The following is a 57671-nucleotide window of genomic DNA, read 5'->3' as shown; positions in this document are numbered from 1 at the left end:
AAAATAAAGTGAATGCAATCAATCATATTCATCTGACAATTGATGAAGGCAGTTTTGTAGCTATTATTGGTAAGAGTGGGAGCGGCAAATCAACTCTACTACACGTCATGGGTGGACTTACCAAACCACAGCAAGGGACTGTCCTATTAGAAGGAAATTCTCTTTATGATATGAGTGATGATCAATTATCACGTTATCGTCGAAGAAGGATGGGTTTTGTTTTTCAATTTTATAATCTTATTTCTAGTTTGAATGTTCTTGAGAATATTGTTCTTCCTATTCATCTAGATCATTTGAAGGAAGATAAAGAATATATTGATGAACTTTTAGAGTTCTTGGATTTAAAGGAAAAGGAGACAGCATTTGTAAGGGAACTTTCTGGTGGTCAACAACAAAGAGTTGCTATAGCAAGAGCGTTAGCTATGAAGCCAGCAATTATTTTAGCTGATGAGCCTACTGGTAATCTAGATGCTAAGAGTTCTCAAGAAGTTGTGACTCTTTTAAAGTTATCACAAAGACGATATAAACAAACTCTCATACTGGTGACTCATGATGAAATGATTGCATCACAAGCAGAGCGTATAATTACGATTAGTGATGGCGAGATTGTGAGTGATACAAATGAAAAATAATATTTTATTTCGTTTTACATTGGAAGATTTAAAAACACATCGTAAAGATACATTGATAGCCTTGATAACTTTAACTATTATTGCATTGATTTGTACACTAATGACTGCTTTTATACCTCTCTTTGCCAATCAAAGTATTGCAGATTTTCGCATTCAGCATGGTACATATGATTATTATTCTTATCATTTAGAATCTTTAGAAAAGCTAAATCAAATGAAAATAAGTATTAATGGTAAAGTCCAAAAACTTAAAGATGCAGATGTACTTTACAGTTGCATACAGAATAAAGGTTATGTTGTAACTGATGGATCAATAGATTATATATATGGTAATAAATCTATTATGGCGATTGAATTAAAATCAGGACGTATGCCTATCAATGACCATGAGATTGCCATTCAAGAAACTGTTTTAGAAAGCTTTGGCTATGACAAAACGTTGCATCAGATTGTTCAAATTCCTTATATTGGTGATGAAAAGAATCAGGTTGGAGAATGGGAAATTGTTGGACTTCTAGAGCAAACAGGTGATACAGCTATTGTTATAGGGGAACCTCCTTCAAATCAAAATTATCAAGTTTATATAGATGTGAAGGATGGAGACAAATTGGATAATGCTGAAAAATATGGATTGGTCAATACAATAGATAAAAATGCATATATTGATATGGCTTCATTGAATGTGTTGGTTGTTATGTTACAGTTTGTTCTTTTTATCATTGGCTGTACGATTTTGTTTGGTATGACAATTGCAGCTTTTGAAAATCGAAAAGATGATTACGCTCTTTTAAGAGGAATAGGAGCGACAAAGCGTCAGCTATATTTTATTGTTTTTATACAATCTCTTTTATTTATTGTGAGCTCATTAGTGATTGCCTGGACTGTGTCATCTTTGTTGATCTTTGTATTTAGTTATATTATAGAGACTGTTGTCCCCATTCAATTGCGCTTTTCACACTTTTTAGGCGTTATTGTGATTATATGCTTGATGACTCTCATCAGTTATTTTATGCCAGCGAGAAGTGCATGCTATCGTGCTTTAACAGGTTCTTTTCAAGGCAGTGAGTTCCAGTATTTCTATTATCGTTATAAAAAATTACACAGGATGCGACCATTATATTTAGGATGGCGTCAATTGGTTAGTCATAAGAAACAAATGATTGTGAAAATATTTTTAATATTTATTGCTTCATTAATGATGATGAAAATTATTGGTGATCGTATCTCAATTTTGAATTTGTTAAGTCAAAAGGAGAGTCTTAATCAATCACATACACAAGAGGAAATCAGTTTAACTTATGCTCCGTCAAGAGAAGATGTCACTTTTATTACAACCAAAGATTTAGATGCTTACAAGCCTTATGCTCAAGATATGCGATATTTTCATGTTATAGATTATGAAAATGATGCAAGATATTTTGGAGAAATTTATTGTTATGATGAAGATGTAAAGGCTGAATTTCAGATTCAAGAGGATATTTTGCCAGGAGAGGTTATCGTCAGTGAAAGATTTAAAGAAATAAATTTTGATACGGAATTGGAGAACATAAATGGTAATGGAAAGATTGTGATGTCAGGAGAAAGTTATCAGATTGTTTCACAGATACCGGATGATAAACCTTATATGATTATGTCAGCAAAAGATTTTCAAAATTATGGAGATATAGAACATTATCAGCAAGTCAAAATATATTTTCATGATATTCATCAGAAAACAAAAGGTTTAGTTGCATATGTTCAACAGAATTCTGAGTGTAAATACAGCTGGGTTGACAGTCTTTATACCGCTCAATTGAATATGAATATGAATATTGAAGAAAATACACAAAATATTCCATTTATAGAAATCAGTATCATGTTGGGAACTGGAATCATATATATTTATCAGTTATCTTATGAAATATTGAAACAGCGAGAGACAATTGGAACATATCAATTATTAGGTATGAGAAAATTTGAAATTTGGAGAATATATGTTTATAAATCAGGTATGATTGCTTTGATTGGTTTTGTTTGTGCAGTCTATTATCATTTCGCTGATATTTATTTAAATTATGGATTGAATAATATCTATTTTACACCTACACATTTTTGGTTACAACTTCTCCCATCTCTTTTGTTTATCTTGAGTTTGATTGTTTTATCATTACTGCCAATTTATTCAATATTAAGAAAAGATGGATTAGAAAATAAAAATATCAGAGAATAGTTTTGACTATTCTCTTTATTTGCTTTAAAATATAGCAAAATGGAAAATTTCGGAAATTTTGAAAAATAAAGCAACAATTTCTTTTGAGGTTTTTCCTCCAAAGAATAAAGAAGGGGATATTTCATCAATTTATAGAACAATTGATGAACTGGCAAAATTGAATCCAGATTTTATCAGTGTGACATATGGGGCAGGAGGTTCTACAAAGGGAAAAACTGTAGAAATAGCTTCTAAGATTAAAAATGATTATCATATTGAATCTGTTGCACATTTAACTTGTATCTCTTCTACAAAAGAGGAAGTCTTGGCAATGTGCCAACAATTGAAAGATAACAATATTGAAAATATATTATCTTTAAGAGGTGATTATCCTCGTGATGATTCTTTTGATAAAGAAAAACTTGAATTTCATTATGCAAAAGATTTAAATACTTTAATTACAAATGAGTTTCCTCATGATTTTTGTTTGTCAGGAGCTTGTTATCCTGAAGTTCATACTGATGCTGCATGTTTTGAAGATGATTTAAAGGCATTGAAAGAAAAGGTTGAAGCCGGAGCTGAATATTTAATTACACAAATATTCTTTGATAATAACTATTATTATAGATTGGTGAAAGAAGCGAGAAAAAGAGGGATTACTGTTCCTATTTTGGCTGGAATTATGCCAATTACAAATTCTAAATCTTTATTGCATACTGCTAAAATGTGTGGTTGTTCAATTCCTTATCAGTTGTCTACAATGATTGAATCTTACTATAATTATCCATCAGCAATGAAAGAGATTGGCATCAATTATGCGACACATCAGATCATTGATTTAATTACCAATGGTGTTGATGGCATTCATATTTATACAATGAACAGACCAGAAATTGCGCAAGCCATCTTTCGCAATATTCCAACGGTCCTTAAAGAATTAAATCATGAATAAAAAAGCAATCTTGCAGTATCTCAATTGTTTTGGTCAAGTTGATGAAAAAACAAATCAGCTTATTGATGAATGTATAGTAGAAGTTCAGCAGTATGCACATTTTAAAGTCGTTCATCAGAATTTTTCATTAACTCATGGACCTATTGGTATTCAAGAATTAGATTTATCATTTTGTTCAAATGATTTAGAATTCTATATGAAAGAATGTCAAACATGTCTTGTCATTGCTTGTACATTAGGAATTCAAATCGATCGTCAAATAAAATATTATGAACATATTGATATGGCAAGAGCCATTGTCTTTGATGCTGTGAGCAGTCGTTATTTAGAAGAATGCTGTGATGAATATGAAAAAACATTAAATCTTGGTGAGCATACTTTTCGCTTTGCACCAGGCTATGGTGATTTGCCTTTAGTATTAAATAAAACTTTATCAAGAGTTTTAAATGTTCATAAAAAGATTGGTGTGACATTGAGTCAGAGTGGTTTATTTATCCCAATGAAGTCAATGCTTGGAATCATTGGAATAGGAAAATCACAACAAAAATCTTGTATGTCTTGTGTAAGAAAAGAAAGTTGTGAATTAAGAAAGGGAGGTCAAAGATGTTACGTGAAAGATTAGGAAAAGATTTATTGATCTTTGATGGGGCTATGGGGACTCAACTTCAGGAGGCTGGTCTCAAAGCAGGTGAAATTCCTGAAGTTTATAATATAGAACATCCAGAGATTATAATAGATATTCATTCTCGTTATTTACAATCTGGTGCCAATTTCATAACAACCAATACTTTTGGATGTAATCCTTTGAAGATGGCTGATAGTGGTTATTGTTATTGTGATTTATTAAAGGCAGCAGTGAAGAATGCAAGGATAGCTAGAGACAAAGTGAATCCCAATGCTTATATTGCTTTAGATATTGGACCTATTGGTCAACTCTTAGAGCCACTTGGAACACTGACATTTGATGAAGCATATGAAATGATTGCATCACAAATTTTAATAGTCAAAGATCAAGTTGATGTTGTGTTATTAGAGACAATGACTGATTTATATGAAGTCAAGGCAGCAATACTTGCTGTAAAAGAAAACAGTGATTTACCAGTCTTTGTGACTATGACCTTTGAACAAAATAAGCGTACCTTAACTGGAACTGATCCTTTAACATTTGTAAATGTTGTGGAAGGTTTAGGGGTTGATGCATTAGGAGTGAATTGTTCACTAGGACCAAATGAATTAAAGCCTATTATTGATGAAATCCTAGAAGTTTCTTCAATTCCTGTCATGATTCAGCCTAATGCTGGACTACCATGTTTACATAATGGTCAAACTTGTTATGAGGTGACAAGTGATGAATATGCCTTAGCCATGATCGATTATATGCAAAGGGGTGTCAGTATTGTTGGTGGATGTTGTGGGACAACACCAGATTTTATTGCGGAACTGAAAAAAAGAGCACCACAAAATGTCACTTCAAGAGATGTCAAACGTTTGACTCGTGTTTCTAGTCAAAATCAAACAGTGACATTTGAAGGACAAGTTGTTGTTTGTGGTGAAAGATTAAATCCAACTGGAAAGAAAAAATTAAAAGCGGCTTTAAAAGAAGAGCGTTATGATGAGTGTGTTGTTGAAGGAATCAAACAACAACAAGCGGGAGCAGATGTTTTAGATGTGAACGTTGGATTACCTGGAATAGATGAACCAGCAACAATGGTGAAAGTGATGAAGCTTTTACAAGAAGTTATTAATCTACCATTACAGATAGATTCCTCATCTCCAGAAGCCATTGAGAAGGCTTGTCGTTATTATAATGGAAAACCATTAATCAATTCAGTGAATGGAAAAGATGAAGTGATGGAAGCGATTTTCCCAATTGTTAAAAAATATGGTGGTGTAGTGATTGGTTTGACATTAGAAGATGGAATTCCATTATATGCACACGAACGCTTAGCTATTGCAAAAAAGATCATTGACAAAGCCAGTGAATATGGCATTGCTAAAGAAGATATCATTATTGATTGTTTAACATTAACAGCTTCAGCTCAACAAAAAGAAGTTCAAGAGACATTAAAAGCTTTAACTTTAGTCAAAGAAGAACTTGGTGTGCATACAGTTTTAGGCGTTTCTAACGTTTCTTTTGGATTACCAAATAGACCATTATTAAATAGAACCTTTTTAGCATTAGCTATGCAATCAGGCTTAGATTTACCAATTATTAATCCACTAGATCAAGAATTAATGGGAACAATTGATGCTTATAATGTTTTGTATCATTTCGATAAAGATTCATCACGTTACATTTCAAAACAATCACAAGTGACAACACTTGCTCCTTTAACCACATCTTCATTCACTTTAGAAGATATGATTATTCATGGATTAAAAGATGAAGTTCAGGCAAAAACAAAAGAACTCTTACAAGAAAGAGAAGCCATGGATGTGATTAATAATGTCATTATTCCAGCCTTAAATCGTGTTGGAAAAGATTATGAAACGAATAAGATTTTCTTGCCTCAGTTAATTCAGTCTGCTGAAACGACAAAAAAAGCCTTTGAGGTTGTGAAATCAACATTTCGTGTGGATAGTCAATCAAAAGGCCCAATTATGATGTGTACTGTGGAAGGTGATATTCATGATATTGGTAAGAATATTGTGAAAGTTGTTTTAGAAAGTTATGGGTATCAAGTCATTGATTTAGGAAAAGATGTTAAAGTTGAAAAGGTTGTTGAGGCGTATCACAAGTATCAACCTAAAATGATTGGGCTTAGTGCTTTGATGACAACAACAGTTGTGAATATGAAAAAGACAATTGAGGCTTTACATATGGTCAATTGTCAATGTCCAATTTGGGTTGGTGGAGCAGTTTTAACTCAAGAAATTGCTGATGAAATAGGGGCAGATTATTATAGTGAAGATGCTATGGCATCAGTCACATTATTAAATCATATATTTGATAAAAGAGGTGAATAAAGATGGCTTTAAAAGTAAAATTAGAAAATCAGGATGTTGATACATCAAAAGTTGATATACCATTATTTGCAACTGCTGATGATGCAGTTAAAGATATTAAGCTTGATGAAAAGACCATTATAAAAATAAATGTTGAAGATTTGAAAAAGGAAGAAAAATAAAATGAATGCACATATAGATGTTACAGATGTTATTTTAGAAACAGAAAGATTGATATTGCGTCCTTGGACAATGAATGATTTAGATGATTTTTATGAATATGCTTCTCAATCTGGTGTTGGTGAAATGGCTGGTTGGAAAGCACATGAATCTATAGATGAATCTCGTGAAATTTTAACTATGTTTATGAAGGAAAAAAAGACATTTGCGATAGAATATAAGGATAATCATAAAGTGATTGGAAGTCTTGGCATAGAGGAAGATCGTTTAAAAGATGATTCAGAGTATCAATCATTATATGGACGAGAAATCGGTTATGTTTTAAACAAGGATTATTGGGGAGCAGGACTTATGCCAGAAGCTGTTCAATGTGTGATTCAATACTGTTTTAAGCAACTTCATTATGATTATCTCTTATGTGGCTATTTCAATAAAAATAATAAGTCAAGAAGAGTTAATGAAAAATGTGGTTTTCAATTTCTTAAAGAGGTTGATTTTCATACAAGAATGGGCACTGTTGAACCTGGTCAATTGAATATTATTAAAAAATAACATGTATGATCATGTTATTTTTCATTCTGTTCTTGTTTTTCTAGAAGTTCCATCCATCTCATTTCAGATTCTTCAAGCTGAAGTGAGAGACTATCACGTTCTTTGAGCATAGCTTGGATGATATCAAATTCGATCACTCCATCCATTTTTTTATCAATATCTTTGATTTGTTGTTCTAATTGAGGGACAAGTTGTTCAAGTGTATCTAATTCTTGTTTTTCTTTATAAGAAAGTTTAATTTTCTTTTTTCTTTCCCTAGGAGCTTGAGAAGTTGTGACTTTGGTTTTTTTGGAAGAACTTTCTAAGTCGATATATTCACTATAGCCTCCTATATGATAAGTTATCTTTTGATCTTTAAAGACAAAGAGCTCATCACAAATACGATCTAAAAAGTAGCGATCATGTGAAACAGTTAATATAATACCATTAAAATGATCTAAATAATCTTCTAATATCTGTAATGTCATAATATCTAAATCATTCGTTGGTTCATCTAAGAGTAAAACATTTGGTGCACTCATTAAGATCTTTAATAAATATAAACGACGCTTTTCACCACCCGATAATCTTTCTATGGGTGTATATTGCATGTCAGATTCAAAAAGAAATTTTTCACACATTTGTTTGGCGCTTAATTGACCATCACTTGTCTTTAAAACATTAGCTGTCTCTTTGATATAATCAATGACACGCATAGATGGATCCATATCACCATGACCTTGCTTGAAATATCCAATCTTAATTGTATCACCAATAATAACTTGTCCATATGATGGTTTAATAATACCTGCAATGATATTGAGAAGCGTAGATTTTCCACAGCCATTTTTCCCTAATATACCAACCCGATCATTTCTTTTAAAGTGATAAGAGAATGGTTCAAATAAGAGATGATCATAAGACATGGAAACATCTTCTAATTCAATTGTTTTTTTCCCTAGTCGAGATGAGACACTTAGCATCTCAACATTTTGAATTTTTTCTATATCCTTTTGATTATTTAATTCTTCAAATCTTTGCAAACGATCTTTACTTTTTGTAGAACGTGCTTGGACACCAGCACGAACCCATTCTAATTCTTTCTTTAAAAAGAGTTTTCTTTTTCTTTGCGTTGATAAAGCAATTTCTTCTCTTTGGGCTTTGAGTTCTAAGAAATGTGAGTAATTGGCTTCATATTCATAGATTTTTGTACGATCAAGTTCAAATATCTTATTAGTAATTCTTTCTAAGAAATAACGATCATGTGTCACCATAAAAATTGCTTTATGAAATTTCATTAAATATTTTTCTAAATACTCAATCATTTCATTATCTAAATGATTGGTTGGTTCATCTAGTAAGAGTAAATCACATGGTTTCAGCAATGTGATTGCAAGAGCAACTCTTTTTTGTTGACCACCAGATAATTCTTTTATACGCTGTTCATAATTTGTAATACCAAATTTATTGAGAATCGCTTTGACTTCATAATCTGGAATATCATGACCAACATATTCATAGACTTGTTTTAAAACAGAATAATCATCTTGAAAATGAGGATTTTGTGAAAGATAACTGATTTGAATATCTTTCTTTTTTAAGATATCACCTTGATAATTCTCTCTATCAGAAATCATTTTAAGAAGCGTAGATTTCCCTGTGCCATTGACACCAATTAAAGCAATCTTATCTTGCTCATTGATAGTGAAAGAAACATCATCAACAATACATTTTAAATTATTATATTTCGTTATATGTGAAGCAGTTATAAGCATAATCGTTCTCCTTTACTTTCTCTATTTTATCATGACTTTGACTTTTGTAAATATGATATTATGATATAATAAGTAAGATTGGAGGGATTGTTATGAAAAAGTGTATTATTTTTATACTTAAAATTCCTTTTTTACTTATCAAATATATTTTATGTTTTATAAAATGGATACTTAAAATGCTGTTTGGTTGGATTTTTGGCTGGATTCCTGATTTTGATGAAAGAATGAGTGGTGAGGAATTTGAAGAGTATGTGAAAGAAATCCTCAAACGCAATGGTTTTAAATCACTTGAATTAACAAAAAGAAGTGGTGATTATGGTGTTGATATTTTGGGTAAATATCAAGGAGAAAGTTATGCTATTCAATGTAAAAAATATGCAAAGCCTGTTGGTGTTGCAGCTGTTCAACAAGCTTATTCAGGATGTCAATATTATGAATGTGATTGTGCTGTTGTTGTAACGAATCACCGTTTTACTGCTCAAGCTATTGCTTTGGCCCATACGAATCAGGTTGAGTTATGGGATGGTCAATATTTGAATTCGTTGAAACATAAAGCCAATACTCGTTCTTTTTTTCATAAAAATCATGAAAAGATGAAGGAACATCCTTATCAGCATATTATTGATTTATTATTGGATGAGGGATATGCTTCAACATCTTTATTGGTTGATCATTTTCACTATAGTCAAGAAAAAGCATTTTATATTTTAGAAGATTTACAGTTTCATGATTTGGTTTCTTCTGAAGATCATTTAGGAATGAGAGATCTATATTTCTTATCTCAAGAAGAAGCAATGAATATATTAAAAAATCGATGATATTCGACAAAGAGAACGATAATAGTTCTTTTTTTGATTTTTTCTATGCTTATTCGACACGTTGTATTGATGGTTTTGTTGAATAATGAGAGATATTTTGGCGTTGAGATTGAATGTTGTTATGAATGATATATATAATATTTTTGTGAAAGCGTTAACATTTTGGAGGTGCAATTTCAACGGTTTCATAAATAGAAAAAAGAAAGGATAAATATTATGGGAAAACAAAAAGTATTGAAAACATGTCTTGTTGGTGCTTTAGTTTGTAGTTTGGGAATAGGTTTAGCAACAACAGCTCATGCGCAAAGTGTTGATACAGAGTATGATTTAATTGAATTGAATCGTGATAAAAACCAAAATCTCATTATTGATAGTTCATTTGAAAATGGTCGACAGCATTGGAAAACAACAGGACAAGGGACTTTTACTGATTATCCAGAATGTGCTGCTACAGGATTATGGTGTGGATTATTACCAGCCAATACAAATAATGCCTGTGTCTATCAAGTTATTCAGGTCAAACCAAATACTGAATATGTAGCCAAAGCAAAAATATTATTAGCATCATCTGAAGCTTCTGCTTTTTTCAATGTGAAAACCCCTGATGTCTCAACACTGATTAACAATGCTGAAGTTGTGGTGACATGTACACCAGAACAGGCATGGCAATATCAGGATATTGAGTTAATCTTTAATACTGGAAATTATTCAGAAATAGCAATATGTGCTATGAAATGGACAGACAATACGAGTGATGCGATTTATCGAGGACAGGTCTATGTAGATGATGTGTCTTTGGTTGAAAAGAATCCTTCAGCTGCCCAACAGTATGATATTGTCTGGGCTGATGATTTTAATGGTCATGAGCTTGATACAACACAGTGGGGGTATGAGTTAGGCTGTGTCCGTGGTGTTGAACAAGAACATTATGTGAATGATAAGGAAAATGTTTATTTAGAAAATGGGAAATTGGTTTTAAAGGCAACTGATAGACCTGTGGAAGATCAATACATAAATCCAAGAGGTAACCGTAAAGTTATTTATAATTCAGGGAGTGTTAGAACTCATGGAAAAAAAGAATTTCTTTATGGAAGAATTGAAATGAAAGCAAAATTACCAAAAGGACAGGGAGTATTTCCAGCATTTTGGACATTAGGTTCTGATTTTGTTTTAGATGGTGATATTAACTCTCAACAAGGTTATGGTTGGGCAAGATGTGGTGAGATTGATATTATGGAACTGATAGGACAAGCAGGTGATAATAGTTATGGAAATCGTACAGTTTATCAAACTGCTCATACTGATAATAATCGTGTTACAGAAACAAAATTAGCTGGAACAGCATATACAATTGGTGAAAATTTTAATAATGAATATCATGTTTTTGGAATAGACTGGTCACCTAATAAGATTGAATGGTATGTTGATGATGAAATTGTTCAGTCTGTAGATTATAGTCATTTACCAATTGCACAAAAGGCTTTGAATAGACCACAATATATTCAAATGAATCTTGCAATGGGTGGAAATTGGCCAGGTGACGTAGGAACTGGATTGGCAGGAACAGAATTTGATATTGATTACGTATATTATGGACAGAATGCTAGTCAAAAGGCTGCTGCAAAAGCTTATTATGAAACTGCCCCACATATGACTGGATTGCAAAATATAACGATGGTAGAAGGTGAGATACCAGATCTACTCAAGAATATTTCAGTAACTGAAGGATATCATGTTGATTTCTCTATTGATGATGAATATATGTTTCAATCACATGGTGGAAGAACTGAATGCTCATTAAGATGTAAAGGGAAAGATGATGCTGCAACTTTAGCTACTCTTCCTGCAGGAAAATATAACATTCATTATACTGCAATACCCGATGAGGTCGAATTTGAAACAGATCAATGGGATTCAAGTTTACTTGTCCCGCTTGCTGAAAAAGAATACAAGTTTGATCGAAAAACAATGATTTTAACAATTGTTAAAGCAGAATAAAACTATAAGCACCTCCAATAAACACAAAAGACATAGTCTATAAAAACTATGTCTTTTCATATATAGAACTGTTTTCTTTAGATATTAAAAAAGCAAAGAGAATAAGTAATGCAAATCCCATAGCAATAAGGAATGGATAAATGATTAATAAATCAGGAGATAAAATCATTGGTAAAATGGCAATTGCACCTATAGGCGGAAAGAAGATTTTCAATGAATATATGATTAAAAGTAAAATAAGAGTTATAAGGGCAACTGTTATTATTAAAGGAATTTGATATTGGAGTGTGAAAAAGTATCTTGCATAAGCACTGATAAATGCGATAAATATTGTTAAGCCATAGAGACGAGGGGCTTGACTACGTAATTTTTTATGATTTCCACTGAGCTCAAAAAAGGCAACAATAAGGGGAGGAGCAATTAATAAACGGATTTCTAGACGTGTAGCGACAACAGCAAGACCAATAACAACAAGAAGTCTTTTTAAAAACAACCATAATTCATGGTGATAATCAAACTCAACAGGTTGGTATTGATAGATATGGGAATACTCATAATCTTGTAAAAATTTTTGAACAATAACAATAATTATTGTCATAAATGTTGCAGCAATAGGATAAATCCATGACTCAGTGCCCATGAGAATGGGGAGAATACATGCTGAGATGAGTGGTGCAAATGTTGTTTTTGATATAAGCAGACCAACTGAGCATATAGTAAAAGCAACAATAATTTTCAGTTCAAGAAAAATATCTATATATCTGACCATGAGTACTCCAAGAATTGCATAAATCAGAATTAATAAAATAAGTTTTATTGGTGAAGTTTTCCAGACTTGTTTGGGTGCTAACCACGAACCTATTGTTAAAGCTGTAATTTCTGGAAAAATGATTTCAGGTTCATTTAACCATTGAGAGACTCCAACCATTAGACAAACCATTATAAAGGTGAGTATATATGGTAATAATTGTTTTTGAGATTTCATTATATCATCCTTTCAATGGTTCTATTCTACACATCATGATATAAAAAAGCAATTAACTTTTGTGAGTGGATGAGAAAGTGATTGATATTTTTCGCAAAGGTACATAAGATATGATATAATGACAGATATATATGGAGGTAGAAATGAATGTATAAAGAAATATCTGAAGAACTGGTATCATTTATCAAAAAGAGTCCAACTGCATTTCATGCAATTGAACAAATGAGTCAAATATTAAAAGCCAATGGATATCAGGAATTATTAGAAAATGAGAGCTGGTCTATTGTACCAGGGGGGCGCTATTTTATAACAAGAAATCAATCTAGTATGATGGCATTTCATTTAGGTGAGGATTTAGATTGTTATAGTTTTAATGTAGCTGCTTCTCATAGTGATTCACCAACATTTAAAATGAAAGAAAATGCTGAAATAGAAGTGAGAGGAAAATATACACAGTTAAATACTGAAGGTTATGGTGGTATGCTTTGTTCAACATGGTTAGATAGACCATTATCTATAGCTGGACGAGTTTTGGTACGTGATCAAGATTGTTATAAGAGTCAATTGATAAATATTGATAGAGATTTGGTTTTAATTCCCAATGTTGCAATTCATATGAATCGCAATGCAAATGATGGAGTGACATACAATAAGCAAGTTGATATGCTTCCTTTGTTTGGTGGCAGTGAAACAAAAGCAGGTGATTTCAAGAAATTAATTGCTGAGTATTTAAATGTCAAGGTTGAAGATATTTATGGAAGTGATTTATATTTATATAATCGAATGCAGCCTTCTGTTTGGGGTGCTCATGAAGAGTTTATTTCATCACCACAATTAGATGACTTACAATGTGCATATACATCTTTACAAGGATTTTTAAAAGGAAATAATGAAAAATCCATTAATGTTATAGCGTGTTTTGATAATGAAGAAGTTGGTTCTGGAACAAAACAAGGAGCAGGATCTACATTCCTATATGACACACTTTATCGTTTGAATAAATCATTAGGAAAAACAGATGAAGATTTCTATCGTGCACTGGCATCAAGTTTTATGCTGAGTGCTGATAATGCTCATGCGGTTCATCCAAATCATCCTGAAAAAACTGATGTGCAAAATTGTGTATATATGAATGAAGGTGTTGTGATTAAATCACATGCTGGACAAAAATACACAAGTGATGCAGTGAGTATTGCAATATTTAAAGGGTTATGTGAAAAAGCAAATGTTCCAGTTCAATTCTTCTCAAATCGTTCTGATGTATTAGGGGGAAGCACGTTAGGAAATATTGCTATGGCACAAGTTTCAATGAATAGTGTTGATATTGGTTTACCACAACTAGCAATGCATTCTTCATATGAGACTGCAGGTATTAAAGATACTTATTACATGATTCAAGTCATGGAGGAATTCTTTAATAGTCATATTGAAAAGATAAGTTCAAATGAATTCAAAGTTATAAAATAAAGAGTTATACGATGGCTGTAATGAAATAATGATTTTGTTACAGTCTTTTTTTAGTTTTAACTAGAATCACATGTCAATTAAATAAAATTCACTTTTTTATAAATAATAGAAGAAAAATAGCAAAGAAATGATGAATATATAAGTAGGGGAATCTTTTTGAGTGTTTACTTTAAGCAATTGTTGTGGTATATTGTTTATAGATACTATCTCTGCTTAAGATTCTCTATATCTTAATAGAGGAGGTTGACGATGTGTTCGTATGTGAAAGGAATACTGAATATCTGGATGCTATTTCCAGACTCAAGGTGATTGATGATGATTTCATGAGGATTGTCTTCAAGGATAAGGAGTGTCTGACTCAGTTTCTTGAGATTATCTTAGAAAGGCCTATTGAAATCATTGAATGGCATGTGCAGTATGATATCAATAATATTCTTGGAAGGTCTATCAGTATTGATGTCTTTGTCAAAACTGAAAATCATTATATCAATATTGAAGTGCAAAGAGATTATACTGGAGCCAATCCAAGACGGGCAAGATTTCATGGAAGTCTGATTGATGCCAGTACATCATATCCTAAAGAAGAATGGAAGGACTTGCCTCATATGATTATCATCTTCATAACAGAAGAGGATGTCCTAGGATATGGGTTACCAATCTATCATGTTCATAGAACAATAGATGAGAATAACCAGATATTTGATGATGGAAGTGAGATCATCTATATCAATGCAAGTATTCAGGAGGATAATGCCTTAGGGAGATTGATGCATGATTTTCTATGTAGTGAGACAAGTGATATGCATTATGAGTTTTTAAGGAAAAGAGTGAGTTATTTTAAAGAGACAGAAGGAGGGAGAAAAGAGATGTGTGAAATCTGGGAAGAGATCAAAAGAAAGGGTAAGCAAGAAGGCATTATTGAAGGAGAAACTAGGGGGAGAATTGAACGAACAATTCAATTAATCCAAAAAATGATGACTAAAAAAGGGTATACATTGGAAGAAGCGTTTAACTTTTTTGATATACCAGAAGAAGAGCGCTCTATATACATACAAAAAATCATTTCATAATGATTAGAAATATGAATCATTAAGAGGCTATAGCGAGTCAATTTTTTGAGTTGATTTGTCTAATTTCTTTATGTGTTTTTTAGATTTTGTTAATAAAAAAGCAGCTACATTATTAATAAAATTGATTTTACATTCAAGTCTATTGGAAATAGTAATAAGATTGTTAAATGTGGCTGTTCTATAATCTTGATACATAAAAAAGATAATGATAATCATCACTGATCTCATTATCTTTTTTTATTACTTATTTTAATAATAACAAACAACTGGTGTGTTTACTTTAACCATATCGTATAACTCAGCAGCAACTTTAAGTGGTAGATTAATACAGCCATGTGATCCTCTAGTATAGTAGACATCACCACCAAATCGAGATTGCCAAGTCGCATCATGAAGACCAATTCCCCCATTAAAAGCCATCCAGTATGCTACTGGTGTTTCATATTCAGGTTTGCCATCTGCTTGAATTTCACCACGTAGAGTTCGATTTAATTGCATGAAATAAATGTAATAAGTACCTGCTGGTGTTTTTTTATGAGGATCACTAGGTAAGCCAGAAACAATATCTGACTCTAAAACAATTTTTCCATTTTTATGATACCAAAAATGTTGTTTTGTCATATCTATCTCTATAAATGTCTGACCAAGGCCACCATTGTCATATGAAGCTTGAATACCAGTTGTTACAGGTGTTCTCATTCCTTTTTTTCCAGCCTGAATATCTTTGAGAAGTCCCTCTACTTCTTTTTCTTGCTTAAGTTTATAGCCGTAATTCCCTCCTGATATATTTATCTTTCTGCCATGAGCACCAGTAAATGTTTTTTTCTTCCCAATAATGTTTATGTTTTTAGATAGTTTTTTTACAAATTCTGTTGCTTGTTTTTTAAATTCATTATCATCTTTATAATAATTTCCACTCTCATCTATAGAAAGCCAAGATACTAAAGTATTACCATCTAAAACAACATCTTCATTTATTGTTTTATAGGTAATAGAAACATCACAATATTTTTTAGCTGCTTCCAGTAATTTTTTTAAACTTTCATCTTCAGATGTTGTCTTAGGTTTCACATAGCCACCAACTTCTTCTACATTCAGCTCTGTTTCTCCATTTTGAAATGCTGTCGTTATTTTTTGAATAAGAATATCTTTTTGGATCTTACTTCCAATTGTTTCTTTTGCAATTGAAAAATTATGATCTTTATATTGAACTTTTGCATCAGCAGGTGCTACTTGATAGTCATCTTGCAGGTGCTTGAGTTGAGATAGAGATGTCTCTAACTTTTTTTCATCAACAATAAATAAATTATTGATTGTCATATTATCTTGATAAAACCAATGAGTAAACCATAAAAAAGCGTTCTGTTTTTTTATTTCCTTTTTTATATCATTGTTTTGATTAAATGTAAAACCAATATTTTCTTGTGTTAAGATTTCCTTTTCTCCATCTAGAAATATCAATGTCATTGTTCGTTTATCAATATGTTCTTGAATTTTCTGTGTTGCTTTTTGATAATTTATTCCTGCCACATTCATTCCATTAATAGTTGTTCGTGACATAAATCTATTTTGATAATAAATACATCCAAATGCATAAATACATATGAATAGAATTCCCCCACCAATAAGAAATTTCGTTTTATATTCTTTTATAAAAAGAATATATTTATGACTTTTGGTTTTTGTTTCCTGTTCTTCAACATGCTCATTTTTTACATGATCTTCATCCATAATAACATCCCCTCATTTATTTATTTTCATTCTTTTTGATTGTAGTTATTCTTATTTGAAAAGTCAATGTTTCCTATTCGTAAATGCTTGTTAATGTATTTGATTTTATGAGTATATCTTGTTATTTTGTCTATATGTCTCAAATGCCTTTGTAATAAAAAAAACAATGTCGGTTGACATTGTTTAGAAATTTAGATAATGATATATTCACAAACAGATCTCCATATTTTTATAGGAATACCTCTTTCTTTAATAATAAAATCTATGTTTTCAATTTCTTTAAGATCAATATCATGTAATAAGAAACGACAAGCAAATTCATTAGCTTCTCTTTCTAATGAATTTTTTCTTGTTTTTAATAAAAACTGAAAAGAAATATTTTCATCATAATGCATAAGATAATGTCCAAGTTCATGAGCTAAAAGAAAATTTTCATATAAAGGATTTAAGTCTGATTTTATAGTAATATAGGCAGTTTGATGAAAGAGGAATATAGAAGAGTCACATGCTTTGTTGAGTTGGTCATTGTATTCTATAGAAATATCATGATAGTCAATAATCTCTCTAACATTATCTGTTTGATACTCACTGATTTCATGAGTTACAAAATCTTCAATAGTCATTTTATTTATGCCTCTTTGCAATCATTTTAATAAATTGAGCAATATCATTTGCCATATCAATAATTTCATCTTGACTCATTGTATCTAAATCATAACCGCCAAATTTAGCAAACATATCTTGTTTTAATATAAATTGCAAGGCTTCTTCTGGTGATGTAAAGAAATCATCATGATTTTCACCTAAGAGTTGAGAACTTGTACAATGAAAAATATGTGATAATTTTTCAATCATTTCAATCTTTGGTTCACTTCTTTCCTTCTCCCATGAAGAAATTGTTTTGCCACTAATCTCTAATAATTCACCTAGCTCATCTTGAGTTAAGTGTTGCTCCTCGCGCATTTTTTTGATATTGTCTCCAAGGACTGACATAGCAATCACCTCTTTAAAACCGATTATATACCTTTAATATTAAAAAAACAATCAAAACTCTAAGTTTCTTAGAAATCGTATTGAAATTCTACAAATCTTAGAGTAATATAAACTTACAATTGGTAATATTTACCAAAACTTAGAAAAGAGGAGAGAGCATATGAGATATTCAGAGGAACAATTAAAAACAATTAACAACATGAAACTTTATTTAAAAGGTATGAGAGAACTGAGTCGTGAAAGAGAATATTTATTAGAGGAATTTAATGAGGAACCAGCACCTCATTCACCATCGTTTGAAGAAACAAAAGGAACATCATTGTCACAGATCACACGAATGAATGATTATACTTTTAAAAGAGAATTATTATCTAAAAAGATTCAATTATTAAGTGATATTATTAACAATTTTATGATCAAGACACTATTGTTACCAACGAGACAAAGACAGATCTTAGAAACTTATATTACGACTTTAACATATAAAGAGATGATAGATACTCTAAATGATAAATATTATATAAGTACAAGTACATATAAAAGAGAATTACCTGAAATATGTTTATCTCTTTCACAATATATAACAAGTCCATTACCTTCTATTGATGAAATTAATCGTAAATTCTTAAGTGAAATTTAAATAATGAATACTTTTTGAACTTATCTTGAACCTAGTTATAACCAATAGAAGGGTGTTAAGATGATATTGTCAAGAAAAGGCAGAGAGATACCTTTCTTGATAAGAATCGAATTGGCCAAGCAGATTCATAAAGAAAACATCAAACAAGATAACTTAGGTTATAATATTCATCTCATAAAGAGAAAGATGTTAAAAACAATTGAATATAAGGAGGTGTCTAATCAATGATAGATCATGAGAAACAAGTTTATACACTTGTCAGCAGTGCATTAAAAGATAAGTTTGAAACTATTCAAACAACAGATCAGAAATTAAGATTTTATGATTCAACATATCCAGTGATTTCATTAATTCAAACAGATAATTATGTTTTGCAAGATAGTCGTTCATTCGATGATTTGGGAACAAATAATGTTGAGCAATATGAGATTGAAATTCAATCTCAAACTGGTATGGATGAAATCAAAGCAATTATGGTAAGTGTTGATGATGCTATGCGACAACTTGGGTATATAAGGACATACTGTGGATTAGATACACAAGATAAAGAAACAAAGTTAAAAAGATTGATGCAGTATCAAACTGCATTATAAGGAGGAAATTATTATGTCAAATATTGCTATGAGTACAGCTGGAGTCACAGTGAACTATGCAGTTGAAGCAACTGCTGGAACAAGACCAACTATGGGATATATTCAAATTCCTAATATCAAAAGTGTTCCTGAGATGAACCCATCTCCAGAAACATTAGAAACAACTGATTTGAGTCAAACAGAATTCAAGACATATGTTGAAGGTTTAAAAGATTTAGGAGGAGCATTAGCTTTTTTAGCAAACTTTACTACAGATTTAGAAACAGCTTGGAATGCATTAGTAGATGCTTATAAAGCAGCTAAAGAAGAAGGAAAATCAGTTTGGTTTGAAATCAAACATCCTGGTTTAGAAAAATCAGTTTATTTTACAGGACAACCAAGTGCTATGGGATTACCAGCAATGGCAGTTAACGCTGTTTTGGAAACAAACTTATATATTACACCAACAAATGCACCAACTTGGCAAGCAAAATCAACAGTAGCACCTGCTGAATAATTTATAGGAGGAATGAATCAATGTCTAAAACAATTCAATTTACATACAATGATGTGGATTACACATTAGAATACACAAGAAAAACATTAGAAAAAATGGAGGCTGATGGTATCGTATTAGCAGATATGAATAAAAAGCCTGTGACTATTTTACCAAAGCTTTTTGAATATGCATTCTATGCACATCATAAACGCATTAAAAAAGCGGAAGTTGATAATATCTTCCACTTATTCACAAACAAAAATGATATGTATAATAAGTTATCAGAAATGGCAACAGATACATTAAATACATTATTTGAAGAGGATAACTCAAAAAACGCAATAAGTTGGAAGGCGAGTTTTTAGACACTGAGGATTCTCTTTCCAACAAAACATATACAGAAATATTTAAAGAAGTTCTTCCCTTTTATTTATCCATTGGTATGACTTATGATGAATTCTATCTCCAAGATGTAGAACTGGCTAAATTCTATAGACAAGCCTATGAAATAAAAGAAGATCGACATAACTCACATATGTGGTTACAAGGTATGTATATTTATGATGCTATTTCAACGTCACTATATAATGTATTTTGTCGAAAATCTGGGCAACAAGCATCGTCATATCCATCAAAGCCATATCCAATGACGAATGAACAAAAAGAAGAAGATCAACAATTAACAGTTGCAGAGGAACAGGCTAAAGCGAAAGTCTGGATGAGTACTTTGGTTAATTGTTATCAATGAGTAAAACACCACAATCTGTGGTGTTTTCTTACTTGTTTTTTATCTCAGTTAATAATTCAATAATTTGTTGATTTTGTTGAATGATTTGCTGGTTTTGTTCTTGCAAATTAAGAAGTTGTTTCAAGATTATATAATTTTGATTATAAATTGCAGTGGTAGCAGTAGTGGCCTCTGGATTAGAACTTGCACCTGCAGATGGTTTGAATTTCCAGCATGTCAAATAATGTGATTGCAACATTTTATTGATAATATCTAAGCTGTTTTCATCTAATTTTTCTAATCCAAGTTCTATGATAGGTTCAATAGTTTCTTGCTTATTTTTATTAAACATATTTTTTTCACTCGCTTTCATTAAATCAAATTATTATAGCCATGAGAATTATTTGTTTTTTATTCGTTCAATGTTTGTTTTTTTATTGCATTGTTTTTTCTTATGAATGATATAGTCTTAATGGTTATGTTTCATTGAGACTCTTGAGCAAAGTAATAATTTCTTGGTTTTGTTGAATGAGTTGTTCATTTTGATCACTGATTTTTTTTAAATAATTTAATTTATCATTTGTTTCTAGAACATATTTTAATAAAATCAATAAAATTCTACCATGATAATGTTGTTCAATATTAGAAGGAGTATCTATTGGCATTTTTAACAGAGGAGGGGTAAAATACGATTTTAAGGTTGAATCTATTAAAGGAGTGATAAGTAAACATTTTTCTTCATCAGTAAGATTCTCTAATTCAAAATACTTTAATAATTCTTTTATTGCAGTTTCGTTTTGAGTAAAATACTCTTCTTTAGTTAATTTTGGTTTCATATTTATTCTCCATTTAAAAGTGTATCTTATTTGTTGTTTATTTTTTCCTTTCACATATATTAATAATATTATATAAGAAACATATTATAAAATCAATCTATATAAAACAAGGAGATGTTTCTATGGATGAAAATATAAATAAGTTATCTAGTTCTTTAGATAATATTGACAAAATAGTAGATTCATTGTCGTCAATAAATAATCAAATGAAATCGTTAAATGAAACTTATTTAATACTTGTTAATAATTTGGAAAGTATAAATTAGGTGAATTTTTCAGATGTTATTGGAGGTATAGCAGATATTACAGATATAGCATCAGGGATAGTCGGAATTGGAGTAGGTTGGAGTGAATTTGTTGCTACTGTAGGTGGTTTATCTACCACATTATTAGCAATTCCAGTTCCAGTAACAGCAGTTATTGCAGGTTTAGGATTAGTGGTTGGAGCATTAGCTCTATTTGGTGATGGTGAAAGTGAAGCTGAAAAGCAAACGAGACTATTTAATGAAGCACAGGTAGAGTCAGAAGTATTGAAAGGATTTGTATCAAATTTAAGAGGACTAGCAGATGAAAATGGCTATGTGAAGAACTTTGAACAAGCACAATATTATGTTGATCAAATTAATTCTGCAATGCCTGGTACAGTTAAATTAACTGAGGATGGAAAATTAACATGGTTAGAAAATGCTGAGGCAATAGATGAGAACATTAAACAATTAGAACGTAAGGCAAAAGTAGAAGCATATTATGATGGATATGTTGAGAGTTTAAAAAATGAAACTAAATTACGAAGTGAATTAACTTTAGCTCAAAATAATTACAACACTGAACTTGAGAAACAACAAGAGTATCAAGCTAAGTATAATGAATTGATGGCGAAGTCAAGAGAAGCAAGGTTAAGTCCAGAAGAAACTGAAAGTTTAACACATTATCGTGAACAGATAGAGGCATCAAATGAAAAGCTAGGTCAATACTCAGAAAAATTAGATAAAGCAAAGGGTGCATATGAAGCAAATGCCAAGGGAGCTGAATTATATAATCAGGCAGTTGGAGCATTAGATGGAAGTGTTACTGCTTCTGCTTTATTACAAGCTGAGGAATATACAAAACTTGATGAGAATGGAACGAGTACATGGGATAGTTTAGCAGCAGCTTCAGAAGATTGTAAGAGTAGAGTTACAACAGCGCAAGGTGATGAATTAGCCACTGTACAGGCAACATCGGCTTTAATCCAAGCAGAAATGGTTAATAAAGCATTATCACAGGGATTATCATATGATCAGATGATAAGTCAATTAGAGGAAAAAGGTGTTCAGTTAAACGATACTGAAAAGGAACAGTTAAAGACAAGTTTTAATCAGTGGCAAATGAATAGTGAGGATATTAAAAATGCTCAAGCCAAAGGGTTAGATACATTGAAATTAATGAAACTAACTGCTTTATCTAAGATGAATGAAAATGACAAATCAAAATTATCTGAAAATGTGAAATTATTTGCTGAAAAAGGTGATGCAAGTGGTATTGAATTATGTAATAAACTTGCAGCAAGTTTAGAAGCTAATAATGGAGAGATTACAGATGAAACAAAAGAAATTATGGCTGATATAGAAGCCCGAGCAGCGGCTGCTGATCCAACAGCACAGGTTGATGTTAATGAACCAACTGATAAAAATCTCAATGATGTTAAGAAAAAAGTAGATAAGGCTGCAGTAGATAGAAAAGCAAAAATGACACTTGAAGCAGAAACAGATAAAAAGTCGTTTACTTTAATATTTAAAGAAGTTCTTCCCTTTTATTTATTCATTGGTATGACTAATGATGAATTCTATTTCCAAGATGTAGAACTGGCTAAATGCTATAGACAAGTCTATGAAATAAAAGAAGATCGACATAACTCACATATGTGGCTACAAGGTATGTATATTTATGATGCTATTTCAACGTCACTATATAATGTATTCTGTCGAAAATCTAGGCAACAAGCTAAAGCGAAAGTTTGGATGAATATGCTTGTCAATTGTTATGAATAGTGTAAAATACTACAATTGTAGTGTTTTCATTATAAATATAATAAGTCTTTATTTTATTTATTCAATTCATTGTAATGAAGTTAAAATAGTGTATAAATCCAAATTACTATAGCTATTTTAATTTATAAATCTCTTTTATAGTAAAGCTTAATTATGGTATAATTAAACAAGAAAGGAGATTGCATAGAAAATAATGCTATGCTTGTGTGATAAATGAAAAAGTTTGGGAAATTATTATTAGGATTGATAATACTTATTACTTTAATTGGATGTGGTTCTGAATCAAAAATTACTGATGGAGAAAAAGAGTTAGTCACGTCAGTTGAAATGACTTCCAATAGTAAGAATGCTTTTCAAGCAATGCAAGATGATGGATATCAACTACAGTATGATGATAAATTAGGTACTGTAGCTTTAGTGAAAGATGAATGTCAATTTATTATTACACCTATAGATGGCGAAGAATGGGATAGGCTTAAATTTATTGATAAAGATGGTGAATTAATATATTCTAACGAGATTAAAGATGATTCTAATCCAACATTGATCAATCTTGTTTCTATATTAAAAAAATATGATACAAATATGAACAATATGTCATATGAATTAAATACTTTATTGGTCAATCACAAAAAAGAAATAAAGAAAGTAGAATTAGATGAAAAATATCCTGCTAGACAAAAATTGGATAAAGCAGGGTATGAGTTAACGGGATTTGCTATTGATAAAAAGGGGCAAAATACAATCTCATCAACATGGACAAGAACAAAACAAGAAGATGGAAAAAATGTTAATATTTCTTTGGATATTATAGATAAGAGTTATATTCAAGAGTATGAAAAATCTACAAAGATAATATATTCATATTATTGGGGAGAAAATACTGCAACAGTTAAGGCTGCAACAACATTTTTAAAATATGATTTTAATGAAAATACAATTAGTGAAAGTAAAGGCTTAGATGAAAAGAGCGAAGTTTTATATTCAAGCCAAGCAGTATATATTAAACAAGAATTTGAAAAAGAGATGAAAAGGATTGGAATCAGTGTTAAAGATTTAGTCATGCCAGAGTAGATAAGTTATTAAATATATTAATAATGTTAGAAATACGAGAATTTTAATATATTATTTTGGTTTTAAATAAAAGATGTAAAGTTATTATTGATATAATGTATATTTATAAAAAAACACCACTATAAATGGTGCTTTTTTGTTGTCTTTTCATAGATAGGATGGTATATATTTATTTTTATAAACTTAATAACTCTTTCTTTTTCTTCTCAAATTCTTCTTGTGATAATATACCTAGATTAATAAGTTCTTCAAGTTTTTTGATTTCATTTAAAGTAATATCAGTAATGTTTTGTGAATTATTATCATTATCTTCCTTTAAAACCGAATGGTTTTGCCTAACAATTTGTGTAAGTAAATCAATAATTTGCTTATTTTGTTCTTCAAGATTTAACATATGCTTTAAAAATAGATAATTTTGGTTTTACATAGCAATAGAAGCGTATTGTGCTTCATAAGTGGCTTTTGAAAAATGCTTTTTTCTTGTGCTTATATTGATAGAGAATAATAAACTTTTTATCATATTTAATTCATTATCATCTAATGTTTCTAATCCAATAAGATGAATAAATTCCTCAGTAGTTAAATCTTTATCAATCATATTTAAATCCTCACTTTCATTTATACTTATATTAAATCGCATTAAATAAAAATAACAACAAATAAACATAAGGAGGTGTTTATATGGAAAATGAAATAGTATTAACTTTAGATAGAATTTCAGAAACATTAAAGAATTTAGACTTGTCAGTACGATCAATTACTAGACTTAGTGAAGAATTAATTGGATTAAATGAATCATTTAAAACTTTATCGAATACAACATCACAATTAGACTCTAATAATATATTTACGTTTTTTAAAGCTTTTGATAATGTTATGGGTGCAATAAATAATATTGCTAAGTTAGAGAATGGTTTAAAAGGAGTTGAAAAATTCGGAGAAAGAATTGGTGAAACAAAAGATTATATTTCTAAATTTTTTAAGGAAACAGAAATGGGGGCATCTATAGCCACATCTGCTACTGGACTATTCTCATCTGCGCTTACATTTTTAGCGTCTAATCCTATGGTGGCTCTTATTGGAGGATTGGGACTTTTAACTGGAGCGACTATGGCATTGAATGATGCTTTTGGTAAACAAGATGAAAATTTACAGAAATTGACTGAAAAAAGTAAAGAATTAAGTGAAGAATCAATAAGTCTTAGAGATGCACAAAAACAATTAAATGAGAGTAGTAATGATTCAATGAATTCACAACTTGGAAAATATGAAGTTATCAAGTCATATGTTAGTGAGTTGATTGATTTAGGAAAAGGAAATGTTGAAGAAATTGCGAATGCACAGGGAAAAGTAGATGAATTAAATTCTTATTGTGGGGAAACTGTTGTACAAATCGAAAATGGGAAATTAGCTTGGATAGGAAATACGGAAGAATTATTAAGAAATGTTGAAGCTATGCAGCTAAGAGCGATGATTACAGCGAATGAAGAAGCATATGGAGAAGCTTTGTTAAACAATGGGGCAATTATGTCAAATATGACAGAATCTCAGCAAAATTTAGCAGAGGTTCAACAATTATTTAATGAAAAAGTTCAAGAGTATATTGACAAAGGAATGAGCTATAGTGATGCGTATGCACAAGCATCTATATGGAATAGTGATTTGAAAACAACTATGGATGAATGTTCTGAAGCATATAGAAATTCAAGTTCTGCAATGGTAGAAAACCAATTTGCTCTGGATAAACAATCAGCTTTGGAAATACAATATATGTCATTATCAAAAGAATCTAAGATAGGCATTGATAAACTTGTAGGAGCATATGTTACCCTCACAGGAAAATATGATGAGCAATTAGGAAAAGGAAATGAAGTAACAGCGACTTGGGGAACTTTATCACAAAAGTTAAATGATTATAATGAAGTTATAGCTGGTCATGGTGATAAATTTAAACAGATGACTGACAAAGAAAAATCAAACGCTCAAGAATCAAGAGATGTTGTTATTAAGATGATGGCAGAAAAAGCTGTGAATTCGGCGCAGACATATGGTGAAATGGTTAATAGCATGGGTGCTGCTTATGAAAAAATGACAGAAAAAGAAAGAACAGAACTGAGTAAACAATATAACTTAATGGTTAGCAATAATGAGAGTGAAGGTGCTATTATGCTTAGACAATATTCATCATTATCAGCTTATCTCACAAAATACAATATTGATGTTAATAGCAAAAAAGCGCAACAATATGCTAGTAGTCTGAAATTAGCCCAAGAAAAAGGTTCAGCAGAAGGTCAAAAATATTTGAGTTCAATCTCCTCAGAATTAGATGACAAGGGAAAAACGCCAAAAATAGATATTAACAATGAAGCGGCAATGAAAAATCTAGATAATATCCAACAAAAAGTGAATAATTTGAAAGGAACGACAGTATCAGTAGGTTTCAGATCAAGTACAAAAGGTTTTAAATTATCATCAGGAGAAACAATTTCTATTAGTACATATGCAACAGGTGGTTTCCCAGAAACAGGGCAATTATTCGTAGCTAGAGAAGCAGGACCAGAGTTAGTTGGTCGGATTAATGGTAAAACTGCTGTTGCAAATAATGATCAGATTGTTACCGGAATTAGTAGTGGGGTTTATAATGCTGTCAGAAGTGCAATGCAAGGTAATGGTGGTAATGGAAATATGAACATTCATGCGACATTTGTCATGGATGGAGAAGTTGTCGGAAAACAAGTGATTAAATATCATAATGGTGTTGTTAAACGTACTGGAACAACACCATTAATGATTTAGGAGGGTAATTATGGATATTTTAAAAATTAATGGTCAAGCTATTCAAAATCCTGTTGCATTGCAGTGGGAAGAGTCAGACTTGGATTCAAGTGAAGGAACAGGTCGTAATCAATTGGGTGATATGTTTAGAGATCGTATTACTATAAAAAGAAAGGTTTCTGTTTCATTTCCACCAATGAGAGATACAGAAATGTCTTCATTATTAGAAGCGATTTCTCCAATGTTTTTTGCATTGGAATATCCAGATCCTAAACTTGGTAGACGTCATACGATGACTGTCTATGTCAGCGATAGAAGTGTTCCAGTGTATATGTTTGATAAAACAATGAATCAGTGGATATGGCAAGGCATGTCTATTGATTTTATTGAGAAGTAGGTGAGTTTATGATTACAACAACACAAGCATATAAAGATAAGATTTTAAGTGATCATCGAGAGATGAAAATGAAGGTAATATTTAATGGTCGTCAAGAAATTGACGGCCATTATTTAAAGAATGTTACGATTCATGAAGTGAGTAATGGATTGGATACATTAACAATTGGAGGAATATGTTCAAATAGTATTAAAATTGATATGTTTGATCCTGGAAATATTCCTTTTGAAGGAGGAAGTCTTGAAGCTTTTATTGGGATTCAACTCGCTTCTGATATTGAATGGGTTCCGATGGGTTCTTTTTTTATAAGTGAAATAACAAGAAATAATGAATATGAAGTGAGTCTTGAAGGATATGATGGTATTTCTTTATTAAATGATGAATATAAGCCACGTATTGAGTATCCAGCAATGCTTGAAACTGTTGTTTTAGATATAACAAATCAATGTGGTTTAACTCTTAAACAACAGGTTTTCGAAGAAATTATGATAGAGAATCCAATGGATGTTACATGTAAAGAAATGCTTGGATATATGGCTTCTTTAATGGGAATGAATGCAAGAATGAATCGTTTTTCTGAGCTAGAATTTTATTGGTATGAAAGTGGACAATATGTTATTCCATTAGAATCACAATATCAATTGGGATTTAAAAAGACAAACTCAGCTTTGACTATTTCTTCATTGACAAGTGGTGATGAAGAGAATGTGATGAGTGTTGGAAGTGGCTATGGAATTACATTTGCTAATCCATATATGACTCAGGAAAGATTAGAATCTCTGTTTGAAAAAATCAATGGTTTTACATATACACCAGCCACATTAAAATGGCGTGGAGATCCTAGCCTTGAAGTCTGTGATATTCTTCATGTTCAGGAAAGTACCAAGGATATGTCACAAATTCTGATTATGGAGCATACGCTTTCTTTTGATGGTGGTATGAGCAGTACTATAGAAAGCAATGGTCAAAATGAGAAAGAAGTCGTCATGTCTAAAAGTCCTACGGAAATCAAATTAAAGAAATTTTATAATACTTTGATTGAATCTTATAAACAAACAACTGAAAAGATTTTAGGACATGATGGTGGATATTATGTTATTGATGTAGATGATAATGGTTATCCAAATGGATGGACAATTATGAATACACCGACTTTAAGAGATGATACGCATCTATGGAAAATGTCTATGGGTGGTTTTGGTTATAGTCAAGATGGTGGAAAGACTTTTGAAAACTTTGCTTTTGATTTAGATGGAAATTTTAGTGCAAATGCAATTAATACAGGTCAATTAAATGGTGATGAATTTGAACTGAATTTAGAAACAGGTACGATTTTAATTGGTGAAAGAGATTCAGATGGCCAAATTACACATCCTGTCTTTAGTTATGATAGAGAAAATGGTCTAACGATTGAAGCCATGAAAGAATTGAAAAAAGAAGTGAATACCATTAAAAACAATATATCAGTTTCTATCACTAGTAACTTTGTCAATCAGCAGACTTTTGATGAACAACCTCATCACTATTATCCAGATTATACAGTTCAGCCATTAAAACTGACTGCAATTGTTAAAGATACATTGCAAGATGTCATGAGTGAAGCAATAATTACATGGAAAAGAAAAGGACGTACTGATCAAGAATATGTTGATTTACTTGAACATGAAATTGCTGAAGGGTCACTCTTAACAATATCTCAAAATCTTGAAGAAAGTGTTGAATACAAAGCTTATGCATCCGTATTAACAGTTGATCAAGTTGAATTGCATGCAACTGCAAGTTTAACTATGAATTATAGTGTTTTAAAGGACACAAAAGTCAATGGCGAAATTTGTTCTATTGAGGCGTCAGCAACTTCGTTTGTTGAAGATCAAGATAATTATAGTCCTGGTAATATTACTTTAATTCCACATACATTGAATTGCCATTTTGATATTTGGAGTTATTCTACAGATTTAGGTTTAAGTTATATCAATATTGAACCTATTTTAACTTTAGAAGATGATACACATATTTTAAAGACAAATGTTGAAGGTATAACTTTCCATAATGAAACCAATGAACTGATGATTTCTAATGACTGTGTATGTTTTGATTATACAAATATAGTTGTTTTTAAATTAAAATGTGATGTTGAAGATGCTAATGATACTATTGCTTTAACAAAAGAAAGTGATATAGCAACACAAGTCAATCACATTGTGAGTGAAATGAATCAGTTAAGTGAACAATATCATTCGATTGTTCAAGATTTAGATGCTGTTAATGGAACGATTACAAGTAAAGTTGAAGATATGGAAACAAAATATAATGGAAATATTGAGGAAATCAATAAGAAATTAACAACAGTTATTCAGACATCTGAATCTATTGAAGAACAATATCAAACATTAAAAGAAATTATTAATGAAAATGGTAGTGATCTTCAAACTATTACAACTTATATTAGGAAAACTGCCAAAGGTATTGAGGTTGGTGAATTAGAAGCCAATGTCAAAACATTAATGGCACCAAGTTATTTTGCTATACTTTTTAATGATGAAGAGGTTATGAAATTAGAACAGAATCTTTTAACAATTGAACGTATCAAAGCTTTATCTGTTTTTCAGTTAGGTGATGCGATATTCACAACAAAAGCGAATGGTTTTGATATAACATGGGGAGGTCAGTAATTATGGCTAGTATTACAATTGGAAGTACAAGTGGATCTCGTCCATATTGTACATTATCAGTCACACAATCATCTCAAAATATTGCTAATAACTCATCAACAGTTTCTTATTCACTTGTTTTACATCGACCAAGCGCTATTTCTTCTAGTGCAACAAAGAAGTGGTCATGTACAATTAATGGAACTGTTCATAGTGGGAGTGGTACCATTGGTGGTAGCGGGAATAAAACCTTATTAAGTGGAACCCAAACTATTTCCCATAATCAAGATGGAACAAAATCTCTTTCTTTTAGTGGAAGTTGTGGTTTAGAGATTACATGGGGAAGTACTTATATTGGAACAATTAGTGGTAGTGGTTCCATGTCATTGACAACAATTCCGCGTGCATCATCTGTTTCAATGAGTGCAAGTACTGCTTATCCAAATGGGAGTATTACAGTAAATATAACACGTGCGAGTTCAAGTTTTACACATACACTGACATATAGTTGTGGAGGAAGTAGTGGAACAATTGCAACAGGAGTGGCTACTTCATATGCTTGGACAATTCCAGCTGCCTTGATTCATAACAGTCCTAATGCGAATCAGGTATGTACAGTGACTTGTTATACATATAATGGAGGAACACATATTGGAACAAAGTCAACAACATTTACAGTTTATTGTTATAGTCCATCAAAATTGAGTTCAACCAGTGGAAGTACAATAGGTAGTCTTTTTTCTATGAACATATCAAGGAGTAGTGGATTGTTTACCCATTCTCTTTGGTACTCATTTGGTAGCAAGACATGGCAAGGTATTGGGAATGGTATTTCTACAAGTAGCAGTTTTACTCCACCAATGAGTTTGTGCAATGAAATTCCTAAAGCAGCCAGTGGAAGTATGACAATTATTTTAAGAACTTATTATGGAAATACGCAAATTGGAAGTGATCAATATTACTATTATACAATGAATGTTCCTAGTTCAGTTGTACCAACTTTGAGTCAAGTTACATGTTCAGAATATATGAGCGATGTTCATAATCTTATTGGTGCATATGTTCAAAATAAAAGTCGTTTATCATTAGCCATTATAGGAGCAACTGGTTCCTATGGGTCAGTTATTACAACCTATAAAATTAGTGTTGCTGGACAAACAATCAATGCTGTTAGTGGTACAACAGGTATTATGACAACAAGTGGCAACCAGACAATTACTGCAACAATTACAGATTCAAGAGGCAGAACAGCAACCAAATCTATATCAGTCAATGTTTTACCTTATATTCATCCAAAAATTAATGGTGTTGGAGTAGAAAGAAACACAGATACAAGTGCTCTTGTCACTGCTAATCTTTTATCAACAAGTTTAATTGTTAATGGTATTGAAAAGAATTTTTCTCGATACTTGATTGAATACAAATCAGTTGATGCATCATCATATACACAAATAGAAGCATCAGCAGAATCTTTAAGTTTTGATTTATCTAAAACAATAACAGGTTTAAACGAAGCCAAAAGTTATGATTTTAGAGTTTATGTAGGTGATGTTTTTGGGTATAACTCTGCTTATGAAATATTACATATTTCTACAGCATTTAAAAGTTTTGATTTTGATGTCAAGACTGGTCGCATTGGGATTCAAAAAGTACTTGAACATAAAGATAGTATTATTGAAGTTCCACATGGTTCTAAACTCTATGTTGGTGAGACACCTATAGATTTAGATAATATTTTAATATTTATAGAAGAATAAAAAAGAAAGGAGGTTTATATCTAAGCAATTATCTCGTTTAAAATAAATGGGTAAGGAAAGGTGGTCAGGTTAATGACTTGGAAAAGTCCTAATGGACAATTATTATATAGAGTTGGAGATGTAATGATTTCAACAAATTCAGATAATCCATCAGCATTCTTTGGTGGAACTTGGCAATTATTATGTCCTGGTAGAACATTGGTTTGTGTAGATACTAATGATAGTGATTTTAATACAGTGAAAAAAACTGGTGGAAGTAAATATATACAACGTCACAAACACTCTGTTATTTGTGCTGGAGCAGGAGCTCACAATCATAAATCAAATGGCGGATATCCATTTTTAACTGATCTTGGGGCTGGAACACAATTACCAACAGCAAGGGGAAATGACTACGGATTTAGAGCAGATGTTAATCATGTTACTAGTGTTGGAAATCATACACACAGTATAGAGGTTTATAATACTGGTAGTGGAGATTCTCAAAATTTACAACCATTCATGGCTGTTTATATATGGGTAAGAATAGCTTAGGTAAAATGTAATATGTCATTTCAAACAACAAATGGAAAATTATTTTATAGAGTAGGGGATGTGATTATCACAGTTAATAATCAAAATCCTGCACAATGGTATGGTGGCACTTGGGAGTTATTTGCTCCCGGAAGGACAGTGGTGTGTATTGACAAATCACAATCAGAATTTGATACTATACAAAAAATGGGTGGAAATAAGTATCTTCAGGGACATACCCATAGTGCAACTATCGGAAATGCAGGTTCTCATACTCACAGTGGTAATGCAGTTAGCAATGGAGAACATAATCATGAAGAGAGTAAAGTGCATTTTCGCTGGAAAGATAATAGTAATAAAAACTCGTTTTACAAAACCACAGGTGGACCTATTGGAACAGATAATGAACATGGATTAAATAGTTATACAAATCGTGCTGGAGCACATAGTCACACATTATCTATAAGTGCTAATGGTGTACATAATCATAGTATATCAATAAGTAATAGTGGGAATGGAGATTCTCAGAATTTGCAACCATATGTGGTTGTTTATATGTGGATAAGAGTAGCTTAGATATTAAAAATATGGTTTATAAATTTAGATACAGAGGAAACGATATTTTCGTCCCAACAACACAAGAATTAAATAATCATATTCACTCATGGAATGCTATAACAAATAAACCAAGTTCATTCACTCCTTCCAGCCATAGTCATAGTTTTAATAGTTTAACTGAAAACCTAGCCCCTATAATCCATCAAATCATAGTCATAATTATGCAACTTGGTTAGGTGCTCAGTATGCAAGTGGAACAGAATGGCTAGGTTTTTACAATAAATATGGAGGAACACGTAAAGGATGGATTTGGCATAATGGAAAGCCATCTCTTTATATAACAAATGAAGCAGATAATAATATTTATATGGAGACTTCCACTGGAGAGTTGCGTTTATATTCAACAGCAGCGGATGGCTGTTTTAACTTTCGAACATCCTTATCTACATTCTGGTTTGCTCAAGCAGTATCTGTTCCTAGTTTAATTAATCGGTCAAAAGAGCTATATAAATCTAATATCGTTGAATATAAAAATGCATGGAACATTGTAAAGAATTCAAAGATATATGAGTATAATCTTAAAGATGAATTAGACAATGATATTGATCAAAAACATTATGGATTTATTATTGAAAGAGAAACACTAAAGGAAATTATAGCTGGAAATGGTGAAGGTGTTGATATTTATTCAATATCTTCCCTTAACTGGTTAGCAACACAAGAATTAATTCAAGAGTTAGAGAATCAAAAGAAAGAAATAGAAGAACTAAAACATATGGTCTATGAATTCGAAAAATAATTTTATAATCATTGAAAGGTGGGGTTATAGTGTCATATAAATTTAAATATGGAAATCAAGAAATAGAAATTCCTAAGAAAAGTGAGAGTCTTTGTTATCAATATGATCTAGGAGGTAATGTTAATCTTAATAATATAACTGCAGAAGGTTATTATCATCAGTTATCTAATGCAAACACAAATACAAGTTTAAATTATCCTACAGCAGAAGCAGGATTATTAACAGTTATCAAAAGAGGCTATATTTATCAAACATATCAAACATACTGCAATAGTGGATTTTGGTATCGTAGTCAATATAATGGAATCTGGTATGATTGGAAAAAAGGTGTAAGTTCAGATAAAGATACAATTGCTCATATGACTTCAAAAGGTGGATATTTAGGAATCGATAATGCCACTGGTGGCTATTTGAGAACGCCTCAATATGGTTTGCTTCCAAATACGACAACAAGTGGTAGTAATATTGGAACCTCAAGTTGGAAGTTTTCTCAAGCGTGGTTTTCAAGTACAGTTAATTCTTATTATTTTGTAGCTAATAACAATCAGGGGTTAAGAGTATTAGATACTGGAGGCAATCCTAGAGAAATCCTTTATATGAATCCGAACAATCAGACGGTTTTACCAAATAATGATGTTGTTGTAAACCAATCAATCACAGCTAATACTTATTATGCTTCTAATTGGTATCGTTCCACAGGTACAACTGGATGGTATTCACAAACGTATGGTGGTGGAATTCATATGACTGATTCAACTTATGTACGTGTTTACAATAATAAGCAATTTTATTGTAGTGATAGGATATCATCAGGGAGTTCTATAAGTTCACCTTGGTGGGATACTCAAAATACAAATGAATTTAATATTAATTCAGGAACAGCTAATATTTATTTTGGTTATCGTACAGGTTGGAATAAGGTAACTGGTTGGAAATTTTGTAATGGTACACAATCTACAACAGCTGGTGGGGCTGTTTATGCAGCGTCTTACAATAATATGTCGGACCGAAAAGCTAAGGAGAATATCCAAGAATTGCATAAAGCTAAGGAGTTTATATTATCACTTCAACCATGTACTTATATACTCAAAAATGGGGAAAGCCATGGAAAGCGAAAGCATATGGGATTTATTGCACAAGATGTTTCAAAAACATTGCAAAATTTGGATATAAATGACATGTCAATTGTGAGTGCATCAGTTATTGTCGATAAAGAAGATTTAAGTGGTGAAAATGAAGATGTAAGTATTAAAGAAAAATATTTTGAAGATGGTACTGATGATGATAAATTGAATTGGTATCTTAATTATATTGAATTTATTGCGCCTATGGTTGCGACAATTCAAGAACAACAAAAAGAAATTGATGAATTGAAATTAAAAGTTAATAAAATGATAGAATTGATGAAATGAAGGATTAAATTTATTTAAAGTGTACTTGAGGACACTACTTATATAAAAAGTGGGGAGATTAATATGTCATATAAATTTAAATATGGAAATACGGAAATAGAAGTTCCTAAGAAAAGTGAAAGTCTTTGTTATCAATATGATTTAGGAAACAATGTCAATCTCAATAGTTTAACAATGGAGGGATATTATCATCAAGCTTTAAATGCAAACGCATCAACCACATTAAATTATCCAATAGCAGAGGCAGGTTTATTAACGGTTATAAAAAGAGGTTATATTTATCAAACATATCATACATATTGCAATAGTGGATTTTGGTATCGTAGTCAGTATAATGGAAGTTGGTATCCATGGAAAAAAAGTGCTGATACAAATCTATTAACATGGAATAATATGTCTGGAAAGCCAACGAGTTATACTCCAACTAATCATAATCATGCTTATGCGACTTGGTTAGGAGCACAATATGCAAGTGGAGGAGACTGGTTGGGGTTTTATAGTGCATATGGGGGAAGTAGACGTGGTTACTTACAACATACTGCGTCTTCATTCTATATTTTATCAGAAACAGGGAATATTATTCTTTCGCCAAAAACGGACGTATTGTGCAATGCGAATCTGATTTTAGGTAATGTCAATTTTATTAGTGGACGTACAACAAGTGGAGCAAGTGTTGGTATGCTCGTTCGTGGTGATGATAATAATGTATATGTTGGCTATTATAATAATGGTACAATTATTCGAGGATCTTTTTGTAAATTAGGAAGTTCTAGTGGTGCGACAATAACTTCTGATAGAAATTTAAAAAAGAATATAACCCCATTAAATGATTATGAATTGTTTTTTTCAAAACTAAAACCGGTTTCTTTTGTTTATGATATAACTCATCATAAACGAACGCATTTAGGATTTATTTCTCAAGATGTTGAAAAAGCATTAAAAGAATCTTCATTAAATAATGAAAAGTTTTCAGGTTTATGTATAGATAAAATATCGAATTGTCAAATCTATGATGAAGATTCTGATGAAAGAATCTTATTAAATAAGGGTATAAAAGAAATTTATTCTTTAAGATATGAAGAGTTTATAGCTTTAAATACTCATATGATTCAAAAACAACAAACTGAAATAGATTCTCTTAAAAAAGAGATTCAAGAATTAAAAGAAATGATTTTGTCCTTATGAAGACAATAAACTCATTATAACTTTAACAAAAGTATAATTGTTATAAGAAAATAATTTAAAAATCTGGAGGATATCAATGGATATTGTAGATATTTTAAAAAGACATGGATGTCACATGTCTCAAGAACAACTTATGCACTTTAAGAAAGAATTTCATAGACATTATAAAAGCAATGCTGAGGTTGAACATGTCTTTCAAATCAGAAGAAAACAAGAGAAAGATTTAGAAGATTACAAAATATTAGTCAAAGTGATGAGAGAAAAAAATAATAAACTCAATATAGATAATCAAAAAATTAAGAATGAATTGATCATATATTATGGCAAAGAAAAGACCAAACAAGCAGGAGTTGATATAAAGTATATTGATTTTATAACATATAAAATTTTATCACTAACAGATAATATCGATGATTTTGAGATTATATTAAATCATTTTCTTAATACTCATGATGAGTATAAAAACTCAATAAAATCAGTAGAAGTTGAAAATAAAAAAATCACTACTGAAAGGATATAAAGACTATGGAATATAAAGCAATTATTAAAAGTATGAAAGAATACATTATGGGATGTCCCTATCTTGACGAATTGATAACTACCTATGAGAATGATATCAAGAGTTGGTTTCTTGAAGAAGGACCTAATCATAAAGAAAATATTTCTCAACATTATGTTGATGGTAATACCGAGAGAATCTTAAGATTCTCTTTTTCAATTCTTTTGAGTAAAAGTCAGGATTTAAAGATAAGTATAGAAGAAAGTGGATTCTATGAGTTATTTCAATCATGGATTGAAGATAACAACAATCTTCGGATATTTCCAATATTGAGAGATGGAATTCTTCCTCTTTCAATAGAACTTTTAACAACGGGATATTTTATAGACCTTAAACAAGTTGAAGATATAATGAAATATCAAATTCAATTACAATTTAAATATGAAAAGGAGAATGAAAAATGGATAGTGTAAGAGTCAAAAGAAGCCAATTTGCTACATTTTTAAATACAACACCAAATGGAGATACAGCAACTTATGCACGTATGGGTAAAGGAATTACTTCTGCATCAGTCGCTTATAATCCAACCGTGAATGATGAATTATATATTAGTGAGGATGGAGCAAATAAATCATTAGATAGTTATGCTCCTTCTATGGCAAGTGAACAAATTGCTTTCGCTGGTGACCCTGTTTTTGATTATGTTGATAGTTTAAGACAAGCACGTGCTGTAGGAACTGATGCAAAAACAGATATGCTAATGGTATATATTTATGATAAAGAAGCAGATGGTTCATATTGTGCAGAAAAACAGGAAGTTATTGTTTCTATCAATGAATTTGGTGGCGAAGCAGGTGGTGCAGTGACTATTTCTTATGATGCAGGTTTCTGTGGTGAGCCAGTTAAAGGAACAGTGACAATTACTAATGGAAAAGTCATTTTTAAGGAAGCAACAAAGCCAGAAGTGAGTGAATAATAATTTATCAAGAAGGTACAAGTTACCTTCTTTTTGTTATATAAAAGGGGGATAGTATGGAGACAGTTAATACAATAAGAATAAAGAATAAAAATGAATATATTATTCAAGTGAATGAGCAGGGAGATACAATTTCTTTCAATTTAGAAGATCCAGAACTTATGTTAAAACTTGATAAAACTTATCAGGATATTAGACGTATTCAGCAAAATGCAAAAGCACAGGAATTAGTTATTCGTAAAAAACAGGATCAAAAAACAGAAGGAATGCTTTCCCAAAATGAAAAATCTTTAGCTAAGTTAGCAGTAAAGATGTTTCAGGATATGAGAAAAGTCATGGATAACTTTTTAGGAGAAAATGCATGTCAGAAGATTTTTGGTAATCGTAATTATATAACAATGTATGATGATCTTTTTGAACAGTTAGAACCACATTTTGAAAAAATGAAATTGAATGCAGAATTATTTAAAAAACAAATTCAACAAAAATATACTCAAGATCAAGATGACATTCTCCGATGAAATATCCAAAATATGCATTCATTCATGACAAACAATATCAGCTCAATACAGATTATCATGTTGCTTTAGAATGCTTACAGATTATTGAAGATGAGTCTATTGGTGATAGTGAAAGAACTTATGCAATCATTTATAAACTCTTTGGAATGATTCCAGAAGACCAGGATATGCATGAATTTATACGTATTGCTAGTCATTATCTTGGTTGTGGAGAACAACAGGAAGTTCAAAAACAAAGAAAAAGAGATATGGATTTCCAACAGGATTGGAAATATATTGTTGCAAGCTTTATGAGTGATTATCATATTGATATACAAGAGAGTCATATGCATTGGTATCAATTTATTCACTTTATACAAGGATTTACAGAAGAGTCTATGATGTCTAGAATTCGTGAGTTACGAAATTATGATTTAAGTGATATTAAGGATCAAAAGGTCAAAAGAAAAGTCATGGAAGCACAAAAAGGTGTGGAATTATCTACAAAGTTATCTTCTGAAGATCAGAAGGCAGTAGATGAATTTGAATCACTTTTTATTTAGGAGGTGATTGCTTTGGCAAATGAAATTATGATAATAGATGTAGAAGTGAAAGAAAAAGAATCAAAAGTTAAATTTGAAAATTTATTAAAGATGGCTGATAAATGTGCAAAGAACATTCAAAAAGTTTTTACGACAATTGGTCCAACTATAAACAGTAGTATTTCCCATACAGTTTCAGGAATTTCTGCTGTTTTGATAGGTACAAAAAATGTGTTGGTTTCATTATCAAAATCAGTATTAGGTTACTTAGGGGCTAATCAGGATATAATAGGGCTTATAAATAATATTAAAAATGTGATTGGAGATATGAGTTCACCTATAGAAAATATTTTAAATAATGGAATTAAAAAGTGTGTTGATTCAGCCAATCAGTTGGTCAACTCTTTTGTGAATGCTGGAGTTGCACAAGGAGCTTGGGCGAGTGCTGGTCAGGTGATGAGCGAAACAATGACAAAAGCATTTGATCAAATCAACAGCTTAATTCAAGTGGTAGGACAAAGTTTTCTTAATATATGGAAAAATGGTACTGGAGAACAAACGTTCAATCTGATTCTAGGAATCCTAGCAGCTATAAGCGATATTGTCAATGTCCTCATTAGCGGTTTCCAAACTGCTTGGGAATCTGCTAGTGTTGGAGAAGCTATTATCCAGAATATTTGGAATCTATTTAATAATGTCTTAAGTATAATAACAACTCTTTTAAACTTTATTGGTCAACTTGTTTCCATGATTGATTGGACACCAATTCTAGCAGGTGTTGAGATCATTTCTCAAGCCTTGGCAGATATTACAAGCATTTTTGATGAAGGATTACAAGGAATTATAGAGTGTTTATTAAATGGTGATTTTAGTGGAGCAGGACAAGTTTTGTCAGATACTTTTCAAAATGTCATTAATTATATTATTGAATTTATTGGATCTATCGATTGGGTACAGCTTGGATTAGATGTTGCTCAGATGATAAGTGATGGGATTGGCGCAATTATAGAATTTATTATGGGAATTGATTGGTTGTCTGTACTCACATCTGTTGGCCAATTATGTATTGAAGGATTAATGGCAGGTCTGCAATTTTTAGGAACTGTTGTTTTAGATTTGTTTGGAAAGATGGTTGATACGGTTTTTGAGTTTTTAGGAATTAATGGGGCGTCGTCTAAGTTTTTTGAAATAGGTTTATCAATATTAACTGGAATAAAAGAAGGTCTAACTGGAGTAGCAGAATGGTTTGGTGAATTGTTTACAAATGCTTATAATAAGGTCAAGGAAGCATTTTCTTCTGTATCAACATTTTTTACTGGGATGTGGGAAAATATTAAAAGTACATTTGGTAATGTTGTTAGCTGGTTTAAAGAACGTTTTTCTGAAGCATGGACGGCTGTTAAGAATGTTTTTTCAAGTGGTGGAAAAATATTTGATGGTATTAAAGATGGTATCTTAAATGGTCTTAAAACTGTTATTAATGGAATTATTGGAGGTATTAATAAGGTCATTAAGGTTCCTTTTGATGGTATTAATTATGCATTGAGACAAATTAGAAACGTAGATATACTTGGTTTTCAACCCTTTAGTTGGATTGGAACAATTAGTGTTCCTCAAATTCCGAAATTAGCACATGGTGGTATTGTTAATCGTCCAACTTTGGCAATGATTGGAGAAGCAGGTAGAGAAGCTGTTTTACCTTTACAAAATAATACCCAGTGGATGAAAGAACTTGCTGATATGATCAGTTTGAATCGTCAAAACAATAATGAAGAATCAACAATTAATCTTTATATAGATGGAGAAAAATTATACCAGTGGTTTATCAAAAAGCAAAGAAAAGAAAGGATTGTTCTTAATGGCTAAACAAGTATTAATTATTGAAGGATGGGAAGTCCCACACCTTATTAAATATGCAGTGAGTTATAACAAAGTTTGGGCAGATGATACTGGGCAAGATATGAGTGGTGAAAAAAAAGGAACTTTAATAGGATTATTTCCAAAATTGAATGTAGAAGTAGGTTCATTTCAAGCAGATGAGATGGCACTTTTTCTTTCTCAAGCAAATAAAGCAAAATTAAAAATTGAATGGCATGATGCAGAAAATCAAGTTATGAGAAGCGGTGAATATTCGCTGGATGATGTTACAATTGATTTGAAGAATGTTGAAAGAATGGTTTATAATCCGTTTTCATTTCAATTGACACCTATCAAAAAGAGGTGACAATATGTTTAAACAAAAGATAGATGAATATGGAAAAATGATTTCTATTCAAATACAATATGATGATATTATGATAGAACGTCATAATGTTATTTCGTGCACAAAGACTTTCAAAGGCGATATGTTTAAGTCTATTATGCAATATATTGATATTGAATTAGAGGGATTTCATAATGTAAAAGATAAAGAAGTTGTGGTTTCTTTTGGAGTGAAGCTAGAAGAAGATGAGAAATTTGAATATATATCATGGGGAACTTTTATCGTTGATAATGAAAGTATAGAGAAAGTTATTGAAACTCATTCTACTCGTTTTACTGCTTATGATAACTTGTATAAATCTCATATTAAATATGATTTGAATTTAGTCTATCCTATGACAGTTAAAGAATTTTTGATAAAGATATGTGAGAAATTAAATTATCATCTTGTAACATATGATTTTATCAATGCTGATAAAATGATTTACGAGGAAAAATACATTGATGAATATGAAGTAACATATCGTGATATCTTAGATGAAATTGCAGGTGTTGCAGGTGGTGGTATTTTATTAAATGGAGATGACTTATCTATTGTTTATCCTAGGACAACTGATTATGTGTTGGATGAGCATAATTTAAAGAGTTTAAATATATGTGATCAATTTGGTCCTATAAATACATTAGTATTATCAGATGATTATCAAGATGATACTTTTTATAAGGAAGATATATTATCAGTTGCTGAAAATGGCAGGACGGAAGTTAGAATTTCTCAAAATCAAATGATGCAAAAGAATAGAGAAGAGTTTATTGATGATTTATTTAATCAAATCAACGGTCTTGAATTCTATCCTTTTGAATTAGAAAGTTTTGGTTTTTGTTATCTTCAACCTTATGATCTTATCGTTATCAAAGACCGATTAGGGCAAGAACACAAATGTCTCATTTTGAATGATGTCATAAGTGTCACAACAGGTTTAAAAGAAACGATAAGTTGTTCTTTACCTGAATCAAATGTTACTGATTATTCTAAAGCGAGTAAGGAAAAGAAAAAGCTTTATCAAACAATTTTAACAGTTGATAAGCAAAAACAAGTTATTGAAAGTGTTGTTAAACAAAGTGAAGAAAGTATAGAACTTGTTAATGATTTTAAAATTTCACTTGATGGTATTGAAAGTCAAGTCGAAAAAGTCTCAAATGCTATTTATAAATTTGAAACGGGTCATCATAATATATTTGAGAATTGTAATCAATTTCTTTATAAAGATATAACTTCTACTGATATTGAATATAAAGATGATATGATTTTAGGAATTAATAAGGATTATATGCAAGGCAAGGATATATGTATTTCTGTAGATATTTGTGTTATTGGTGGAAGAGTTGGAGAACTTGGCAATTATATTGGAGCCGAGTTTGAAATAGGCTATGCAGACAGTACAAAAAAATTGTATAGCACAAGATGGTATCTGGGGCAGTACAGTTTACAATATCTTCTTCAAACAAGTACAATTGACCATGAAGAACGTATATGGGCGCATTTCAAGATTGAAGATAAAGAAATTGTTTCAGTTTCAAACTTGAAAATAATGATTGCTTTAAATGCACAAAAAGCAGTTATAGCTAATCCAAAAGTTGAGTTTGGAACATATCCAAGTGGGTTTGAATTTGATGTAACTTATGTAAGAGATAACGTCGAAACAATCCAAAAAGATTATACTGAAATGAAACAGGAAGTAGGAAGTTTATCTCTTCAAGCTGTTTCGCTGGAAGAACAAATAACAACGATTCAAGGTGATGTCTCGTCAGTAGAAACAAGATTACAAAGTACTGAATTCAAATTAACACCAACCGAAATTACTGCGATGGTTAATGAAAAGATTGGAACTGATGGTGAATTAACATCAATGAAAGTGACAATTAATAAGGATGGTCTTGATGTTAAGAATGGAGCAATTTCCATTACAAACAACAATGGAGTAAAAGTATTATATGCAGATACTTATGGAAATTTGATTGGTAATCAAATTACAATTAATAACTTGAAAACAAGTTCGGGATTGATAGGGAAATTTATAATTGATGATAAAGGATTATCTTATAAAGAAAACTTAAATATTGATCAAAAACCATGTACATTCCAATTGGATATTCATCCTAATGCTCAAGATAGTTTTATGAATTGGAGTCTTAAAACAAATGATCAAAGTGCTGATGAATTTACTGGTTCTTTAACATATTCAGGCATGAATTGTCGTTCTATAAATAGTATGTTTTTTACATCTGCAATGGCAGATATTGGTGATTGTTCAATATCAGAACTAGCAGCCTCATATATCAATATAGAACAAAATTTAAGAGTTCTGGGGACAACAAATTTAAATGAATGTAATATAACTGGACAATGCTATGTTCGAAACAGCAAAGGACAATCAGTATCTATGAAAAGAATTGCCGATTTAGTCGGCTGAGGAGGATGTATGGAATTTAAAAATATAGAAATTATAAATATTGCTAATGCATTAACAAATATCTACAATTGCTCTAAGACAGCAAAACAAAGATTTTATATTGCCAATGTTGCAGATGATTTTCTACACAAAAGCAGTATGTTAAAAATAGAAATTAACAAAATAATCGAAGATGAAGGAAACGTTGAAGATGGCAAAAAGAAATTAGAAATAACAAACGAACATTATGTTGATTTAATGGATGGTGTTACAAAGATTGAATTTGATAAAGTTCCTTTATCATTGTTGAATGATATTGATGTACAAATAAACGATATGATTGCAATAAAAAAAATAATCAAGGAAGGTGATTGATTGTGAATCCTGAAATAGCACGTATTACATTTAAAGATAAAAAAGATTATCAAGTCCCAAATGCAGATGAAGAATTTCTTATTCGTGCTAAAGATATGAATGAAATAAAAAATACTTTTAATGACAGTGCACAAGCTATACAGAACGCTCTTAGACAAGTTGCAGCAGCCTATGGATATCTAGGAGATTATAAGATAGAAAATGGTTTATTCTATTTTAAAAAGGCTGATGGAGCATGGGGAGAAGGAATCAACCTCAATGTGTCAGTTGAAGAGTTTGAAAGCGTTGTGAGACGTGTAACGAGTTTAGAAACAAACGGTGTTGCAGTTGGAGATACATTGCCACATGGTTCTATTGTTTATGTCGAAGGTGATGAAAAAGATATTCCAACTGGATATCAAAAGCTCGATATAGTTCCCCAGCCATCTAAGCAATTGTTAATCAATAATGGTTTTCAGGTTAATCAAAGAGGTCAGACTGCATATAGTGGAGAAATGAAGAAATGCTTTGATGGCTGGTTTTTAATAAGAGGATATGTAACAAATGTCGCTTATGCCACTTATCCAAAACCTGAAAATGGGATATTGATGGTCTATAACACCGAATATGAAAACAATCAGTTATGGCAATTTCTTGATGGAGAACTAGATTATGAAAAATATTATACATTATCCTATATGGTAGATGGAGTTCATTATAGTTTTACATTTAAGCCAACGCCAACTGGATATCAAGAAAATGTCCACGATAAATTTAGGATTTATACTGCATTAGAAAGTTCTAGACAGAAAAGAGCTGTTTGTATTGATCTGTTTAAAGGAAAAGCTATTAATCTGGAATATATAGACCTATTCGAAGGAAAGATTGCGTATCAACATCGAAAAGATTATGCAACAGCATTGATTGAGTGTCAAATGGTCGCTAGAGAAATAGAGATTAATCAATCTGGGTACGTTGCTGGATCAACACCAGTAAAAGGAACGATAAATTTTTGCATAGAGATGAATGTGATACCTACTTTTGTAATTATTAGTGCTGGAACAAGGCAAAATGTAGCTAGTGTCAGTATAGAAGTAAATAGTAAAAGACTTATTTATACAATAACAACATCCGCAGCTGGGTATTTTACATTAGATGGATATAAACTTATTCTAAGCTGTGAAACAGCATAGAAAGGAGGAAACTTATGGGATTTTATGTACAGAAAGTATCACAGACTGCACCAGTATCCAATGTATCTGTAGATGATTTGGAAATAGGAAAAGATGAAGATGTTATAAATATTAAAGGAACAAAAGTTCTCTTAAACAGTATTGGTTTCTACTGCGGTGAAAGAAATGGATGTATTTTAATAGGGAATTATCAGGAATGGTTGGAGGCTGGAAAGCCAGTTATGCCAACAGAATAGGAGGAAAAGGCAATGTTTAAAGAATTCAAATTTACTCTCCGAAAACTCGGGGGGTACAAATCCCCATTATTACAAGAAAGGAGGACGCTATCGCTTAGGGGTAGCAACTCCAAAAAGAGAAGAGGTGGATGCATGTAGCATTCACTGTGATAAGTTATGTTAGCCCTATTGACAGAAGGCAGTTTTGAAAGTGGAAGAAACGACTATGGAGCATATATAAAGTTTCCAGATGGAACATTAATTATGTGTGGATCTGTAAAAATCAACGTAACTGAAAACAACACTTATTCAGGGTCTGCAACCGTAAAATATCCAATGTCGCCATCGATAATTCATTATATTGGAGTTACAAACATTTACACTTATTCTCCTGCCAACATATGGTCGACCGCTTCTCGGGAATTATCTGGATGCAAGTTTTATTTTAACAATCGAGTTGGCTTAAACACTGGTCAGTCTGCTGATGCAAATTGGTTTTTAATAGGACGCTGGAAATAACTTATCACAAATGCTATTAAGCAAAACATATGCTAAAAATGCAAAAATACGAAGATACGAAATGGATAACAATTTCGAGTGGAATTTATTATAGAATTATAAATGGAATATTATATATAAGGTTTGTATATGTTAATTTTTCTTTCGATTCATTAAACAAATGGAAGACTGTAGGGTTCTTACCATTTGAAATAGATTCACAGTTTGATTATCAGATAAATAATAACTATACATACAATAATATTGTTGATATAAGAGTTATGAGCAGTGGTGAAATGGTTGCTGCTTCTGCAACAAGCACAACAGTTCAATTGGCTGGTATGGTTATAATTCCACTATAATAGCAATTCTTTTCTTTTAGATAGCAATATAAAAAATGTATATTGTACCAACAAGTGAAAGTTTTAAATGGGAAAAATACAATCTGATCAATCCAGATACCGTAAAATTTGTAACATATAATGGAACTGTATATTACAATAAATATTTAGGGCTTATGCAAATAACATTAGCTCTACAGGATAATAGTCATCACGGTGCCGATTATTATATTATTGGAAAATTTCCAGAGCAACTTAAACATTTAATCAAAAAAACAGTACGATTAAACGATGGGATATGTACATCCATCAATGGAGCAGCAACAGCAATGTATCTGGAAATTATGGAAAACGGGGATTTGCGAGCAGTCACAGCTGTAGGTAATCCAGAAGGGTATAGATATAGATACAACTGTGTATTTAATGTTGATATGTTTGATTAGTTCTCATGCACTCATAGAGTGCTTTTTATATATAAAAAATTGAAGGTGAGGAAAATGAAGAAAATGGAAAAAGTTTTCAATAGCATTGTAGCAGTCATTGCTACATTTTTTACTTATTTGTTTGGAGGATGGGATATAGCTTTAATTGTACTTGTTGCCTTTATGGTTCTTGACTATGCAACTGGCATGATGTGGGCTTATATACAAAAAACTTTAAATTCACAAATCGGATTCAGAGGTTTGATAAAAAAGTGCATGATTTTGGTTGTTCTTATTATTGCAGTTTTACTAGACAGAATGATTAATTCAGGAACTGCTGTATTTCGAACTTTAGTTTGTTATTTCTACATAGCAAATGAAGGAATCTCTTTATTAGAAAATGTTTCTCATTTGGGATTACCTATTCCAGATAAACTTAAAAATGCATTACAGCAATTAAATGAAGTTGAAAAATAAGATGCGATGTATGACTAATCTTAATTAAGGAGGAAAATATTATGGTAAAAATGAAAGTACAAGATTTTATTACAAAAGCTATACAAGTTGAGAAAGTTCCTACATTGTATGGATGGGGTAAGTTTATGAATAGTTATAATGGGAATTATTTACTTTGTGATTGTTCAGGATTAATTAAAGGAATTTTATGGGGATATCCTGAGAAAGGGAAATATGCTTCCAATCAGGTTCTAGATATCAACGCAAATACAATGATTAAGCAATGTTCAAAGGTTTCTACAAACTTTCATAAATTACCTTTAGGAGCACTAGTTTGGATGGAAGGACATATTGGAATTCATATAGGAAATGGTGTATGTGTTGAATCTAGTCCTATTTGGGAAGATGGTATCCAGTGCACATTTATTAAGGGAAGTGGGTATTCTAATACCAGAAAACTTAAAGAGCGTAAATGGACAAAACAAGGCTTATTTGATAAATATATTGATTATTCCCAAAATCCAGTTCAATCTCATAAATCAATTTTTGAAATTGCAAAAGAAATTATTGCTGGACTATGGGGAAATGGTCAAGAACGTAAGCAAAAACTTGAAAAAGCAGGTTATAACTATCATGATGTTCAATCAGAAGTCAATAAATTAATATCTAATCCCAAAACAACAACAGAACTTGCAAAAGAGGTTATAGCTGGAAAATGGGGAAATGGAACAGAACGTAGAAATAAACTGATTAAAGCTGGATATGATTATGATGCAATTCAGGCAAAAGTAAATGAAATTTTAAAATAATAAAGAATAGTAAGATTTAATTGTTCAAAAGAATGATTAAGTCTTTTTTATTTTCAATTCTCATTTTATTTTGTTATGATAATAAAGAGAAGGTGAAATCATGGCAAAAGGAAGATTATTTGAAATATTATATTATTTAATTGATAAAAAAGAAACAACTGCAAATGAATTAGCAGAGTATTTTGAAGTTTCTGTACGTACAATATATCGTGATTTAGATCGCCTACTGGTTGCTGGAATTCCTATTATTACAAAACAAGGGAGTAAAGGAGGCGTTTCATTAGATAAATCCTATGTTTTAGATAAAACATTATTAGACAATCATGAACAAGAACAAATCTTATTGGCTTTACAAAGTCTATCTTCTTTACAACTAGATGAATATAGTGATTTATTTCAACGTATGAAAAATATCTTTCAAAAAGAGAGTCATGATTGGATAGAGGTGGATTTTACATCATGGCATCAAAATAAAGAAATGAATGATAAATTCAATCTTTTGAAAACAGTGATTTTTAAACATCAAATTATATCTTTTGAATATATCAATGCACATGGTGATAAGAGTTATAGAACAGTTTTTCCTATTAAAATATTCTTTAAAGCCAATGCGTGGTATTTACAGGCATATCAGTCAGATAAAGATGTTTATAGAACTTATAAGTTGTCACGAATGAATGAAATTTGTTTACATGAAGATTATTTTGACTTACACAAACTGACTAACATTCCTCAAGTTTTAGAATACCATGAAGATGTTAAAAAAATAGATGTTATTCTTAAATTTCAAAAGTATCTAGGTAGTTTTGTCTATGATGAATTCCCATATCATGATATAACAGAAGATAACAATGGTTATTTGGTAAAAACAAGTGTACCTAATCATCAATGGCTTTTATCTTTTCTATTATCTTTTGGCAAAGGTATAGAGATTATTGAACCTTTAGAATTAAAACAAGAATATGTGAAAGAAATACAAGATATTCTTAATATTTATAACTAACCTGACATATGTTGTCAGGTTAGTTATGTTATGATGGAAGCAGAAAGAAGGTATAGTATGGAAATGATTACACTAACACCAGAAAATATTAAAAAGGAACATATTTGTTGTGCCATTGCAAGTGAGAAAGATCCACAAGTTCATTCTAAAAAAACTTGGTTAAAAGAACAGATGAATAATGGTTTAATCTTTACGAAAATGAATGTGAGAGGAAAATGTTTTATTGAGTATTTACCACTAGAATATGCATGGGTTCCTATTCAAGGTGAAAATCTTATGTATATTGATTGTCTTTGGGTTGCGGGTAAATTTCAGGGACAAGGTTATGCTTTACAGTTGTTAAACAGTTGTAAGCAGAAAAGTATAGAATTAGGTAAGAAAGGGTTAGTTATCCTTTCTTCACAAAAGAAATTGTCTTATCTTATGGATTATCATTTCTTAGTGAAACATGGATTTAAGAGTGTTGGAACATGGAATGGTATTTATGAATTGATGTTCTGTTCGTTAAGTGATGATGCGAAAGAACCAATATTTGCAGTACCGGAAATGGTTGATGATGGTTTGGTTCTTTATTATACTCATCAATGTCCATTTTGTGTTAAATATGTTCAAATGCTTAAAGACTATTGCAAAGAACAAGATATTCCACTTCAATTAAAACATATAGAAACTCTTGAACAGGCGCAAAACGCTCCTACCCCATTAACAACTTACAGCCTGTTCTTTAATAAAAAATTTATGACAAGAGAAGTTCAATCAATAAAAAGATTTGAAAAGACTTGGAGTGAACTTCATGGTTAAATTAGATTATAAAAAAGAATATAAAGATTTATATATGCCTAAGGGCATACCTACATTTATTGATGTTCCACCAATAGCTTATGTGATGGTGGAGGGAAAAGGAAATCCAAATACATCAAAAGAATATCAAGCAGCAGTTGGTATACTTTATGCAATTTCATATGCAATAAAAATGAGTAAAATGGGAAAGAATCAGCCAGTTGGTTATTTTGATTATGTTGTTCCACCATTAGAAGGCTTATGGTGGGGAGATGATGAATATTTTGATGGTAAACGTATTGTTGATAAAGATAAGTTTTATTGGAAGTCAATGATTCGCTTACCTGAATTTGTTACACCTGAATATTTTGAACAAGTCAAAAAAGAAGTTGCTATTAAAAAACCAGAAATTGATGTTAGTTTGGCTCAGTATTTTGTATATGAAGAAGGACAATGTGTTCAAATCATGCATAAAGGTTCATATGATGATGAACCTGAAAGTGTGGCGAAAATGAATCAATATATGAAAGAGCACAATTATATATGTGATATCAATAATCATCGTTATCATCATGAAATCTATTTGAGTGATCCTAGGCGCTGCAAACCAGAAAATTTAAAAACAGTCATTAGACATCCAGTGAGAAAAAAATAAACTGGATGTTTTCTCTATTAATTTTAATGATAGAACTCATCATCACTGAAATATTCATAATGATATACAGGATATGATTTCTTTTGATTGGTTAACTTTATGAGAAAAATTGAAGGGAAAAATACATACAAGAGTGATGAAATATTGTGCTATTAAAAATATGACATTTTGTTATTCTCTCAATCTGAATGTCCATTATGGGAGTATGATGGGAACTTTGATGGTTTGTCTTGAAAGATATTGTTATAGTAAAAAAAGAATTTAAAAATTTTATTATTTTTTTCTTCTAGATTGACGATTATAGATGAAATACATCTTTTCCAATCAATTCTAGACAGTGATGAAAGAATAAGAATAATCATTGCAAAGAGAAGTCAAAAAATAAAAATGCATATGATTTGAAAGATTTCTATATCTTATTATACTGTTAAGAAAAAGGAGGTATGTTGCAATGGTCAATATGCAAAAAGTAGCAGTCATTGGTTGTGGGTTTGTTGGTGCAACGTCAGCTTTTAGTTTAATACAAAGTGGATTATTTTCTGAAATGGTTTTGATAGATGCAAATCATGAAAAAGCTGTTGGTGAAGCTATGGATTTAAGCCATGGAAGTGCTTATTCAACACCAGTTAAGATATATGCTGGAAATTATGATGATATTGTTGATGCAGGGTTAATTGTCATTACAGCAGGTGCGAATCAAAAACCAAATGAGACAAGATTAGATTTGGTGAAGAAAAATGTTTCAATATTTAAAAGTATTATTCCAGAAATTAAGGAAAGAAATTGTGAAGGAATTTTATTAATTGTTTCTAATCCAGTAGATATTCTCACATATGTAACATTAAAGTTATCTGGATTTCCAGCAAATCGTGTGATCGGATCTGGAACTGTTCTTGATACTGCTAGATTGAAACATGTATTAGGTGAGCATCTTCAAGTAGACAGTCGTAATATTCATGCTTATGTTATTGGTGAGCATGGAGACAGTGAATTAGCAGTTTGGTCAGGTGCACAAGTTGCAGGAATTCATATTAATCATTTTTGTGAATTACGAGGCCATTTTCAGCATCAGGAAGCTATGAATAGGCTTTATCAGGAAGTACGTGATAGTGCTTATCATATTATTGAAAGAAAAGGTGCAACATATTATGGTGTTGCTGTAGCAGTGAAACGAATTGCTGAAGCAATTGTTAAAAATGAACATGCTGTGTTGCCTATTTCAAGTTTGATGCAAGGTGAATTTGGTTTAAGTGATCTTTGTTTAAGTATTCCAACCGTTGTTGGGAACAAGGGAGTTGAAATGGTTGTTGATATTTATTTGGATAACGAGGAAAAGCAAAAACTCTTAGAGAGTGCCCATGCATTAAAACAGGTTTTAAAAAGTTTAGATATTTAAAAAGGAGTTTATTAAACTCCTTTTTATTGTGGATAAATATGCTGATCAATTTTAAAATATAAGGATTGTAAATCTCTTTTTAGAATTTCTAATGGACCAATCATATCAGATTTATCCAAAGTTGTACAAGCAACAGACATCATATCTATCATATCAATAGCTTGTGATAAGTGCTGTAAGGTTTCATCTAATAATGTCTTTTCTTTTTCCATTTTGTATACCTCGCTTTTTGATATAGTATACCTAACTCTTATCATTATTATAATATATTGCCGAATATTCGGCAATATTATTGTGAAGAATATCACTTTATAATAAGAAAAGAGAGGAGTGGTTTTCATGATTACTTTTGAACCATTTTTTGAAACTTTAGAGAAAAAGGGCATATCACAATACCAATTAATTAATGATTATGATGTTAGTAGAGGAACGTTAGATGCATTGCGTAAAAATAAAAGTGTGACTTTAAATACTATCGTGGATTTATGTATGATATTAGATTGTGAAATTCAAGATATTGTCAGAGTTATAAGGGATTAGTACAGCCATAAGGGCTGTTTTTTTCTACATTTTTTTTCGAAAATATAAAAAACAAAATAAACCGACTCTACAATGTAAAATATTTATGATATAATAAAATAATTGATTGGAGGGGACAAAATGCATATTCAAGATAAAGAAATTAGAAGGGTGATTCATGATGAAAAAGAATATCGTTATGGGAGATTTATAGATATTCAATCTCAATTAGAAAGAATGACAATTTCTTTAGATGAGGATAATGGCTGTTATCGTATTAATGCAAGAATGAATGATCATAATGAACGTATTATTATATCGATGAAAATTTCACACGATGGAGAAATTATTCAAAGTTCATGTTCATGTCAGACGCATAATCATTGTCGGCATATGGCTGCGATTTTATTTTATTTAAGAAAATTAACAATATCATCTTTTCCATATTTTTATGAACAAAATGGTGAGGATAATAAAGTATTAAAGTTAAAACAGATAGAGCAACAAAGACAAGAACGTATTTTATCAAAGAAACAGCATGATTCATTAGATTTAATACAATTATATAAAGATCAACTGTTAAGAGAATCATTGATTCCACTATCATCTCAGCAGTATCAATTAAAGATTTTTGTTCAAAGGAGAAAAGAAAAACTAATTATTGCATTAAAAGTTGTTAATGAAAATCAAAGTTTTGTAGTTAAAAACATTGAAACTTTTTTAAATGCAATTGTTCATCATGAGAGTATTAAATATGGCAAAACATTTGAATTTATCCATAGTGAAAGTGCTTTTGATGATAATTCATTAGAAATATTAAATTTTATAAAAGAATGCTTTTTAAAGAATCAATTCTTACAAAAAGGTTTAATGAAAGCACTGATTGTCAGTGATGAACATATTGATGCTTTTTATGATCTTATGAGTTCACTTCCTTCATCATATTGTGATATAGGTTTTGATAAAAGAGAATATCGTATTCCAATAGAAATATCTTCAAAAGAAGAAAGTTATATACTAGATTTAAAAGATTATCAGGAATTTAATCAGGTGATGATGACATCAAAGTATATGTATACATTAGAAGATGATATAATGTATAAATATGATTTTCACGAACCGGAGAAATTAATAGCATTTTTACGTAAATTATTAGAAAGTCGGGGAGGACTTTATATTTCAAAAGAGATGCTAACTGATTTTTATAAATACATATTGGTTGATTTATTAGATGATATTGATTTAGATACACATCTATTTGATGAATATCGTCAAGAGAATATGATTAATTTATATGGTGATATGAGTAAGGATGATCAGATCTGTATTCAGTTAGAATATATTTATGATGATGGCATCATGTACGGATTTGATGAGGATAATCAACATAAATCAAAGGAAGCTGATTTAATTGAAAACTATCTAAAGCCATATATAGAAGATATTGATGATCATGTTATTTATTTACAGTATGACCATGAGTTTGCATATCAATTTATGAAAGAAAGTCTGCCATATCTTTCAACTTATTGTCAGGTATATGTGACTGATGCTTTAAAAGGTTTTTCAACGAGTCAGGACATGCACATTCAAGTAGGGGTGAATATGAGTCATGGCTTGCTATCAATCCATATTGACAGTGTTGATGTAGATAAAAATGAATTGATAGATATTTTAAAAGCATATAAGAAAAAACGTAAGTTTTATAAATTAAAAAATGGAAAAATTGTTTCTTTAGAAAATAAAGAGTTTAAGGAATTGGATGAATTGACAACATCCTTGCAACTTAAATCACAAGATATTGTGAATGGAAATATAGAAGTTCCAACATATCGTTTATTTGAATTAGATCAAATGATGAATCATGAATCAGTTATTGATTATACAAGAGGAGAAGAATTTGATCAGTGGATGAAGCGATTGGAGACATCATCTCAAGATTATCAGGTGCCTACACCTTATCAAAATATATTGAGAGAGTATCAGGTTGAAGGATATCAATGGCTACGTTTAATGGAACATTATGGTTTTGGTGGTATTTTGGCAGATGATATGGGATTGGGAAAAACACTGCAAATGATTGTTTATCTTGAAAGCATGAAAGATCAAGATACTCATTTGGTGATTACACCAGCAAGTTTACTCTTGAATTGGCAGGATGAAATTGAAAAGTTTTCTGCTTCATTACGTGTTTTGTGTATATATGGACAAAAGGCACATCGTGATGAATTGATTGAAAAGCTTGATCAATATGACGTTGTTATTACTTCATATGATTATTTAAGAAGAGATATTGATATGTATGAAAATAAAAATCTACATACTATTGTTCTTGATGAAGCACAATATATCAAAAATCCTAAAACACGCAATGCGATATGTGTCAAAAGATTAAAAGCAAAACAGCGTTTTGCTTTAACAGGAACGCCTATTGAAAATTCATTAGCAGAGTTATGGTCTATTTTTGATTTCTTAATGCCATATTATCTATATCATTATGCTTATTTCTTAGAGAATTTTGAAAAACCTATTGTGAAAGAACATGATGAGGATAAACAGTTAAAACTTAAAGAGATGATTTCACCATTTGTTTTAAGAAGAAATAAAAAAGATGTTTTAACTGAATTACCTGATAAAATTGAACAAACATTATATTTACGATTTAATGAAGAAGAAGAAAAGTTGTATTTAGGGAACCTTGTTCAAGTTAATAAATCTTTACAGGAAAAATTAGATATTCATCAATTAGGAAGAATTGATATTTTAGCAATGTTAACAAGATTAAGGCAACTCTGTCAAGATTCACGTTTATTGTATGAAACAGTTGAAGAACCATCTTCTAAACTCAAAGGATGTATGGAACTTATTCATTCTTTAAAAGAGAATCATAAGAAGATTTTATTGTTTTCATCATTTACAAGTGTCTTGCATTTGATCGAAGAACAGTGTCATAAAGAACATATTTCATATTATTTATTAGATGGAAGTATCTCTAAAGAGAAAAGAAAGAAAATGGTTGATGCTTTTCAAAAAGATGAAACAACTTTATTCTTGATATCTTTAAAGGCAGGTGGAGCTGGTTTGAATTTAACAAGTGCTCAGGCAGTTATCCATTTTGATCCATGGTGGAATATGTCAGCCAAAAATCAAGCAACTGATCGAGCTCATCGGATTGGTCAAAAAGAAGCTGTTCAAGTCTTTTCACTCATTATGAAGAATAGTATTGAAGAAAAGATTATGGATTTGCAAAATCAAAAGAAGAATCTTGCTGATACTTTTGTGGAAGGAAATGAAGGTATGATTTCTACAATGAGTATTGATGATATGAAAGCATTGTTTGAAATATCATAATATATATAAATGAAGAATTGAGAGGACAAAAAGTCTTATCAATTCTTTTTTATTATAATGAATAGTTGAAAGGAATGACGTCTAGAAGAGGAGGAGAAACAAATAAGTTTTTATCAGATAAAATATATTTTTATATTTATTGATATAGAAAAGGTATTTTACAGAGAATAAAAATACGAAGTCTATATAGTTTGTGAAATACAAAAAAGTCCTGAATAAAGGAGTGAAAAATATCAGGAGATAAATAAAGAATAAAGATAAATATAGAAAAGTGTAAAAATGTATATAAAATTGGTAAAAGTGAAGAATTTACAAATTTTTGAATGTCGAATATTGTAGAATAAAAGACAAATTAATGCTTTATTTGTCATTTTAAAGGTCGTTTTGCGCCTAGATATTGCAAAAGTGCTTGAAAAAGGGTATTTCGTATATAGGGGAGGTATTTATATGAAAGTCACATATCGTGAAGATTCAAAGATGAATCACTATGAAATGCAGTTAGTTGTTCATCCAAAGAATAGGAGACTGGCAAAATTACTAGCGAAACAGTTTAAAGAAACGCTTGGAGAAATTGAAGTTTTGGATGAATATAGAAATAAATATCCTTTATCATTATTAGCAGTTTATTATTTTGAAATGGTTGATCATAAAATGTTTGTTTATACAGAAAATGAGGTTTTTCGGCTTCATTGTGTAACAATGGCTGCCTTAAAGGAAGCTGTAGAATCTTATGGTTTTTATCAGGTTAATGTGAGGACACTTGTCAATGTGAAGCATGTTGTAAAATATAAAAAACAAAAAGGATGTCGTCGCCAAATGATCTTAGATAATGGTGATAGATTAATTTCAAGTCGTCATTATCGTGAAGAATTTGATCGTATGATAGAAGAACGACATGAGTCAAGAATTCTTGAAAAAGACCCAGATAATCTGAGTCATGAAAAGTAATGATGAATTTTATTACGTGGATTTTTGTGGGACATAATTTCTTTTTGTTTATGTGCTGACATATGAGTATAAATCTGGGTTGTTGTGATGGAACTGTGACCAAGAATTTCCTGAATATATCGAATATCTACATCTTCTTCTAACATCATTGTTGCAAATGTATGTCTAAACATGTGTGGAGTAATATGTGAATCGATATGAAACAGATGACAGTATTTAACAATCATAAAACGAATAGATTGTTCAGAGAGATGATGCCCTAATCTATTAATAAAAAAGTAAGGGCTTTTCTCAATTTCATCTTGGAAAAGTCTTTGATAGGATAGTAGAGATTGAATGAGATTTTGATTATCAATATAGATAATTCTCTCTTTACTTCCTTTCCCATTAATAATGATGGTATTCTCACGAATAAAAACATTTGATTTTAAAAGATGGGAAACTTCACTGACTCTTATCCCTGTACAAATTAACAATTCTAAAATAGCGATATCTCGTGTAATAACACGATTTGATGTTTGTTTGGAATAAGCATAAAGAGACTGGTAGAGATGGTTTAATTCATGAAGTGTAATTGTTTTTGGTAAGCGTATGGGTTCTTTAAAGCGATAATCTATTTTATGAAATGGATTTTCTTTTAAGAAATCCTGTTTTTCTAGATAAGTATAAAAAGCTTTAATAGCAGCAATCTTCCTTTTCACAGTTCTTGGTTTATATGTTGTATGAAGTTGTTGGATATATACAGATATATCTTTTTTATTTTTTAAGTTTTTAAACTGCATATAGGTGTAAAACTGGTTAAGGTCAATCCGATAGGCTTTTAGTGTTTTGCCAGTCAATCTCTTTTGATATTGACAATAATTTAAGT

62 protein-coding genes (2 of these 62 running past the window's edge) are annotated in these 57671 nt (G+C 30.8%); 51 read left to right on the top strand and 11 right to left on the bottom strand.

What is annotated here, in order from left to right; all coding sequences use genetic code 11:
• The 7 genes in view from GQF29_RS02305 to GQF29_RS02280 are tightly spaced (at most 58 nt apart) and all read left to right on the top strand, a layout consistent with a single transcriptional unit that may run on beyond the window.
• On the top strand, nucleotides 1-632 hold the 3' portion of the coding sequence (locus GQF29_RS02305; protein WP_008788408.1) for an ABC transporter ATP-binding protein. 49 nt of this gene lie to the left of the window's left edge; 632 of the gene's 681 nt are visible here — the last part of the coding sequence; the start codon falls outside the window, past its left edge; the stop codon is at nucleotides 630-632.
• A complete protein-coding gene (locus GQF29_RS02300; RefSeq protein WP_008788409.1) occupies nucleotides 622-2841 on the top strand; it encodes an ABC transporter permease in 2220 nt (739 codons plus the stop codon). Before GQF29_RS02305 ends, GQF29_RS02300 begins: the two co-directional genes overlap by 11 nt.
• Nucleotides 2842-2899: 58 nt before the next feature.
• Nucleotides 2900-3772, top strand: coding sequence for a methylenetetrahydrofolate reductase [NAD(P)H] (metF, locus tag GQF29_RS02295; RefSeq protein WP_008788410.1), 873 nt, complete (start codon nucleotides 2900-2902; stop codon nucleotides 3770-3772).
• A complete protein-coding gene (locus GQF29_RS02290; protein ID WP_054690183.1) occupies nucleotides 3765-4394 on the top strand; it encodes a vitamin B12 dependent-methionine synthase activation domain-containing protein in 630 nt (209 codons plus the stop codon). Before metF ends, GQF29_RS02290 begins: the two co-directional genes overlap by 8 nt.
• A complete protein-coding gene (locus GQF29_RS02285; protein ID WP_117599016.1) occupies nucleotides 4376-6739 on the top strand; it encodes a homocysteine S-methyltransferase family protein in 2364 nt (787 codons plus the stop codon). The genes GQF29_RS02290 and GQF29_RS02285 overlap by 19 nt, the downstream gene beginning before the upstream one ends.
• A 2-nt stretch (nucleotides 6740-6741) precedes the next feature.
• Nucleotides 6742-6900 carry a hypothetical protein gene (locus GQF29_RS18335; RefSeq protein ID WP_202086265.1) on the top strand — a complete coding sequence of 53 codons (159 nt, stop codon included), beginning with the start codon at nucleotides 6742-6744 and terminating at the stop codon, nucleotides 6898-6900.
• A 1-nt stretch (nucleotide 6901) separates the two neighbouring features.
• Nucleotides 6902-7450 carry a GNAT family N-acetyltransferase gene (locus tag GQF29_RS02280; RefSeq protein WP_160340731.1) on the top strand — a complete coding sequence of 183 codons (549 nt, stop codon included), beginning with the start codon at nucleotides 6902-6904 and terminating at the stop codon, nucleotides 7448-7450.
• A 14-nt stretch (nucleotides 7451-7464) separates the two neighbouring features.
• Here the strand turns inward: GQF29_RS02280 and GQF29_RS02275 are convergent, their stop codons facing one another.
• Nucleotides 7465-9204: an ABC-F family ATP-binding cassette domain-containing protein gene (locus tag GQF29_RS02275; protein ID WP_054690178.1), complete on the bottom strand. Its 1740-nt coding sequence runs from the start codon at nucleotides 9202-9204 to the stop codon at nucleotides 7465-7467.
• Nucleotides 9205-9296: 92 nt separating this feature from the next.
• Here GQF29_RS02275 and GQF29_RS02270 point away from each other — a divergent pair, with 92 nt between their 5' ends.
• Nucleotides 9297-10022, top strand: a complete 726-nt coding sequence (locus tag GQF29_RS02270) for a restriction endonuclease (RefSeq protein ID WP_008788416.1) — start codon at nucleotides 9297-9299, stop codon at nucleotides 10020-10022.
• Between the two features lie 216 nt (nucleotides 10023-10238).
• On the top strand, nucleotides 10239-12020 hold the full coding sequence (locus GQF29_RS02265) for a glycoside hydrolase family 16 protein (RefSeq protein WP_008788417.1): 1782 nt from the start codon (nucleotides 10239-10241) through the stop codon (nucleotides 12018-12020).
• Nucleotides 12021-12066: 46 nt separating this feature from the next.
• Here GQF29_RS02265 and GQF29_RS02260 read toward each other — a convergent pair whose 3' ends face one another.
• Nucleotides 12067-13005, bottom strand: coding sequence for a hypothetical protein (locus GQF29_RS02260; RefSeq protein WP_008788418.1), 939 nt, complete (start codon nucleotides 13003-13005; stop codon nucleotides 12067-12069).
• Between the two features lie 147 nt (nucleotides 13006-13152).
• Between GQF29_RS02260 and GQF29_RS02255 the strand changes: the two genes are divergently transcribed.
• On the top strand, nucleotides 13153-14472 hold the full coding sequence (locus GQF29_RS02255) for a M18 family aminopeptidase (protein WP_008788419.1): 1320 nt from the start codon (nucleotides 13153-13155) through the stop codon (nucleotides 14470-14472).
• Between the two features lie 251 nt (nucleotides 14473-14723).
• A complete protein-coding gene (locus GQF29_RS02250; RefSeq protein ID WP_017144167.1) occupies nucleotides 14724-15542 on the top strand; it encodes a PD-(D/E)XK nuclease family transposase in 819 nt (272 codons plus the stop codon).
• 249 nt (nucleotides 15543-15791) lie between these two features.
• On the opposite strand, the gene GQF29_RS02245 is transcribed toward GQF29_RS02250, so the two are convergent.
• From GQF29_RS02245 to GQF29_RS02235, 3 genes are all read right to left on the bottom strand, one after another.
• Nucleotides 15792-17273: a L,D-transpeptidase family protein gene (locus GQF29_RS02245; RefSeq protein ID WP_008788421.1), complete on the bottom strand. Its 1482-nt coding sequence runs from the start codon at nucleotides 17271-17273 to the stop codon at nucleotides 15792-15794.
• A 191-nt stretch (nucleotides 17274-17464) separates the two neighbouring features.
• Complete coding sequence (locus tag GQF29_RS02240; RefSeq protein ID WP_160340730.1) at nucleotides 17465-17896, bottom strand: ImmA/IrrE family metallo-endopeptidase; 432 nt, start codon at nucleotides 17894-17896, stop codon at nucleotides 17465-17467.
• A 1-nt stretch (nucleotide 17897) separates the two neighbouring features.
• A complete protein-coding gene (locus GQF29_RS02235) occupies nucleotides 17898-18266 on the bottom strand; it encodes a helix-turn-helix domain-containing protein (RefSeq protein WP_017144169.1) in 369 nt (122 codons plus the stop codon).
• Between the two features lie 160 nt (nucleotides 18267-18426).
• Here GQF29_RS02235 and GQF29_RS02230 point away from each other — a divergent pair, with 160 nt between their 5' ends.
• Genes GQF29_RS02230 through GQF29_RS02205 form a run of 6 tightly spaced genes read left to right on the top strand, consistent with a single transcriptional unit; the run spans nucleotide 18427 to nucleotide 20725 of the window.
• Nucleotides 18427-18906: a hypothetical protein gene (locus tag GQF29_RS02230; protein ID WP_008788424.1), complete on the top strand. Its 480-nt coding sequence runs from the start codon at nucleotides 18427-18429 to the stop codon at nucleotides 18904-18906.
• Nucleotides 18907-18966: 60 nt separating this feature from the next.
• Nucleotides 18967-19134 (top strand): hypothetical protein, encoded by a 168-nt coding sequence (locus tag GQF29_RS02225; protein WP_160340729.1) that lies wholly within the window; start codon nucleotides 18967-18969, stop codon nucleotides 19132-19134.
• A complete protein-coding gene (locus GQF29_RS02220) occupies nucleotides 19131-19499 on the top strand; it encodes a hypothetical protein (RefSeq protein WP_117599046.1) in 369 nt (122 codons plus the stop codon). Before GQF29_RS02225 ends, GQF29_RS02220 begins: the two co-directional genes overlap by 4 nt.
• A 13-nt stretch (nucleotides 19500-19512) precedes the next feature.
• On the top strand, nucleotides 19513-19995 hold the full coding sequence (locus tag GQF29_RS02215) for a hypothetical protein (RefSeq protein ID WP_008788426.1): 483 nt from the start codon (nucleotides 19513-19515) through the stop codon (nucleotides 19993-19995).
• A gap of 20 nt (nucleotides 19996-20015) precedes the next feature.
• Nucleotides 20016-20342, top strand: coding sequence for a DUF5055 domain-containing protein (locus tag GQF29_RS02210; RefSeq protein ID WP_008788427.1), 327 nt, complete (start codon nucleotides 20016-20018; stop codon nucleotides 20340-20342).
• Nucleotides 20324-20725, top strand: a complete 402-nt coding sequence (locus GQF29_RS02205; protein ID WP_017144170.1) for a hypothetical protein — start codon at nucleotides 20324-20326, stop codon at nucleotides 20723-20725. Before GQF29_RS02210 ends, GQF29_RS02205 begins: the two co-directional genes overlap by 19 nt.
• Nucleotides 20726-20753: 28 nt before the next feature.
• On the opposite strand, the gene GQF29_RS18330 is transcribed toward GQF29_RS02205, so the two are convergent.
• Together GQF29_RS18330 and GQF29_RS02200 are read right to left on the bottom strand one after the other, a co-directional pair.
• Nucleotides 20754-21056: a hypothetical protein gene (locus tag GQF29_RS18330; protein WP_054689765.1), complete on the bottom strand. Its 303-nt coding sequence runs from the start codon at nucleotides 21054-21056 to the stop codon at nucleotides 20754-20756.
• Between the two features lie 124 nt (nucleotides 21057-21180).
• Nucleotides 21181-21540, bottom strand: coding sequence for a hypothetical protein (locus tag GQF29_RS02200; protein ID WP_160340728.1), 360 nt, complete (start codon nucleotides 21538-21540; stop codon nucleotides 21181-21183).
• A 122-nt stretch (nucleotides 21541-21662) separates the two neighbouring features.
• On the opposite strand from GQF29_RS02200, the gene GQF29_RS02195 reads away from it, so the two are divergent.
• The 3 genes from GQF29_RS02195 to GQF29_RS02185 all read left to right on the top strand — a co-directional run bounded on the left by GQF29_RS02195 (nucleotide 21663) and on the right by GQF29_RS02185 (nucleotide 24644).
• Nucleotides 21663-21806, top strand: coding sequence for a hypothetical protein (locus GQF29_RS02195; RefSeq protein WP_160340727.1), 144 nt, complete (start codon nucleotides 21663-21665; stop codon nucleotides 21804-21806).
• Entirely contained in the window at nucleotides 21807-23570 is a 1764-nt protein-coding gene (locus GQF29_RS18545) for a hypothetical protein (protein ID WP_236916373.1), read from the top strand.
• A 213-nt stretch (nucleotides 23571-23783) separates the two neighbouring features.
• Nucleotides 23784-24644 (top strand): hypothetical protein, encoded by an 861-nt coding sequence (locus tag GQF29_RS02185; protein WP_054689761.1) that lies wholly within the window; start codon nucleotides 23784-23786, stop codon nucleotides 24642-24644.
• 175 nt (nucleotides 24645-24819) lie between these two features.
• Here GQF29_RS02185 and GQF29_RS18540 read toward each other — a convergent pair whose 3' ends face one another.
• Nucleotides 24820-25038: a hypothetical protein gene (locus GQF29_RS18540; RefSeq protein ID WP_236916372.1), complete on the bottom strand. Its 219-nt coding sequence runs from the start codon at nucleotides 25036-25038 to the stop codon at nucleotides 24820-24822.
• Between the two features lie 27 nt (nucleotides 25039-25065).
• Nucleotides 25066-25242: a hypothetical protein gene (locus GQF29_RS18535; protein ID WP_236916371.1), complete on the bottom strand. Its 177-nt coding sequence runs from the start codon at nucleotides 25240-25242 to the stop codon at nucleotides 25066-25068.
• An 83-nt stretch (nucleotides 25243-25325) separates the two neighbouring features.
• On the opposite strand from GQF29_RS18535, the gene GQF29_RS02175 reads away from it, so the two are divergent.
• The 28 genes from GQF29_RS02175 (at nucleotide 25326) to GQF29_RS02035 (ending at nucleotide 51985) form a co-directional block, all read left to right on the top strand.
• A complete protein-coding gene (locus GQF29_RS02175; RefSeq protein WP_160340726.1) occupies nucleotides 25326-27440 on the top strand; it encodes a hypothetical protein in 2115 nt (704 codons plus the stop codon).
• 10 nt (nucleotides 27441-27450) lie between these two features.
• Nucleotides 27451-27816 carry a DUF6711 family protein gene (locus GQF29_RS02170; RefSeq protein ID WP_054689759.1) on the top strand — a complete coding sequence of 122 codons (366 nt, stop codon included), beginning with the start codon at nucleotides 27451-27453 and terminating at the stop codon, nucleotides 27814-27816.
• Between the two features lie 8 nt (nucleotides 27817-27824).
• Nucleotides 27825-30488, top strand: a complete 2664-nt coding sequence (locus GQF29_RS02165) for a hypothetical protein (RefSeq protein WP_160340725.1) — start codon at nucleotides 27825-27827, stop codon at nucleotides 30486-30488.
• Nucleotides 30489-30490: 2 nt separating this feature from the next.
• On the top strand, nucleotides 30491-32224 hold the full coding sequence (locus tag GQF29_RS02160; RefSeq protein ID WP_236916370.1) for a DUF859 family phage minor structural protein: 1734 nt from the start codon (nucleotides 30491-30493) through the stop codon (nucleotides 32222-32224).
• A 72-nt stretch (nucleotides 32225-32296) separates the two neighbouring features.
• On the top strand, nucleotides 32297-32758 hold the full coding sequence (locus GQF29_RS02155; protein ID WP_160340723.1) for a phage baseplate protein: 462 nt from the start codon (nucleotides 32297-32299) through the stop codon (nucleotides 32756-32758).
• 12 nt (nucleotides 32759-32770) lie between these two features.
• Nucleotides 32771-33313, top strand: coding sequence for a phage baseplate protein (locus GQF29_RS02150; protein ID WP_160340722.1), 543 nt, complete (start codon nucleotides 32771-32773; stop codon nucleotides 33311-33313).
• 349 nt (nucleotides 33314-33662) lie between these two features.
• Nucleotides 33663-34094: a tail fiber domain-containing protein gene (locus GQF29_RS02145; protein ID WP_236916369.1), complete on the top strand. Its 432-nt coding sequence runs from the start codon at nucleotides 33663-33665 to the stop codon at nucleotides 34092-34094.
• A 29-nt stretch (nucleotides 34095-34123) separates the two neighbouring features.
• Nucleotides 34124-35506: a tail fiber domain-containing protein gene (locus tag GQF29_RS18940; protein WP_160340720.1), complete on the top strand. Its 1383-nt coding sequence runs from the start codon at nucleotides 34124-34126 to the stop codon at nucleotides 35504-35506.
• Nucleotides 35507-35569: 63 nt separating this feature from the next.
• Nucleotides 35570-36691 carry a pyocin knob domain-containing S74 family peptidase gene (locus tag GQF29_RS02135; protein WP_160340719.1) on the top strand — a complete coding sequence of 374 codons (1122 nt, stop codon included), beginning with the start codon at nucleotides 35570-35572 and terminating at the stop codon, nucleotides 36689-36691.
• 76 nt (nucleotides 36692-36767) lie between these two features.
• Nucleotides 36768-37211 (top strand): hypothetical protein, encoded by a 444-nt coding sequence (locus GQF29_RS02130; protein ID WP_008788439.1) that lies wholly within the window; start codon nucleotides 36768-36770, stop codon nucleotides 37209-37211.
• A gap of 5 nt (nucleotides 37212-37216) precedes the next feature.
• Nucleotides 37217-37663 carry a hypothetical protein gene (locus GQF29_RS02125; protein ID WP_008788440.1) on the top strand — a complete coding sequence of 149 codons (447 nt, stop codon included), beginning with the start codon at nucleotides 37217-37219 and terminating at the stop codon, nucleotides 37661-37663.
• Complete coding sequence (locus GQF29_RS02120) at nucleotides 37651-38166, top strand: phage tail tube protein (protein ID WP_008788441.1); 516 nt, start codon at nucleotides 37651-37653, stop codon at nucleotides 38164-38166. Before GQF29_RS02125 ends, GQF29_RS02120 begins: the two co-directional genes overlap by 13 nt.
• Before the next feature lie 56 nt (nucleotides 38167-38222).
• Nucleotides 38223-38687, top strand: coding sequence for a hypothetical protein (locus tag GQF29_RS02115; RefSeq protein WP_054689739.1), 465 nt, complete (start codon nucleotides 38223-38225; stop codon nucleotides 38685-38687).
• Complete coding sequence (locus tag GQF29_RS02110) at nucleotides 38684-39229, top strand: Gp15 family bacteriophage protein (RefSeq protein ID WP_054689736.1); 546 nt, start codon at nucleotides 38684-38686, stop codon at nucleotides 39227-39229. Before GQF29_RS02115 ends, GQF29_RS02110 begins: the two co-directional genes overlap by 4 nt.
• A gap of 12 nt (nucleotides 39230-39241) precedes the next feature.
• Nucleotides 39242-41074, top strand: a complete 1833-nt coding sequence (locus GQF29_RS02105) for a phage tail family protein (protein ID WP_008788444.1) — start codon at nucleotides 39242-39244, stop codon at nucleotides 41072-41074.
• The gene (locus tag GQF29_RS02100) at nucleotides 41067-41432 is read left to right on the top strand and encodes a hypothetical protein (RefSeq protein WP_008788445.1); all 366 of its coding nucleotides are present in this window, start codon (nucleotides 41067-41069) and stop codon (nucleotides 41430-41432) included. Before GQF29_RS02105 ends, GQF29_RS02100 begins: the two co-directional genes overlap by 8 nt.
• A 4-nt stretch (nucleotides 41433-41436) precedes the next feature.
• Entirely contained in the window at nucleotides 41437-43884 is a 2448-nt protein-coding gene (locus GQF29_RS02095) for a hypothetical protein (protein ID WP_160340718.1), read from the top strand.
• Nucleotides 43885-43893: 9 nt separating this feature from the next.
• On the top strand, nucleotides 43894-44238 hold the full coding sequence (locus GQF29_RS02090) for a hypothetical protein (RefSeq protein WP_054689728.1): 345 nt from the start codon (nucleotides 43894-43896) through the stop codon (nucleotides 44236-44238).
• Between the two features lie 2 nt (nucleotides 44239-44240).
• Nucleotides 44241-45410: a hypothetical protein gene (locus GQF29_RS02085; protein WP_336603410.1), complete on the top strand. Its 1170-nt coding sequence runs from the start codon at nucleotides 44241-44243 to the stop codon at nucleotides 45408-45410.
• Nucleotides 45411-45424: 14 nt separating this feature from the next.
• Nucleotides 45425-45646 carry a hypothetical protein gene (locus GQF29_RS02080; protein ID WP_008788449.1) on the top strand — a complete coding sequence of 74 codons (222 nt, stop codon included), beginning with the start codon at nucleotides 45425-45427 and terminating at the stop codon, nucleotides 45644-45646.
• Nucleotides 45647-46173: 527 nt separating this feature from the next.
• Complete coding sequence (locus tag GQF29_RS02070) at nucleotides 46174-46485, top strand: hypothetical protein (RefSeq protein ID WP_017144177.1); 312 nt, start codon at nucleotides 46174-46176, stop codon at nucleotides 46483-46485.
• A 35-nt stretch (nucleotides 46486-46520) separates the two neighbouring features.
• The gene (locus tag GQF29_RS02065; RefSeq protein WP_008788452.1) at nucleotides 46521-46907 is read left to right on the top strand and encodes a hypothetical protein; all 387 of its coding nucleotides are present in this window, start codon (nucleotides 46521-46523) and stop codon (nucleotides 46905-46907) included.
• Nucleotides 46908-46961: 54 nt separating this feature from the next.
• The gene (locus GQF29_RS02060; protein ID WP_008788453.1) at nucleotides 46962-47363 is read left to right on the top strand and encodes a phage holin family protein; all 402 of its coding nucleotides are present in this window, start codon (nucleotides 46962-46964) and stop codon (nucleotides 47361-47363) included.
• 41 nt (nucleotides 47364-47404) lie between these two features.
• Nucleotides 47405-48151 (top strand): hypothetical protein, encoded by a 747-nt coding sequence (locus tag GQF29_RS02055; RefSeq protein WP_160340717.1) that lies wholly within the window; start codon nucleotides 47405-47407, stop codon nucleotides 48149-48151.
• Between the two features lie 100 nt (nucleotides 48152-48251).
• A complete protein-coding gene (locus GQF29_RS02050; protein WP_054325481.1) occupies nucleotides 48252-49154 on the top strand; it encodes a helix-turn-helix transcriptional regulator in 903 nt (300 codons plus the stop codon).
• Nucleotides 49155-49211: 57 nt separating this feature from the next.
• Nucleotides 49212-49955: an N-acetyltransferase gene (locus GQF29_RS02045; RefSeq protein ID WP_160340716.1), complete on the top strand. Its 744-nt coding sequence runs from the start codon at nucleotides 49212-49214 to the stop codon at nucleotides 49953-49955.
• Nucleotides 49948-50589, top strand: a complete 642-nt coding sequence (locus GQF29_RS02040) for a GyrI-like domain-containing protein (protein WP_008788457.1) — start codon at nucleotides 49948-49950, stop codon at nucleotides 50587-50589. Before GQF29_RS02045 ends, GQF29_RS02040 begins: the two co-directional genes overlap by 8 nt.
• 451 nt (nucleotides 50590-51040) lie before the next feature.
• Nucleotides 51041-51985 (top strand): L-lactate dehydrogenase, encoded by a 945-nt coding sequence (locus GQF29_RS02035; RefSeq protein ID WP_054689717.1) that lies wholly within the window; start codon nucleotides 51041-51043, stop codon nucleotides 51983-51985.
• 23 nt (nucleotides 51986-52008) lie between these two features.
• Here GQF29_RS02035 and GQF29_RS02030 read toward each other — a convergent pair whose 3' ends face one another.
• Nucleotides 52009-52197, bottom strand: coding sequence for a hypothetical protein (locus GQF29_RS02030; RefSeq protein WP_054689714.1), 189 nt, complete (start codon nucleotides 52195-52197; stop codon nucleotides 52009-52011).
• Between the two features lie 127 nt (nucleotides 52198-52324).
• Between GQF29_RS02030 and GQF29_RS02025 the strand changes: the two genes are divergently transcribed.
• The 3 genes from GQF29_RS02025 (at nucleotide 52325) to GQF29_RS02015 (ending at nucleotide 56803) form a co-directional block, all read left to right on the top strand.
• Nucleotides 52325-52525 carry a helix-turn-helix domain-containing protein gene (locus tag GQF29_RS02025; protein WP_017144179.1) on the top strand — a complete coding sequence of 67 codons (201 nt, stop codon included), beginning with the start codon at nucleotides 52325-52327 and terminating at the stop codon, nucleotides 52523-52525.
• 120 nt (nucleotides 52526-52645) lie between these two features.
• Nucleotides 52646-55855, top strand: a complete 3210-nt coding sequence (locus GQF29_RS02020; RefSeq protein ID WP_160340715.1) for a DEAD/DEAH box helicase — start codon at nucleotides 52646-52648, stop codon at nucleotides 55853-55855.
• Nucleotides 55856-56302: 447 nt separating this feature from the next.
• Entirely contained in the window at nucleotides 56303-56803 is a 501-nt protein-coding gene (locus tag GQF29_RS02015) for a LytTR family DNA-binding domain-containing protein (RefSeq protein WP_008788462.1), read from the top strand.
• On the opposite strand, the gene GQF29_RS02010 is transcribed toward GQF29_RS02015, so the two are convergent.
• Nucleotides 56791-57671, bottom strand: the 3' portion of a protein-coding gene (locus GQF29_RS02010; protein ID WP_008788463.1) for a tyrosine-type recombinase/integrase. The gene runs 25 nt beyond the window's last position; only the last 881 of its 906 coding nucleotides appear in the window; its start codon lies off the right edge, out of view — the gene reads right to left on this strand; the stop codon is at nucleotides 56791-56793. The two genes, GQF29_RS02015 and GQF29_RS02010, sit on opposite strands and share 13 nt — an antisense overlap.

It is taken from the genome of Coprobacillus cateniformis (assembly GCF_009767585.1).
GTDB lineage: Bacteria > Bacillota_I > Bacilli_A > Erysipelotrichales > Coprobacillaceae > Coprobacillus > Coprobacillus cateniformis.
Note: the sequence above shows the minus strand (reverse complement) of the source record. Positions and strands in the feature narration are given on the sequence as shown.

Bases quoted from the DNA above. Each gene is read 5' to 3' on its own strand.
- GQF29_RS02300 (WP_008788409.1), top strand. From the start codon at position 622: ATGAAAAATAATATTTTATTTCGTTTTACATTGGAAGATTTAAAAACA.
- GQF29_RS02290 (WP_054690183.1), top strand. From the start codon at position 3,765: ATGAATAAAAAAGCAATCTTGCAGTATCTCAATTGTTTTGGTCAAGTT.
- GQF29_RS02285 (WP_117599016.1), top strand. From the start codon at position 4,376: ATGTTACGTGAAAGATTAGGAAAAGATTTATTGATCTTTGATGGGGCT.
- GQF29_RS18335 (WP_202086265.1), top strand. From the start codon at position 6,742: ATGGCTTTAAAAGTAAAATTAGAAAATCAGGATGTTGATACATCAAAA.
- GQF29_RS02280 (WP_160340731.1), top strand. From the start codon at position 6,902: ATGAATGCACATATAGATGTTACAGATGTTATTTTAGAAACAGAAAGA.
- GQF29_RS02275 (WP_054690178.1), bottom strand. From the start codon at position 9,204: ATGCTTATAACTGCTTCACATATAACGAAATATAATAATTTAAAATGT.
- GQF29_RS02270 (WP_008788416.1), top strand. From the start codon at position 9,297: ATGAAAAAGTGTATTATTTTTATACTTAAAATTCCTTTTTTACTTATC.
- GQF29_RS02265 (WP_008788417.1), top strand. From the start codon at position 10,239: ATGGGAAAACAAAAAGTATTGAAAACATGTCTTGTTGGTGCTTTAGTT.
- GQF29_RS02260 (WP_008788418.1), bottom strand. From the start codon at position 13,005: ATGAAATCTCAAAAACAATTATTACCATATATACTCACCTTTATAATG.
- GQF29_RS02255 (WP_008788419.1), top strand. From the start codon at position 13,153: ATGTATAAAGAAATATCTGAAGAACTGGTATCATTTATCAAAAAGAGT.
- GQF29_RS02245 (WP_008788421.1), bottom strand. From the start codon at position 17,273: ATGGATGAAGATCATGTAAAAAATGAGCATGTTGAAGAACAGGAAACA.
- GQF29_RS02240 (WP_160340730.1), bottom strand. From the start codon at position 17,896: ATGACTATTGAAGATTTTGTAACTCATGAAATCAGTGAGTATCAAACA.
- GQF29_RS02235 (WP_017144169.1), bottom strand. From the start codon at position 18,266: ATGTCAGTCCTTGGAGACAATATCAAAAAAATGCGCGAGGAGCAACAC.
- GQF29_RS02230 (WP_008788424.1), top strand. From the start codon at position 18,427: ATGAGATATTCAGAGGAACAATTAAAAACAATTAACAACATGAAACTT.
- GQF29_RS02225 (WP_160340729.1), top strand. From the start codon at position 18,967: ATGATATTGTCAAGAAAAGGCAGAGAGATACCTTTCTTGATAAGAATC.
- GQF29_RS02220 (WP_117599046.1), top strand. From the start codon at position 19,131: ATGATAGATCATGAGAAACAAGTTTATACACTTGTCAGCAGTGCATTA.
- GQF29_RS02215 (WP_008788426.1), top strand. From the start codon at position 19,513: ATGTCAAATATTGCTATGAGTACAGCTGGAGTCACAGTGAACTATGCA.
- GQF29_RS02210 (WP_008788427.1), top strand. From the start codon at position 20,016: ATGTCTAAAACAATTCAATTTACATACAATGATGTGGATTACACATTA.
- GQF29_RS18330 (WP_054689765.1), bottom strand. From the start codon at position 21,056: ATGTTTAATAAAAATAAGCAAGAAACTATTGAACCTATCATAGAACTT.
- GQF29_RS02200 (WP_160340728.1), bottom strand. From the start codon at position 21,540: ATGAAACCAAAATTAACTAAAGAAGAGTATTTTACTCAAAACGAAACT.
- GQF29_RS02195 (WP_160340727.1), top strand. From the start codon at position 21,663: ATGGATGAAAATATAAATAAGTTATCTAGTTCTTTAGATAATATTGAC.
- GQF29_RS02185 (WP_054689761.1), top strand. From the start codon at position 23,784: ATGAAAAAGTTTGGGAAATTATTATTAGGATTGATAATACTTATTACT.
- GQF29_RS18540 (WP_236916372.1), bottom strand. From the start codon at position 25,038: ATGTTAAATCTTGAAGAACAAAATAAGCAAATTATTGATTTACTTACA.
- GQF29_RS18535 (WP_236916371.1), bottom strand. From the start codon at position 25,242: ATGATTGATAAAGATTTAACTACTGAGGAATTTATTCATCTTATTGGA.
- GQF29_RS02175 (WP_160340726.1), top strand. From the start codon at position 25,326: ATGGAAAATGAAATAGTATTAACTTTAGATAGAATTTCAGAAACATTA.
- GQF29_RS02170 (WP_054689759.1), top strand. From the start codon at position 27,451: ATGGATATTTTAAAAATTAATGGTCAAGCTATTCAAAATCCTGTTGCA.
- GQF29_RS02165 (WP_160340725.1), top strand. From the start codon at position 27,825: ATGATTACAACAACACAAGCATATAAAGATAAGATTTTAAGTGATCAT.
- GQF29_RS02160 (WP_236916370.1), top strand. From the start codon at position 30,491: ATGGCTAGTATTACAATTGGAAGTACAAGTGGATCTCGTCCATATTGT.
- GQF29_RS02155 (WP_160340723.1), top strand. From the start codon at position 32,297: ATGACTTGGAAAAGTCCTAATGGACAATTATTATATAGAGTTGGAGAT.
- GQF29_RS02150 (WP_160340722.1), top strand. From the start codon at position 32,771: ATGTCATTTCAAACAACAAATGGAAAATTATTTTATAGAGTAGGGGAT.
- GQF29_RS02145 (WP_236916369.1), top strand. From the start codon at position 33,663: ATGGAGACTTCCACTGGAGAGTTGCGTTTATATTCAACAGCAGCGGAT.
- GQF29_RS02135 (WP_160340719.1), top strand. From the start codon at position 35,570: ATGTCATATAAATTTAAATATGGAAATACGGAAATAGAAGTTCCTAAG.
- GQF29_RS02130 (WP_008788439.1), top strand. From the start codon at position 36,768: ATGGATATTGTAGATATTTTAAAAAGACATGGATGTCACATGTCTCAA.
- GQF29_RS02125 (WP_008788440.1), top strand. From the start codon at position 37,217: ATGGAATATAAAGCAATTATTAAAAGTATGAAAGAATACATTATGGGA.
- GQF29_RS02120 (WP_008788441.1), top strand. From the start codon at position 37,651: ATGGATAGTGTAAGAGTCAAAAGAAGCCAATTTGCTACATTTTTAAAT.
- GQF29_RS02115 (WP_054689739.1), top strand. From the start codon at position 38,223: ATGGAGACAGTTAATACAATAAGAATAAAGAATAAAAATGAATATATT.
- GQF29_RS02110 (WP_054689736.1), top strand. From the start codon at position 38,684: ATGAAATATCCAAAATATGCATTCATTCATGACAAACAATATCAGCTC.
- GQF29_RS02100 (WP_008788445.1), top strand. From the start codon at position 41,067: ATGGCTAAACAAGTATTAATTATTGAAGGATGGGAAGTCCCACACCTT.
- GQF29_RS02095 (WP_160340718.1), top strand. From the start codon at position 41,437: ATGTTTAAACAAAAGATAGATGAATATGGAAAAATGATTTCTATTCAA.
- GQF29_RS02090 (WP_054689728.1), top strand. From the start codon at position 43,894: ATGGAATTTAAAAATATAGAAATTATAAATATTGCTAATGCATTAACA.
- GQF29_RS02080 (WP_008788449.1), top strand. From the start codon at position 45,425: ATGGGATTTTATGTACAGAAAGTATCACAGACTGCACCAGTATCCAAT.
- GQF29_RS02070 (WP_017144177.1), top strand. From the start codon at position 46,174: ATGCTAAAAATGCAAAAATACGAAGATACGAAATGGATAACAATTTCG.
- GQF29_RS02065 (WP_008788452.1), top strand. From the start codon at position 46,521: ATGTATATTGTACCAACAAGTGAAAGTTTTAAATGGGAAAAATACAAT.
- GQF29_RS02060 (WP_008788453.1), top strand. From the start codon at position 46,962: ATGAAGAAAATGGAAAAAGTTTTCAATAGCATTGTAGCAGTCATTGCT.
- GQF29_RS02055 (WP_160340717.1), top strand. From the start codon at position 47,405: ATGGTAAAAATGAAAGTACAAGATTTTATTACAAAAGCTATACAAGTT.
- GQF29_RS02050 (WP_054325481.1), top strand. From the start codon at position 48,252: ATGGCAAAAGGAAGATTATTTGAAATATTATATTATTTAATTGATAAA.
- GQF29_RS02045 (WP_160340716.1), top strand. From the start codon at position 49,212: ATGGAAATGATTACACTAACACCAGAAAATATTAAAAAGGAACATATT.
- GQF29_RS02040 (WP_008788457.1), top strand. From the start codon at position 49,948: ATGGTTAAATTAGATTATAAAAAAGAATATAAAGATTTATATATGCCT.
- GQF29_RS02035 (WP_054689717.1), top strand. From the start codon at position 51,041: ATGGTCAATATGCAAAAAGTAGCAGTCATTGGTTGTGGGTTTGTTGGT.
- GQF29_RS02030 (WP_054689714.1), bottom strand. From the start codon at position 52,197: ATGGAAAAAGAAAAGACATTATTAGATGAAACCTTACAGCACTTATCA.
- GQF29_RS02025 (WP_017144179.1), top strand. From the start codon at position 52,325: ATGATTACTTTTGAACCATTTTTTGAAACTTTAGAGAAAAAGGGCATA.
- GQF29_RS02020 (WP_160340715.1), top strand. From the start codon at position 52,646: ATGCATATTCAAGATAAAGAAATTAGAAGGGTGATTCATGATGAAAAA.
- GQF29_RS02015 (WP_008788462.1), top strand. From the start codon at position 56,303: ATGAAAGTCACATATCGTGAAGATTCAAAGATGAATCACTATGAAATG.